The organism is Sinomicrobium pectinilyticum (genome assembly GCF_003725735.1).
GTDB classification, from domain to species: domain Bacteria; phylum Bacteroidota; class Bacteroidia; order Flavobacteriales; family Flavobacteriaceae; genus Sinomicrobium; species Sinomicrobium pectinilyticum.
Genome location: NZ_RJTM01000029.1, coordinates 173,014 through 225,423 on the forward strand (window position 1 = coordinate 173,014; position 52,410 = coordinate 225,423).

Consider the following 52,410-nt stretch of genomic DNA (forward strand, 5'->3'; position numbering starts at 1 on the left):
GTAAGGGGCATTGGAATTCTGAAAGGTCTCTGCCTGTAACAGGTTATGCTCCTTACGTACGAGGAAAAATGCATTTTCGTAAGGTACGTTCAGCCATTTGTGACAGTCTATGGTAATACTGTCGGCGTCTTCCCAGCCTTTCAGCAGGTGTTCGTATTCAGGAGAACAGGCGGCAAAACCACCGAAAGCAGCGTCGATATGCCACCAGAAGTTATGCTTCTTCCGCAGTTTCCCGATCGCTTCGAAATTATCGAAATCGACGGTATTTACCGTTCCTGCACTGGATATTAATATAAAAGGAGCGCCTTCCAGTTCCAGTATCCTCTTCTCCAGGTCATCCGGGTCTATGGCTTCCCTGTTTCCCCCGAGCGTGTCTACTTTCAGTATATTCCTGCTTCCCAGTCCCAGCATGGCCAGTGATTTTACGGAAGACGAATGGGGAGTGGCCGTTAGTACATGTACCTTGTCCCGGATGCCGTCCCTGGCATAGTCTTTCCCCAGCTGTCTGCCATACCATTGCCTAGCTACGGCAAGGCAGGTGAAATTGGACATGGTGGCCCCCGTAACAAAACCACCGAAAAAGTCGGAGGGCAGGTCAAAGAGGGCCAGCAATAGTTTCACGGCCTCTTGCTCTATGACAGCCGAAATATCGCCTTCTCCTTTGACTGCCTGGGTGTTCTGGTCATATATAGTTGCCAGCCAGTCCCCTGCTATGGATGCCGGTGTGGAACCGCCGGTAACAAACCCCAGATACCTGGGGCCGGAAGAGGCGACGATGAGAGGCTCTAACCGGCTGTTAAATTGTTCCAGAGCCTTTGCAGCGCCAAGTCCTTCTTCACTCAGTCCGGGGATATCATCAACTTCAAAAGTTGTGGATACCGGTCTGTTATGCAGGTCGCCCAGATAATTCCCGGCCTGTTCCTTTACCTGCTCCAGTAAGGAGTCCAGTTCGCCGAAGTCCGTATGTAAATGCTGGTACATGAGCTCAATGTATTATGTTATTGCTATTGTATTATTCTCCACGGTCCGCCAGCCGTAATATATCTCCGAACACGCCCCGGGCCGTTACATTAGCTCCTGCACCGGCTCCCTGAATGACGAGTGGCCTTGTTCCATAAGACTCGGTGTATATTTCGAATATGGAATCGGAACCTTTGACCTGGCCGAGCGCACTTTGCTCGGGAACGGAAACGAGTTTCACCTCCAGGATGCCCTTGTCCTGCTGCAGGTCGCCCGAGAGTTCCCCGATATACCGCAGTACATGACCTGGTTCCTGCCTGGTCTTTATCTCCGTGTACGTGTTGTCGAGTTCTTTCAGACGGGAGAGAAAATCCGCAGCTTTTCCTTCGCGAAAACCTGAAGTTTCGGGGATGAGGTTCTGTATCCTGATGTCTTCAAATTCGTTACGGAGATCCAGTTCCCTGGCAAGGATAAGGAGTTTTCTCCCCACATCGTTACCCGAGAGGTCTTCCCTGGGGTCCGGTTCGGTAAACCCTTTGTCTATGGCTTCCTGCAATACTTCACTGAAAGGCCTGTCTTCCACGGAAAAAGTATTGAAAAGGTAACTCAGTGACCCGGAGAATACGCCTTTGATCCCGGTAATGTTCTCCCCGGAAAGGTGTAGCAGTTTTATAGTGTCTATAAGAGGTAAGCCGGCGCCTACATTGGTTTCGTAAAGATATTGTTTCTGGTTTTTGTCAAGGGTTTTCCTTAATTCTTTATAGAAACCGTAGCTAAGCGTATTAGCGATCTTGTTGGACGAAACTATGTCAAAACCGTTGTTGATCAGTTCGATATAATTTTCCACGAAATCCGCACTGGCCGTATTATCTATAGCAATAAGGTTTTCCAGGTGATGTGTTTTGGCATAGGAAATAACCGCATCTGCCCCGGGGGATTGATCGCTGTTACCGATAGCTTCCCTCCAGTTGTCCCCGATACCATTTTTATCCAGGAGTACTTTCCTTGAGTTGCCCACGGCAAAAATATTCAGGCGTATATTCTTGCGCTTTTCAATACTGCCGGCCGATGATAGTATTTGTTCGATAAGTGTTCCTCCTACCAGTCCGTGACCGAATATGGCGATATTGATCTTTTTGGAAATACCGAATATTTCCCCGTGTATAACATTAAGTGCTTTGTGCAGTGCAGATTTTTTTACGACCAGGCTGACGTTCTTTCCGGTGACGGTATTGTTGAACAGCAGGGGAACGACCTGGTTTCTTATCAACGCGTTATAGGGCTTGTGAAACGTACTGAGGTCCTGCCCGACAATGGAAATAACCGATACGTCATCTACTGCGGATATCTTGTTAACGTCTTTGGAGTAAAAGTCTTTTTCAAACTCCTTTTCCAGCTCCACGATGGCTCTTGTAGCGTTTTCCGCATCTACTACAAGTCCGATTCCCCTTTCCGAAGACCCTTGTGAAATAATACTCACACTGATATTGCTGTCACCGAGTGCCCGGAAGATCCGTGCATCGACTCCCGCTTTTCCGAGCAGTCCCCGCCCTTCCAGGTTAAGTAAGGCCACATTTTCCAGTACGGACAGTGATTTGATACCTTCTTTATTGGGTTCGGAAGTAATGAGGGTTCCTTTGTTATCGTTGTTAAAGGTATTGAGTATACGCAGCGGAATGTTCTTTTCTATCAACGGGATAATGGTTTTGGCATGCAGGATAGTAGCCCCGAAATTAGCCATTTCATTCGCTTCGTTATAAGATAGCTGTTCTATGCGCTGTGCATCGGGCACCAGCTCCGGATTGGCGGTGAATATACCGTCTACATGTGTATAGCTTTGCAGTTCCTCCGCATCCAGGAAGTTGGCTATAAGAGAGGCCGTATAGTTACTGCCGTTCCTACCCAGGGTAGTGGTCTCGTTTTTGGTGTTGGAACCTATAAACCCTGTTACGATATTTACCGTGTTGTGATTGTGTTTTTCGAAATGCCCGAGGACATTCTCCTTGGAAAGTTTTTCCAGGGGCTGTGCATTTCCGAATTTCTCATCCGTTTTGATGAGTTTCCGCGTATCGGTAAATACGGCATTGATACCTTTGTATTTTAATACTTCCGTGATGAGTTTGGCTGAAATAACTTCTCCTTTTGAAAGTATCTGGTCTTTGATTTTGGAACTGTAATCTCCCAGCAGGTTTACTCCTTCAAACAATTTTTCGAGCTTGGTGAATTCATCGGAAAAATCCACATAATCAAAACCGGCCTGCTGGTAGGTCCTAAACTCCTCTAACTGCTTTGTGAAATTTTCCCCTTTTGCGGCTTTCTCGAGTATCTCTTCCAGTTCGTTAGTCGCATTGCCCCTTGCGGAGACTACCACGGTTATCCTTTCTCCCTGTTCTATTTTATCTTCGATAATACGCAACGCATTGGTAATACCTTCTCCGTTAGCCAGTGATTTACCACCAAACTTCAATACTTTCATCCTGTTGTTTTTTCCTTTTTGAAATATTCCTCCTATGAGTTTTTCCAGTTGTTCGAATTCTATTAAAAAAGCATCGTGCCCGTGTACGGAATGTATTTCGCCGTAAGTTACCCTGTCATGGGCCTGTGCCAGTTGCTTATGTGTTTCCCTGTTTTCTTCGGCGGTGAAGAAAAGGTCGGAATCCACTCCTATGATATGGATATTGGCATTTATGGATTCCAGTACGTTAAAATGCTCTTTGTGCCCCCTGGTCACATCTATGGTTTTCAGCAATTGGTTCATCAGCTTATATGCGGCAAGCTGAAAGCGCTCCTGCAATTTATTGCCGTGATGCAACAACCAGCTTTCTACATTGAAAACCTTGAGTTCCTGGTTGGTGGTCCGGTTGAAACGGGTTTTGAAAGATTCCGGTGTGCGGTAGCACAGCATGGCGTGCATACGCGCATCGTGGACGGGCTGGCGGGAATTCACGAGGAATTGTTCCTGTACCTGGCAATTGGCAATAAGCCAGTCCGTTGATTTCCAGTCCGAAGCAATGGGAATGAGATGCTCGGTGATATCGGGATCGAGCACTGCCATTTCCCAGGCAATACCGCCGCCCATTGAGCCCCCTATGAGCGCAAAAAGTTTTCCGACACCCAGTTTTTCCAGGCCGGTCAAAAATATCCTTGCCATGTCACGAGCTACAAAATCCTTGTAGTTGTCTATGACAAATCCGTCATAACCGTTCCCCGGCACGTTAAAGGCCAGGATAGTGTAGATGGAAGTATCTATGCCCTTACCCTCCCCGATAAGGTCTTTCCACCAGCCCGTTTCTCCGGCAACATCCGAATTCCCGGTAAGGGCATGGTTGACCAGTATCACCGGAGCTTCTCCCAGCGTTTTTCCGAAAACCTGGTAAGATAGCGGGATACGTGGAATCTGCACACCGATCTCTGTGACAAAACCTGTAATTTCAAGCTGATTTAAATTGCTTTTCAATGTAACCGTTTTTTGTTTGTATGCGATATGTTACCAGAAAAGCTATTACGGAAAGTAATTACCCTTTAGACCGTGTCATGTGGTACACGGGGTTATCTTTCCCCGTATCCGGGGTAGAACGTAGCACCTTCTCCATGAGGGAGGGTTGCTAAGGCTTCACCGGGTCTATTCCCTCAGCCTTTCTTGATAACATCTTAATTATTTTTCTGAACTTGTGTTTCCTCCCGTTATAAAAGAACGGGCGGAACAAGGCGCAAAGTAATGGAATAATAATGAAACAGGCAATACTTTTGTATCAATTTTTGTATTTCGGAAAAAGAGACCGGATCAAATGGTGCCGAGTATTTTGTCCATGATCCATGCCGTATGTACTGCCGTTGAGCCGGTGGAAGGATGTATGGCTTGCCCTTCCAGGTGGTCCTTAATGTTTTTCACATGATACGCCTGTATGTTTTCCGGGTTGTCGATAAAGAGTTCCTGTATACCCTTATTATTACTCAGGATAACGGGAGCTTCGTCAAAGACCGAAAATGTGATTTTCCCTTTACTGCCCAGTATTTCCACCTTATCCTCGCGGGTATGACAGCCGAAATTCCAGCTTCCGGAGCCGGTAATGCCGTTGTTGTGCAACCAGCAGGCAGTTATGGCATCCTTTGCCGCATAAAGCCCCTGTTGATTGAGGCTTATACCATATACATCCCTGATCTCCCCGAGGAGGAAGGTAAAAAGGTCCAGGCCGTGGCTTGCCAGGTCATCAAAATAACCTCCGGAGGCTATGTGTACATCGGTACGCCAGTTGTATGCGCCGGAAAGGTCCTGGTCGTTCGGTGGTTTGCTGAGATGCCAGCTTATATGTCTTATATTGCCCGCCTCACCATTGTCCAGCCACGTTTTTATCCGGAGGAAACGGGGCAGGGAGCGTCGGTAATAGGCTACGAACAAGGGGACACCCGCTTCTTCAAAAGCCTCCTGAACAGCCAGGCAGTCCCGGTAGGAAGGGGCAAGGGGTTTTTCTATACAGCAGGGCTTGCCTGCTGCAGCTACCCGGAGCCCGTAATACTTATGTGTATCGGGAGGTGTAGCGATGTAAACGGCATCAATTTCACTATCGTTGATAAGATCGTCCGCATCGGTGTAATACTTCTTTACCCGGTGCCTTTGGGCATAATCGCGAACCTTGTCTTCATTGCGCCGCATTACGGCCGCCAGTTCAAATCCATTGGTCTTCTGATAAGCAGGACCGCTCTTTTTTTCGGTGACATTGCCGCATCCAATAATGCCCCAGCGAATGAATTTATGCATTATATCTTCTTATTTTACTGTAAATTTTAGCCGCTGCTTTGCGCATCGCAGGATCAGTTTTCTCACCGTGCCTTTAGCTCTCATCCTTCTGTCCTGTTTTTTTCTTATCCCCTTTTTCTTCAGCAGGCCCTCTCATATGTATGATCAGTCCGTTGAGGAAATTTCGTAAGAACTGGTCGCCGCATTCCATATATTTCGGATGGTCCTCTCTGCGGAAGAGGGCGCCCAGTTCGGATTTGGATACATTGAAGTCCACCAGTTTCATAATGTCAACAATGTCGTCGTTGGTTAGCTTCAGAGCTACCCGTAATTTTTTTAAAATGTCGTTATTGGTCATGAGTTGTTGTTAAATATTTTAAAAGTATTATTTTCCTGATGAGACTTCTATGGTGAACAGTTCGGAAAACGTTACCGAAGCCGTTTTGCGATCAAAGAAAGCCGAAGCGATCCCCAGGTTTCCGGCTTCCACCTGTTCCCTGATAAAAGGGTTATCACGCATTATTTTTTCCTTGGAAAATTCGAGATTAAACCGGGTAATGAGATTCGCGATATCTTCAGGATCTTTGTTTTTGAGATCTTCTTCACTGAATTTTTTTGAGACCAACGCATCCTCGATCAGTGGTTTTAAATAGGATTCCTTTCCTGCCTGATGGGCTTCGATAGCTTCTTTGACAAAGGAGTTTCCGGAATTTCCCATCAGGAGGATGAGTTTTGCACCCTGGTTACGGCAAGCTATTTCTATACTGCGGATAATAGGGACGCTCACCGCGTTTCCGGCTGACCTGATAGGTATCAGGTCGCCAATACCGGTATTGAGGAGCATGTTTAAAGGTTCTCTGAGGTCAATACAGTTTACCACTACGGCAAGCGGGCAAGTACTGAGGAAGTCGGTAAGTTCTTTGTTTCTCAGCCTTCGGGAGATGAGGTTGCCTTTAACATAACTTTTATTACCTTCTTTTAAATAAGTCAGAATTTCCCCGGGGGATGATTTTAATACGGCTTTTTCAAGGTTTTTACCCTCGAAATCGATTCCCTCACCTTTGTCATAACTTTCCTTCAGGCCTATTATATTTACATCGATCTGGTGTTCCATGGCAAAAGTACTTTCGAAATCCCGGAGAATTTCTACTACATCCTGGTCTATATAGCTGGAAAAAGTAGCATCAATAATCACCTTACTATTGTCGGGAACACTCCAAAGTGCATTTTTAATAGAAGCACGGTTAAGGAAGGAAACCTCGTTGGAAAGCTCGAGTTTAATAGCTTCGCCCTGTCTGAACCTGGTGTTTTCAATAAAGAACGGATTGTAATAATTGTTCCGTAAAAGAAAAAACACACTCAGCGCCGAGCCGATCAATACACCGATGAGCACATCTGTAAGCAAAATGGCAATAACGGTGGTGACAAACGGAAGGAACTGGCTCCAGCCCTTGGCATACATTTTCCGGAACAGGGAGACAGATGCCAGTTTATATCCTACTACTAATAATATGGCAGATAGGGAAGCCAGGGGAATGAGGTTGATAACGGAACTTATAAAAAGTACACTCAACAGCAAGAGGAGGCCATGGAGTATGGTAACGAGTTTGGTCTGTCCCCCCGCTTCTATATTTACCGTACTACGCACGATAACCGAGGTAATGGCAATTCCGCCGATAAGGCCCGACAGGGTGTTGCCAATGCCCTGGGCTATAAGTTCCCTGTTCGGAGGTGTTTTTCGTTTGTGCGGATCTATATTATCCGTAGCTTCTATGTTCAGTAAAGTAGACAGGGAGGCAATAATGGCAACGGTTGTGGCCGTAGTCCATATCTTGACATTGCCTATGGCACTGAGATCCGGGGTTGTAATAAGGGAGGAAAGATCGTCAACTTTGGGAATACTTACGAGATGAATGCTGTCGAGGTATAACCCGGGAACAAGATATTTAAAAATAAAGTTCAGGACCACACCGAGGATAACCACGATCAGGGCGGGGGGAATCAGTTTGAAATTCTTTAGCGGTGTCTTTGCCCAGAAAAGCAATATAAAAAGAGAGACCAGGGTGAGAATAATGGAACCGGGGGTGAAGGACCTGAAAAAAAGGGTAACGATTTTCCAGGCATTGTTCAGGTAATCCTCCGAAAAACTTGAAAAACGGTCGTGGTCGAGTTCCATGCCTACGGCATATTTAAGCTGCGAAAGGATAAGGATGATACCAATGGCGGCCAGCAGTCCTTTGATAATGCTGGTAGGGATATAATCGGCGATAAGACCGGCTTTCAGGATGCCGAAAAGTACTTGAAACAGACCTGCAATAACCAGCGCGGTCAGAAAAATATCAAACCCGCCCAGGTCCTGAATAGCAAGGAATACCACAGCCGAAACACTGGCGGCCGGTCCGCTGACACTGGTTCCGGATTTGCTTACGAGACCGATGACCAACCCGCCTATAACCCCGGAGATCAATCCCGAAATAAGAGGCGCCCCACTGGCCAGCGCTATTCCCAGGCAAAGGGGAAGCGCCACGAGAAACAAGACAATACCGGCAGGAATATCTTTGTTCAGGCTGGAAAATAACGGGTTATGGAATTCCTCCCGCCCTGGTCTGTTTACAAATTCTTTTAAATTAGGTAGTTTCCTCAAGTTAGTTTCTTTTCAGGTATAACGGGAAAATTTTTTGTCAATATATCGTTTTTTTTGCGAATAATACATGCTACCTGTAAAGGAACTATATCTTTATTTTTAATTTTTACCGGGTTTGACCGCCATTGAAATTCGGTGAAAGTATAATACTAAAACCCGGTAAATTTCAATTTGCTATAAATGAGTTGTTTAGCTTGTGTATTATTTGAAAATATTGTAAATTAACTTTTTCAATCACTTACCAAATACTTTAAAAAATGAAAACAAGAATTCTTACCCCGGTTTGTGCTGTTTTAATGGTTCTGGGAATCCAAAACCTTATCGTAGCACAGGAAAAGGAAGCAGCCTCTGTTTCCGATGATCCGCAGGCCGCCATGATGGAGGCCTGGAGTGCCTATCGTACTCCCGGCAACATGCACAAAATGCTCGCCATGGACGAAGGTGTATGGAACGCCGACATTACCCATTGGGCGGATCCTTCCGCACCACCTCAAACAGCCGGGGGGACGGAGGTCTGTGAAATGGTTATGGGAGGACGCTACCTGAAAACATCCTTTGAAGGAGAATTTATGGGTGAATCCTTTAATGGCTTGGGTTTTACGGGATATGACAACGCAAAAAAAGAATTTTTCGCTACCTGGATGGACGATATGGGCACCGGGATAATGATCATGCGGGGGGCTGTACCGGAAGATGGGAGTAATACTCTGGAAATGAAAGGTTCTATGGTGGACCCTATGACGGGGAATGATTTAAAGGTCAGGGAAGTGATCTCCCGGATCGATGAAAATACCCGTATGATGGAGATGTTCATGGAGCATGACGGGGCGGAGATGAAGACGATGGAAATAAAATACAGCCGGAAAAAATAGATGTTGTTTCCGGATATTGTACTCGTTCTGGCCGGACTGGCCTCCGCATTGATGGCCGGACTTTTTTACGCCTTCAGCATTGCGGTAAACCGTGGCCTGGAGCGGTTGGGCGACAAGGAGTTTGTTGTGGCCATGCAGTCCATAAATTCCGCAATACTGAACCCGCTGTTTTTCCTGGCTTTTTTCGGTGCGCCGCTCTTATTGCTGCTGGCTACCGTTCTCCACGGTGAAGAAGGAGGTAAACAATTTGTTTTCCTGCTCACCGCTACCGCACTGTATCTTATAGGGGTGTTTGGTGTTACGGTAGTAAAGAATGTTCCCATGAACGACAAACTGGCAAAACTCATCCCGGAAACAGCTTCGGAAGAAGAAATTTCCGGGGCGAGGAGTGCTTTTGAAAAGCCCTGGCTGCGCTGGAACCATGTCCGTACCGTGGCTTCATGTGTAACCGTGATACTGGTTTTGATCACGGCTTTTTTCTGATTGTTTTTAAAGAGACATCGCGATCTTGTCCACAGCATTTATGGTAAAATCGAGGTCTTCATAGCTCAGGGCATCGTTGAGGAACCAACTTTCGAACGCGCTCGGTGGGAGGTGAATGCCTTCGTTCAGCATGCCGTGGAAGAACTTTTTAAAGCTGTCGTTGTTCCCGGTTGCCGAACTGGTGAAATCTTTTACTTCCTTGTCTGTAAAGTGTATGGATATCATAGAGCCCATCCGGTTGATGCGGTGGGTTATTCCATGTTTGGTCAGTACCCTGGCAATACCTTTGTGAAGGTACTCCGTTTTTTCTTCCAGGCTTTTGAATATCTCCGGGCTGTTGTTGAGTTCCGAGAGCATGGCCAGTCCTGCACTCATGGCAAGCGGATTACCGCTAAGGGTACCGGCCTGGTATACCGGGCCGAGCGGGGCCAGGTGGTTCATAATTTCATTTCGGGAGGCAAAAGCCCCTACGGGAAGCCCGCCACCTATAACCTTACCGAAGGTAACTATATCGGCCTTTATATCAAAGACCTCCTGTGCCCCGCCACGGGCGAGACGGAAACCGGTCATTACTTCGTCAAAAATAAGCAGGGCGCCGTATTGGTCACAGAGGGACCTTAATCCTTGAAGAAAGCCTTCCGCGGGGAGGATGCATCCCATGTTTCCGGCAACCGGTTCTATGATGATGGCGGCAATTTCATTTTTATTGGCCTCAAACAGGGCCTTTACGGATTCCAGATCGTTGTACGTGGCCAATAAAGTGTCTTTGGCCGTTCCTTGTGTAACCCCCGGGCTATTGGGAGAACCGAACGTGACCGCACCACTTCCGGCCTGGATAAGGAAAGCGTCGGAGTGGCCGTGGTAACAACCGGAAAATTTGATGATCTTTTCCCTGTCCGTATATCCCCGGGCCAGCCGCACTGCACTCATGCAGGCTTCTGTGCCGCTGTTTACGAAACGTATCTTATCGATATTCGGGACCATAGAAACCGCAAGCCGGGCAATTTCTGTTTCTGTTTCGGTAGGCATTCCGAAGGAAGTGCCTTTTTCCGCTTTTTCGGTGACCGCCCTGATCACAGGTTCATGTGCATGCCCGAGGATCATAGGCCCCCAGGATGCGATATAGTCGATCAGCCGGTTACCATCCGCATCGTACAGGTAGGCACCCTTGGCCCGTTCGATGAAAACGGGGGTCCCTCCGACGGATTTAAAGGCTCTTACGGGCGAATTAACGCCCCCCGGTATATATTTTTCGGCTTCTGCAAATAATGCGCTGCTTCTTTGATATATCATATTTTGTAATTTTTTTTTTGGATGAGCCGCACGGCCGTGCGGCTTTACTGAAATACTATCGTATTTTTAGTTCCTGTCCTACGGCAATATTGTTGTTTCTCAACCGGTTTGCTCTTTTAAGGGCCTCTACGGTAGTATTGTATCTTTTGGAAATAGAGTACAACGTATCGCCGCGACGAACAATATGCCTTGTGTCGTTATCCGAAACGACTCGTTCCCTTCTTCCCGAACTGCCAAGCACCTGCTCGTCATAGATATACAGCCGGTATTTATCTATAAGGCCAATGAGTTTTTGCGGATAACGGGGATCGGTGGCATACCCCGCTTTTCTCAGTCCTTTGGCCCATCCGTGATAGTCGTCTTTACGAAGGTCGAACAGGGAGGCGTACCTGCTCCTGCTGGTGAGGAAAAGAGAGTGGTCCCTGTATGAGGTCATGGGGTGATCGTACTTCCGGAAGCATTCCCCTTTTTCATCATCATCGTGATATTCCATGCCGCCGGACCAGCCGGTGTGGCATTTAATACCGAAGTGATTGTTGGTTTTCAGTGTCAGTTCTCCCATGCCCGATCCGCTTTCCAGTATACCCTGCGCCAGGGTAATACTCGCCGGGATACCGAATTCCCGCATTTCGTCCTGTGCAATGGAGGCGAATATTTCGATATATTCTTCGGTAGAACTTACTTTCATCCGGGTAAAGCCGGTGTTTTTGGTGTCATTCTCTTTTTTCACCGGTTCCGTCGGGGTTTTGGGTTCTACCCTTACCGTTTTGGTTTTGTCAGTATTTCGTTTCCTGGCCGCTTTTTTCTTGGAACCGCAGGAAGAGGCCACCAGCCCCAAAATGATAAGTGCAAATAATATTTTTCGCATGCTTTTGTTGGTTAACTTATTGTCCTTTTAACACCAGGTGCAGGGTTATAGTATTGCCCCCTATCGTATGAGAGGCAGTTTCTTGTTTTTCAGCATCGTATTCATTCCCGGAATTCCCTGTAAACCACCGGTATGAATAGCCAGCACTTTTGAACCGCTCTTAAAATAACCGTTGTTTATGAGTTTTAGTATGCCGTACAGCATTTTGCCCGTATAAACCGGATCCAGCGGAACCCCTGTTTTTTGCCTGAAATCATTTATAAACCGGATGAGGTCCTCATTTACCCGGGCATATCCGCCGAAATGGAATTCATTTTGTAAACGCCAGTTATCTTTCTGCGCAAATTTACGAATATCATCGGTTAAAAAATCACCTTTCAGGGCAGGGAATCCCAAGATTTCCTGATTTTCTCCGGAACTGTTTATCAATCCGGCTATGGTACCACCCGTACCGACGGCACAACAAATATAATCGAAGCCGGTATCCCCGGTTTCCAGTATTTCTTCACAACCCTTTACGGCAAGCCGGTTAGTGCCTCCTTCGGGAAGCAGGTAAAAAGGCTCGTATTCTTCCCACAGTTTTTCCTGAAATTCCGGGGTATCCTTCCTGCGAAAATCAGACCGGGAGATAAATTTCAGCTTCATGCCTTCTTTTCGGGCAAAGCTGAGCGTAGGGTTTTCATCTGCTTTTTCCCGGAGTTCTTCCCCCCTGATCACGCCAATGGTCGCAAACCCGTACGCCCTGCCTGCGGCTGCTGTCGCTGCAATATGGTTGGAATAGGCCCCGCCGAAGGTAAGAAGGGTATGGTGATTTTTCTCCTTAGCTTCCAGCAGGTTGTATTTGAGCTTTCGGAATTTATTTCCCGAAATCAACGGATGTAAAAGGTCTTCGCGTTTGATTTCCAGCCTTATATTCTTTTGCCTGAGGATATCCAATATTATTTCCTGGTTCAAAATGTGTCTGTTAGCAGTACAAAGGTAGGGAAGAAGCAGCAGGAAGCAAAAAAGACAAAAGCCCCGTGTATGGGGCAATTTTTTGTACTCCCGGGGCTTTTCCGGATGATAATACTCATATTTTATTCATCTTACCGAAAGACTCGACGGAATTCCGGTGCAGGGAGTCTGCCCTGCGCATCATGTCCCGGAATAATTTGTGCCGTTGATCCATACTTTGACGGAACAGGCTGTCATTACTGAAAGGATGAAAGAATGTGGAATCGGAGGGAAAGGCACTGAAAAAGTCTTCTCCGAACATATCCGGTATACCGGCGCCGAAGTTCTGCCGGAAGCGGTTCATCAGGCTGTCCATAGTTTCGGGCGATAATTCTTTTCCGTCCGGGGAGAACGACCAGGTATAGGTAGAATCCATACGGATAATATTGCCGTTTTCGTCTACTTCCTTGTCCACTGTCCAGCTTTCCTGAGGTTTCGGGGCAGTGTTTTTAGCCTGTTCCTTGTCATTCGGGTCCGGATTATTGTTTTTGGAAGTTTCTTGTCCGCTACAGGAAACCATTGCGAACAGAACTGTGCATAGGAAAATAAATGGTCTCATTTTTTTAGGTTTTTTTGCTGAAAAATACTGCAAAAAAAATGCCATCCGAATGTTAATGACCGTTAAAAAATGTAGCGGATAAATTGCCATGGTATCCTGGTTTTCAGGTAATCATCGTTGGTTTCGTTGGCATAGGCTTCTCTTTCGAAACTGATATTCTTGTATGCGATGTAAGCACTGCGGTATTTTATCAGGCCAATGAGCCATTCTATGCCGTATACCAGGTAGAAAGGAAAAATCAGGAGTTCCAGCTGCTGCCGCAAATGAATTCTTTCGTGGTTGAGCAGTACCGGGTCATTTTTCAGTTCCGGGGTTTTGAGAAATATCACCGGCCAGAGTGTCAAACCGACATAGCGCTTGGGAAACAGGTATTTGGAAATTAAAATCATATGTCGCTTTCAGGAATGAAATCAAAAAATTATCTTTGTAAAGATAACAAGATATGTACCAAAATAGTGTTCCTCTAACAAATAATTAGCAGGGTCAGGATATTGGTCTTGTCGATTTTTCAGGATTTGATTAAAAAAATTATCCCCATAGAAGAAGGAGATTATTACCTGTCGCCGGAAGGTTATAAAGTGTTTACGGAGCAGTATCACCGCAAAAGAGGTTATTGCTGTGAAAGCGGGTGCAGGCATTGCCCTTACGGATATGACAGGAAAACCAACAGAAAACGCTGATGGACAGAGGCAATATGCAATATAAAATAAAAATTGCCTATACGCATCACAGGGTGGATATACGGTATCCCTAGCCTTTTGTCTGCCGCTCCGTGATCTTTGCGGAGCCTTTTTGTTATTCCGAGTAATAATCTTATTATCTTAATTCCGAATATTTTACATTTAATGCGGTCTAGATAAGGTACGCTCTGTCATACCCGGTTATACCGCTAAATCTTATTATTCTATGACATTTCAAGAACAGATATCAGAAGGAATTCCACTGGAATTACCTGCCGCTCAACCATACGATACCGACGTTAACCACGCCCCGAAACGAAAAGACATACTTACCTCCAAGGAGAAAAAACTGGCATTGCGGAATGCCCTGCGCTATTTCGACAAAAAACATCACGCTGTTTTATTGCCGGAATTTGCGGAAGAGCTGGAAAAATACGGGAGGATTTACATGTACCGTTTTCGTCCGGCTTATCGCATGTATGCCCGCCCGATGAACGAATATCCGGCCAGATCCCGTCAGGCTGCAGCCATTATGCTGATGATACAGAACAATCTGGACCCGGCGGTGGCCCAGCATCCTCACGAACTTATTACCTATGGCGGAAACGGTGCTGTTTTTCAGAACTGGGCACAATACCGGCTGGTGATGAAATACCTGTCCGAAATGACAGAAGAGCAGACCCTGGTTATGTATTCCGGTCACCCGCTGGGCCTGTTCCCGTCGCATAAAGAAGCCCCGAGGGTGGTGGTCACCAACGGCATGATGATACCTAATTATTCCGCCCCGGATGACTGGGAACGGTTCAATGCGCTGGGGGTAACCCAGTACGGACAGATGACTGCGGGAAGTTATATGTATATAGGTCCCCAGGGCATTGTGCACGGAACAACCATTACGGTAATGAATGCCCTGCGTAAAATAGGAAAAAGTCCTTCCGGTCCCGGGGAAAAGGGAACAGGAGCATTGTTTGTCACTTCCGGACTGGGAGGTATGAGTGGTGCGCAACCCAAAGCCGGTAACATTGCGGGGTGTATAACCGTTTGTGCGGAAGTAAATCCCAAAGCCGTACATACGCGGCATTCCCAGGGGTGGGTAGATGAGGTCACGGATGACCTGGACGTTCTTACCGAACGGGTGAAAAAGGCAAAAGCGGCAAATGAAGTAGTTTCCATAGCTTACCTGGGGAACGTGGTTGATGTATGGGAACATTTCGATAAAGAAAATATACATATCGACCTCGGTTCCGACCAGACATCGCTGCACAATCCCTGGGCCGGGGGATACTACCCGGCTGGGCTTCGTTTCGAAGAAGCTAACACGATGATGGCCGATGCCCCGGAAAAATTCAAAGAACATGTACAGGAAAGTCTAAGGCGTCAGGCGACTGCGATAAACAAACATGCGGCACGCGGAACATATTTCTTTGATTACGGCAATGCCTTTCTGCTGGAAGCATCTAGGGCAGGAGCGGATGTCTGGGCTCCCGGAGGTAAAGATGCGGGACCGGAAGAAAAGGAGTTCAGGTATTCTTCTTATGTACAGGATATTATGGGGCCCATGTGTTTTGATTATGGTTTCGGGCCCTTCCGTTGGGTATGTACCAGCGGAAAACCGGAAGACCTTGCCCGTACCGATGGCATTGCCTGTGAAATACTGGAAGAGATACGGCGTAATTCCCCGGAGGAAATACAACAGCAGATGGCCGATAATATCCGGTGGATACGGGGAGCACAGGAAAACAAACTCGTGGTAGGGTCGCAGGCACGTATACTCTATGCGGATGCCGAGGGAAGAATGAAAATAGCAGAAGCATTTAATAAGGCAATAGCTGCCGGAGAAATAGGTGAAGTAGTACTCGGACGTGACCATCATGACGTATCCGGAACAGATTCGCCATACCGGGAAACCTCCAATATTTACGATGGTTCCCGTTTCACTGCTGATATGGCCATTCAGAATGTAATAGGAGACAGTTTTCGCGGCGCAACCTGGGTAAGTATTCACAACGGCGGAGGTGTCGGTTGGGGAGAAGTAATAAATGGAGGGTTCGGCATGGTTCTTGATGGTACTAAGGAGGCCGAAAAACGTCTGAAATCCATGTTGTTCTGGGATGTGAACAACGGCATTGCAAGGCGTAGCTGGGCGCGGAATGAAGAGGCCGTTTTTGCCGTAAAAAGAGCGATGCAGATGGAGCCGCGATTACAGGTGACACTTCCCAACACGGTTGATGATATGCTATTAGAAAATATTTAACAACATGGAATAGTGTATTTATGGTAAAACCAGAGTGAAAATTTGTATTTTTATATGTGAACCGGATATTGCCATGGAAGTACGGGCAGGTGCCGAAGAAGAGTAATCTTAAAAAACAATATGAAATGTCTTTTAGCGGATTTGTCAGATAAAATGATATTCCCTGAGGCATCACTCACGATGATGAATTTAATTATTTTGATGGAGTTCGTAAAACCTCACGCGGTGGTTCCGCATAGCTGACCTGCGATTTCCTTCAGACTTGTTGAAAATAAAAAAAAGAGAACAGATGAAAGCAATAAAACTATTACCGGTACTTTTACTGGCAGTCGTTACCGGGGCTTGTTCCTCGGTACGGGTGGCTGCCGATTATGACAAACATGCCAACTTTAACAGTTACAAGACTTTTGCCTTCTTTAAACCCGGAATAGACAAAGCCGAGATATCGGACCTCGATAAAAAGAGGATACTCCGGGCCATAGAAGCCCAGTTGACAGCCAAGGGGATGACCAAATCGGATAATCCGGATATGCTTATCAGTATATTTACGACAGAGAAAGAACGAGTGGATGTTTATAACAACTACGGCTGGGGCTGGGGCTGGAACCCCTACTGGTGGGGAATGTCATATCCCAATGTATCTACCACTACGGAAGGGTCGCTCTTTATCGATTTTATCGATGCTGAAAAGAACGAACTGGTATGGCAGGGTAAAGGTACGGGATACCTGACCCAGCGAATGGATAAGAAAGAAGAACGGATCAATGAATTCGTGCAGAATATCCTTGAAAAATATCCTCCCGGAACAGAAATAGCAAGTAACAAATAATTCCGGATAAAGTAGAATTTTTTGAATAGATCCCCCGCAGCATATTGCGGGGGATTTTTTTATGCTTTTATTTGTTTGGAAAATGGGCTGTTGTGTTGGAAAATGTTGCGATAATGCTATTTTAGTGTGTTTTTTGATTACGGGATAGGTGTTATTAAGTTAAAATATTATATTTATTGCTGTAAATAAAGAATTTGTTTAATGACATCGAAGCAAAGAGCAACAGCTTACTGGAAGGAGAACATCAAGTATCTCTGCATTCTCCTTTCTATCTGGTTCCTGGTATCCTATGGAGCGGGAATAGTATTTAAAGATCTTCTGAATCATATTCATATCGGCGGTTTCGAACTTGGGTTCTGGTTTGCCCAGCAAGGAGCCATTTATGTTTTCGTGATCCTCATTTTCGTATATATCCGGTTGATGAACAAACTGGACAAGAAATACGGTTATGACAAGTAAACCATGTAACCGCGTGCATACCTGTTAAGTAGAACCCCTCTTTTTCGTTTCCGGGAGATATAAATATCCCCCGGATAAAAATCCCGTACAGTGCCGCTTTTATGCTTCTTTGTTATAAAATACATAAATACAACCAACCATGAGTGTACAGATCTGGACGTATGTCCTCGTTGCCGTTTCATTTGCCATCTATATCGGCATAGCCATATGGTCCCGTGCGGGATCTACAAAAGAGTTTTATGTAGCCGGAGGAGGGGTTTCCCCGCTGGCTAACGGAATGGCCACTGCTGCGGACTGGATGTCCGCAGCGTCTTTTATATCCATGGCCGGTATCATTTCCTTTATGGGATATGACGGGGCCGTATATCTTATGGGATGGACCGGCGGGTACGTACTCCTGGCATTGCTTCTGGCTCCTTACCTGAGGAAATTCGGTAAATTCACGGTGCCTGATTTTATAGGCGACCGCTATTATTCGGCTACTGCACGTACGGTAGCGGTTTTGTGTGCTCTGCTGGTGTCTTTTACGTATGTGGCCGGACAGATGCGTGGCGTGGGGGTAGTATTTTCCCGCTTTCTGGAAGTAGACATCAATACCGGCGTGGTCATAGGTATGGTGATCGTGCTTTTCTATGCAGTGCTGGGAGGGATGAAGGGAATAACCTATACCCAGGTGGCGCAGTACTGCGTGTTGATATTTGCTTTTATGGTACCTGCTATTTTTATTTCCATCCAGATGACCGGAAACCCTGTTCCGCAACTCGGGATGGGAGACACCCTTGCAGATGGCTCCGGGACATATCTGCTGGATAAACTGAACGGACTGTCCGAAGAACTGGGTTTTGCCAAGTATACCGATGGTACCAAAAGCATGATAGATGTCTTTGCCATTACCCTGGCGCTGATGGTCGGAACAGCAGGTCTGCCCCATGTTATTGTGAGGTTTTTTACCGTTCCGAAAGTAAAGGATGCCCGGAAATCAGCCGGACTGGCACTACTTTTTATCGCTATTCTATACACTACGGCACCGGCGGTCTCTGCCTTTGCCAGGACCAATCTGATAGAAACCGTCAGTGACCGCGAATATACGGAGATGCCGGAATGGTTCACCAATTGGGAAGCTACGGGCTTACTGACGTTCACGGATAAAAATGCGGATGGCCGCATACAATACCTGGCAGACGAACAGGCTAACGAACTTCAGATAGATAATGATATTATGGTATTGGCCAACCCGGAGATTGCAAGATTGCCCAACTGGGTCGTAGCCCTGGTTGCTGCGGGAGGACTTGCCGCAGCACTTTCTACTGCAGCAGGGTTATTACTGGTGATTTCCACTTCGGTGGCACATGACCTGATAAAGAAACAGATAAAACCCGATATGTCAGACAAAACGGAGTTATGGATAGCTAGGGGGAGTGCTGCGCTGGCCGTTATCGTGGCAGGGTACTTCGGCATTAATCCTCCCGGTTTTGTAGCAGCAGTGGTAGCCCTGGCCTTTGGCCTGGCGGCAGCTTCGTTTTTTCCGGCGATTATTCTGGGTATCTTTTACAAGCGGATGAATAAAGAAGGGGCGGTGAGTGGAATGATCGTAGGCATATTGTTCATGTTATTTTATATGATGAAATTCAAATTCGCAATGTTCGGCGGTGGCGGGGAAGAAGACTGGTGGTTCGGTATTTCGCCCGAAGGCTTCGGCATGGTGGCCATGATAGTCAATTTTATTGTGGCCCTTGTGGTAAACAGCTTTACCCCCGAACCTCCCGCAGAAGTCCAGGAGATCGTGGAGAACATCCGTATTCCCGGTGGAGCGGGAGATGCGGTTTCGCACTGATCTGTAATTCGGTAAATACGATCATCCGAAGAAAAATATCTGCCGGCTGTAATTTATAGGAACAACAGGTGAGATTATAAGCAAAAAATATTTCAGAAGAAGATTTTAATTATATATTTGATATGTTTTTGCATTTTTATACGGTAAAATAATAAAAAGCAGATACAATTGACAATATGATGTCAACGCTAAGGAAACTTCCGGAACAGTCCGCTTCCGCATTTTCTCCGGGTACGATAATGTTTTAACCGGATTGGGCCTGTCTTTTGCCGTTGACATTGTTACGGTGTAACTATAAAAGAAAAAAACTGACTATGGGTGTTTACGAAGTAAAAAGTTTGGAGCAATATTTTAAGGTTTACAAAAGATCGGTCCGGGAACCCAGGAAATTCTGGTCTAAGATAGCTGAAGATTTTGTTTGGTATAAAAAATGGGACAAAGTACTGGAATACCGGCTCGAAGAAGCAGAAGTGAAATGGTTTGTAAACGGAAAACTCAATATTACCAAAAACTGTATAGATCGTCACCTTGCAAAACGCGGTGACAAGACCGCCATAATTTTTGAGCCTAACGATCCGAATGAACCGGCGGAGCATATTACCTATAACGACTTGTATAACCGGGTATGTAAGATGGCCAATGTTCTCCGGGAGCAGGGAGTGGAAAAAGGTGATAGGGTATGTATTTATCTGCCCATGATTCCCGAACTTGCGGTTACGGTACTGGCCTGTGCACGGATCGGAGCCATTCATTCCGTGGTTTTTGCCGGCTTTTCGGCGTCTGCCCTTGCAGCCCGGATACAGAATTGTGAATGTAAGATGGTCATTACTTCCGACGGTGGGTTCCGTGGAAATAAAACCATAGACCTGAAAAGAATTGTGGATGATGCCCTCGAATCCTGCCCGTCTGTTAAAAAAGTACTCGTAGTCAAACGTACCCATGCGGATATTTCCATGAAGCAAGGTCGGGACGAATGGCTTGCACCCCTGCTTGAAAATGCCTCCAGCGAATCCATTGCAGAAGTCATGGATGCCGAAGATCCGTTATTTATTCTCTATACCTCAGGATCTACCGGAAAACCGAAAGGCATGCTGCATACGATAGCCGGTTATATGATTTATACGGCGTATACCTTCAAAAATGTATTTCAATATGAAGAAAAAGATGTGTTCTGGTGTACGGCAGATATAGGCTGGATCACCGGGCACTCTTATATTTTATACGGCCCTCTTGCCAACGGAGCCACAACGGTAATGTTCGAAGGAGTCCCTTCATATCCCGATTTCGGAAGGTTCTGGGAAGTTGTGGACAAACACAAAGTGACACAATTTTATACGGCACCCACGGCTATCCGTGCCCTGGCAAAAGAAAGCACGAACTGGGTTACCAAATTCGATCTCTCTTCCCTGAAAGTCCTGGGTTCTGTAGGAGAACCTATCAACGAAGAAGCATGGCACTGGTATAACGACCATGTGGGGAATAAAAAATGTCCTATTGTGGATACCTGGTGGCAAACGGAGACGGGAGGACTTATGATTTCCCCGATCGCATTTGCAACACCTACCAAACCCACGTACGCAACACTGCCCTTACCCGGGGTACAGCCGGTATTGATGGATGACAAAAGGAATGAAATAGAAGGAAACCAGGTGGTAGGAAGCCTGTGCATCAAATTTCCGTGGCCTGCTATGGCGAGGACTATCTGGGGGGACCACCGCAGGTATAAAGAAACGTATTTCTCAGCCTATCCCGGAAAATATTTTACCGGTGACGGGGCGCTCAGGGACGAGGTAGGATATTACAGGATTACCGGAAGAGTAGATGATGTGGTCATTGTTTCCGGTCACAACCTGGGTACGGCGCCTATAGAAGATGCCATAAATGAACATCCGGCAGTAGCTGAATCGGCTATCGTAGGGTTCCCGCACGATATCAAGGGAAATGCGCTTTTCGGTTTTATTATTCTCAAGGAAACGGGAGAAACGCGCAACAGGGAAAACCTTACCAAAGAGATCAACCAGTATATCTCCGAACATATAGGACCCATTGCAAAACTCGATAAAATACAGTTTGTAAACGGGTTGCCTAAAACCCGTAGTGGTAAGATCATGAGACGGATACTCCGTAAGATCGCATCCAGGGATACCAGTAATCTCGGGGATACTTCTACTTTACTCAACCCGGAAGTTGTGGATGATATTATAGAAAATGCAGTCTGATTATAATGGCATGCGAATGGTATGGATCACCACCGCATGCCTGTCTTTTCTTTCTGTAATTAAACTGTCTTGTCTATGACTAAAACGATAGGCCTGGTCGCAGGGCCTTTATTGTTTACCGTTTTGTTGCTCACTTTGCAATTCGATGCGCTGCAGCCGGGAGCTCCGCAGGTGGTTGCCCTTGCCGCATGGATGGTTGTGTGGTGGATTACGGATGCGGTTCCCCTGCCCGTAACGGCCTTGCTGCCCCTGGTACTTTATCCGGTTTTCGGAATTTTTACCATGGAAGGGGCTGCCGCACCTTATGCCAGCCCTATTGTATTTTTATTTATGGGTGGGTTCCTTATCGCCCTGGCCATGGAAAAACAAAACCTGCACCGCCGTATAGCACTTAACATACTCAAGATTACCGGCACCAATGCCAATGGTATTATCCTCGGTTTCATGCTGTCTACTGCTTTTCTGAGCATGTGGATATCCAATACCGCCACCGCCGTAATGATGCTCCCCATTGCGTTGTCTATCGTAAAACTTCTGGAAGAAGGAAAGACGGACGAGGAGGAAAAAGGATACAGGCGCTTTAAACTCGGCCTGATGCTGAGTATAGCTTATGCGGCCAATATCGGGGGAGTAACTACTATTGTAGGAACACCGCCAAATGTGGTTTTTGTGGGATTCATGAAAGAATTTTACGGGCAGGAAGTAGAGTTCGGGCGATGGTTGCTTATCGGAATTCCTGTTTGTTTTGTAATGCTTCTGATCACCTACCTGATGATTACCAGGGTACTCTTTCGGCACAAACTGGGCAGGCTGGATGGTTCCGGCGCATTGGTACAGACAAAACTCCGGGAACTGGGAAAAATGAACCTGGCGGAAAAACTGGTGGCCATTGTGTTTTTCCTGACAGCGTGCAGCTGGGTATTCAAATCACAGATCAACAGTTTGCTGGGCGGAGCTTATCTCAATGACACCATTATAGCAATGGGAGGAGGAATACTGATGTTTGTAATGCCCGTACGACTTAAAACGCATGAATACGTGCTTAACTGGAGTTATACGGAAAAGCTGCCGTGGGGCATTCTCCTGTTGTTCGGGGGAGGTATATGTCTGGCCAAAGGATTGGAGAGCACAGGGATTGTAGAGTTTGTGGGGAATGTAATAGCAGGTGACGGCAGTATGCCTCTGTGGCTCCTTATTCTTCTGCTTACAACCTTCACACTGTACGTAACGGAACTGATGAGCAATGTAGCGCTTGTGGTTATTTTTATGCCTATCGTGCTCGGTATAGCAAGGACATTAGAGGTTAACCCGATGTATCTGGCTGTTCCTGTGGCTATAGCTTCCAGTTGTGCCTTCATGATGCCGATATCCACACCGCCTAATGCCATTGTTTTTTCCAGTGGATATATCAGAATGTCCGATATGGTCAAAGCCGGATTTTTTCTGAACCTGATCAGTGTTATTTTCCTCGTAGTTGTGGCACTGACCCTGGTGCATTGGGTATACGGATGATATCATTCTTTCCGGGCGAGTTCCTGTCCAGATAAATATAATACATCAAAAAGAAAACGGCCAGTGCACCGAAACTATGCCATAACCAGTGTGTGCCCATGGGAAAGAAGTCCGAACGGACGTCCAGGTACCTGCACCATATGGCCAGGGAAAAGCTGATAACGGCCAGGAGCACCCATAGTCCGTATAGGTATTTTGTGAAATACAGGTACAGGGCTATCGGTAAAATAATGCCCAGGGCAGCAGCAATATATCCCACAGAAATAGAAATATTTCGCGGCAGGTCCATAAAGCGTATACCGAACATCAGTAATAATACTAAAATCAGCAATGCTGACCTTGACCAGGGATTTTTTCCGGCCTTGATACAGAAGTAAACGGAAGTGGCCAGACATAGCAGCAGAATAGGGACCCAATCCAGTAATAACCATATTTCATGGCTTCTGGTAGCGTGATAGAGGGTACCGCCTATAAACCCGATAAACAGCACCGGAAGTATAAAAGCCAGGAATAAATGCTGTCGGTGGTTTCTGCGGATCTTCCATACAAAATAAATGATGATGGCGAGGAAAAGAAAATTGCTCACGGTATTAAACGGCTCAACCGGCAATCTTCCTTCAATGGTTTCCCTGTATACGGGGCCGCTGTCTTTAGGAAAGCCGGATAAAAGAGCAAGGATATCCATAATAACCGAAGTAATCATAATTTGAGAAGTGTGATGCAAAAAAATCAGTTGATTTCGTCAGGCTGAAATTACGGAAATATTCCTTTATGTTATAATACCGAAGGGTATTTAAAAGAGATCTTTAATTTTGTGTATCCCTTTTTTTTCAAGCCGTGATAATATTTTAAGAAATACCAGGGCCGTGATATAGGCGTCACCTGCTGCCGTATGACGATCGTTTTTGGCTATATTGAGCGTATCGGCCAGTTCATCGAGGGTATAGCTTTTGTTGTAGTCTATGAGGTTGGAAGTTATTCTGGACCTGGTATACAGAGCTGAGGTATCCAGTACCCGGTTTTTCAGTCGCGGCAGCCCGAGTCGTTTAAGGGCCGTATTGATCATCGTTAGGTCAAAATTTGCATGATGGGCCACAAGAACGGCGTTTCCGGCATAGGCGAGGAACCGGCGGATGGCTTCTTCTTCACCGACCGCATCCACACGCCGGTCCTCACGAAGCAGACCGTGTATTTTTACCGTTTCCGGATTAAAGGTATCCTGTTTTACATATATTTCAAAAACGTCTGCTATGGAAATAGTATTTTGTATGACGGGTACCGCGCCTATACTGAGTATCCTATCACTCTTATAGTTGAATCCCGTAGTTTCCGTATCCAGGACCACAAACCTGGTATCCGTAATTCCCGGTTTGGATTTGTGCCGGAAATCCTGCTCATAGGCAAGCCAGTAATCCGGGTATTCCGTATGTTTTTTTTGAAAGAAACTGAACATTTTTTTGTGTTTCCGGTTTAACCTGTTTTCTCACACGCTATCGCTATCTTTTCATCATTCCTGTCGGTCGTGAAAAATACATAGCGGTCCCCCCCGTCCTTAATACCGAACTTTTTCCGTATCTGTGCAACGGTGTCCGGAAAATTTCGGGTGGTAATATTGGCCTGGCTGTTACCCAGTACCTTTTTTAAAGTTTTCTTGTTATAGGTATACACACCTGTAATACGGAAGGTCCTTCCCGGAAAATCCGGGTAAAGGTCCTCGGAAGTGTACAGATGGGAGTGCCGGTGTAACTTTCCCAGGCCCGTTTTTCCGGAGAGCGACCTGAAACCTCCCGATTTCAGTATGGCTGCGTTCGGTTCGTAAAGATACTTGAGCGGGAGTGAATACGATACTTCCGCGTGGTTTTCTTCGTCTTTGATGAAATCAAATCTCTTTTCACCTTCTCCCGTGATGTTTACTGTTTTCAGCACACACTTTCCGAAAAACCCTCTTTGCATTCTCCAGAGTAATTCTTTTACCTCGTTATTTACTGCCACGATGTGCACTTCTTTTACAGAACGGAGTTCCTGTAAACCATTGGTAATATCGAGGATAGGAGAGGTTTTGATGAGAATGTTTTCGGAACGGGAGAAGAGCAGGTCCAGATGTGCCGGGATATCCGGAAGACAATCGGTAAGCATAAATACCTTGCCTTTTGCATCGTTTCTCCGGGAAGGATCGGCATAGATCCAGTCGAATTGCATAGCGGATTTTTCCAGGTAACCGATACCGTCGCCGGAAACCGTAAGGATGTTCTTTACTCCCAGTACTCCAAAATTATGAGATGCTATTTCCGACAGTTCCGGGTTCATTTCACAGTGAATAACCTGACAGCATTTTTCCGCAAAAAAACGGCAATCCACGCCAAAACCTCCGGTGAGATCAATAAGTGTTTTGCCGCTGACAAGGTCTGCTTTATACGCTGCTGTCGTTTCCGATGAAGTCTGCTCCATTGACAGTTTCGGAGGGTAGTATATGCCAGGAGTCCGAAACCACAAAGGCAATTTTTTTTCCGCTTTTTTCCGGGACTCCAGCTGGTTGGCTATATCCTGCATACTCACATTCTGAAAAGGGCTCTTTTTCAACAGGAGAGACAGAGGGTCGGCATCGTTGTTTTTTTGTATAAAATTTTGTACGTCAGTATTTAATATGCTTATATTCAAAGTTTCATTACAGGTTTTTGGTCAAAGACTTGACAATCTTATTCTCGGCGAGAAATTCTTTTAAAATCACCTTTATGGCGGTATATGCAGGTACGGCGACAATCATTCCGCTTACCCCGAAAAGTAATCCTCCTATGATAATAATGAGAAAGATTTCCAGGGGGTGTGACTTTACGCTACTGGAGAAGATTAAGGGCTGGCTGACAAAATTATCGATAAGCTGACCAATGACAAAACCAATGAGCACATAAATACTTTTGGGCAATATCACGGAACTGAAATCTTCCCCCAGGTTACCCGTCATTGTGAGGATAATCATCAGTGCCCCGCCGATAAGAGGGCCGACATAGGGGATGAGGTTGAGCAGTGCACACAGGAAAGCTATGACAATGGCATTGGGGATACCCAGGATAAGCAGGATAATGGTGTAAATCATAAACAGGACCAGTATCTGAAAAACCAGTCCGATGAAATACCTGGATAGCAGGTTCTTTATTTTTTCCATGGACCTTCTGGCTTTTTCTTCCTTATTGTCGGGTACAAGCGTAAAAACCGATGCATCAAAGAGCCTGCTGTCTTTCAGGAAAAAGAAAGAAATAAAAATCACGGCAAACAATCCCGCTCCGAAGTTGCCAAGGGTGCCCACGAGGGAATTGAGGAAATTCGGAATAGCGGACATGCCGAAGCCTGAAAACAGATCGGAATCCTGAATGGATTGTGAAATGTCTATTTGCCTGAAGGCCAGGTAATCGCTTATTTGTCTGTACAGGTTTTCCAGGTTTTTCTGAAGTTCATTGATGTTGAGAAGCGATAAATTATGCCCCTGTTGTATGATAAGGGGGATGAACATGGCCATCAGCCCTACAAAGACACAGACCAGCAGTGTCATGGCTATTACGACAGAAATGGTATTGCCGAATTTCAGCCTGTATTTGAAAAAACGTACGATCGGCCTTCCTATGAGGGATATAACCACTGCAAAGGCAATGTATATCAGTACGGATTGTATCTTGTAAAGAAAAAGAAGCAACACGGCAATACCGGTGAGTATACCTACAGCACGGAGTATGCCGTTCGCAATGATTTTTGAGTTCATCATAGATAATTTTTGTGCTTTTCCGAAAAGCCGGGACTTCGGCCGGAAAAAGTAAATGTAACAATTTTCCGTTTCAGAATAAATAAAAAGGTAGAGAAGGAACAGATACTCTATGCGGAATATCCCGGATTTGCCCGTAAGTGGTCATATCTGGAGAAGCTTTTTTAATATGGCTACTGCTTTTTGTTGTTCTTCCGGATTCAGGGAAGCAAATCCCAGTCTCGCCGTATTGAATTTGCGGCCGGCATTGTCGTATTCCCGGCCATCCGGAATAACCAATCCTTTTTCCCTGGCTTTGGAGGAGAGTACAGCCAGGTCCGTACCGGGGAAATGTGCCCATACCGACATACCGCCACCCGGGACGGCAAAGGATACCCGGTTTCCGAGTTCTTCCCGGAAGAGTGCGCACAAGTGATCTCTTCGTTCTCTGTATATCTTTACCGATTTTTTAATATGCCTGGTTATGGTGCCGTCTTTATACAGTTCCGCAATAGCATTCTCCATGAGGCTGTCTCCCTGTACGTCTATGGATCTCCGAAGATAAACCGCAGCACGGATAAAATTTTGCGGTGCAATCATAAAACCAATACGGATAGAAGGGGCCAGGGTCTTGGTCAATGTGCCGATATATATTACACTTCCCTGCTTGTCCAGGCTTGCCATGGGCATCATCGGTGTACTTGTATAATGAAAGTCGTAATCGTAGTCGTCCTCAATAATAGCAAACCTGTATTCGGCAGCCAGTTCCAGAAGCTTTATTCTCCTTTCGGGGATAAGGGTAACCGTCGTCGGATTGTGATGGTGAGAAATAACATAGATAAAGCGTATGCTTTTCTCCCGGCAAAGCTTTTCTATAGCTTCCACATCTATTCCACCTTCATTAACGGGAACATAATTAACGGAAGCACCGAGCTGGCGGAATGCGAAAGTAGCACCCGTATAGCCCGGTTCGCCTACGATGATCTCATCACCCGGTCTTAGTAATATCGAAGCCGTAAGGTATATGCCCATCTGGGAGCCTTTGGTTATCAGTATGTTTTCGGGGGTAACAGGGAGTCCGCGGGTATCGCTCAGGTTTTCAGCCATGGTTTCGCGGAGCAGAAGTGTTCCCTGTTCTCCGCCATACATCATATATTTTTTTTGTGTTTTTCTGCGGGACAGGCTTCGCATACTTCGCGTGAGTTCTTCCATGGGGGTAAGCCGGGGATCGGGAAAACCGTCATTGAATACCAGCATTTCCTCCGGAGGGAATCCCGAGGTCAGAACAGGGAAGATACGCTCTTCATCAAAACTGAAATGTGTCTTTTTTATACTGCTCTCCTGTCCGGTGTTTGTCCCCGTAAGAGGTTCGGGAGACAGTACGGGAAGTTCCTCTTTGACAAAAGCACCTTTTCGCGGTATTTGTTCTATCCACCCCTGTGCCTGTAATTCATCATAAGCAGCTACAACGGTCATACGGTTTACCTGTACCAAACCGGCAATTTTCCTGGAGCCGGGAAGTCTTGCCCCCTTACGGAGATGCCCGGACATAATACAGTGGATAAAACCGTTGGTAATCTGGATGTATACAGGAGTTTCTCCTTTGTGATTTATCCGTATAAAATCTTTTAAGAAGTGCATATCTGGATTAGTTATTTTGTATATTCTGGATTATTTTGGTCATCCAGTAAAGATATACTTTTGACAAAAACTAATCAAGTAATGGAAACTTCAAAACATTTCAAAACAGAGCGTCCCGCAATTTCCCGTGCCGTTTTACTGTTGCGGCTGGCCCTTTCCGCTACCTTTTTCTCCGCGGTTTTTTCCCGGCTGGGATTGTGGGGAACACAATCTTCCGGCTGGGAACCTTTCCTGGAATATACGGCGCAGGTCAATTCATTTGCACCGTCAGTAGTCATCCCGCTATTTGCCGTAGCAGCAACTGTCCTGGAAACCGTAGTGGCCACTTTATTGCTCCTCGGGTATAAAACACAGGCTGCGGCATATCTTGCGGCATTACTCACGTTAATTTTTGGCCTGGCTATGGCATATTCGTTCGGGATAAAAAGTCCTTTGGATTACAGTGTTTTTGCAGATTGTGCCGCCGCTTTTCTCTTGGCCGAAACAGCTTCAAACGGAGCATGGAGCCTGGAGACATATTTGACAAACAGATGTGTAAATTAAAAACATGCTCATGTTAAAAAAAATAGAAGAACTGGAACGCCGGGCCGGGCAACTGGAACCCGGAGAAGAAATACGGAAACATATTTGTACCGAAGGATATAAGTATGCGGATGATTTTATAAGCAAGCTTCCCGGTATTCCCGGATATGCCCGCAGGGAAATGAGAGAACTAAGATCCATGGAAGTAGAAGAGAACGGCAAAACAATGGAGCAATTACTGGAAATATTAGGCAGTGATGTGGATTACACGGGCATTAACTCCGCTTCCGGAAGGCATATGGGGTATATTCCCGGAGGAGGGCTATGGACAAGTGCCGTAGCCGATATGCTGGCCGCAGTGACCAATCGTTATTCCGGTATTGCGTATTCCAGTCCCGGGGCCGTTGAGATCGAAAACCAAATGATCCGCTGGCTCACTTCGGTTGCCGGTTACCCGGCAGAGGCACATGGCAACCTTACCTCCGGAGGGTCCATAGCCAACCTTATAGCCGTACAGGTAGCCAGAGACCATCACGGTATTAAGGCTTCTAATGTGGAAAAAGCGGTGATCTATTTTACGGAGCAGGTACATCATTGTATTCATAAAGCTTTGCATACTACAGGTTTGTCAGAAGCAATACGCCGAACAGTTCCCGTAGATGAAGATTACCGGATGGATACGGCAACTTTGCGCAAACAGATTTCGGAGGACCGACTCCTTGGATTAAACCCTTTTATGGTAGTGGCAACCGCAGGCACTACGGATACCGGTGCCATAGACCCCCTGGATCAGATTGCGGATATAACAGAAGAATACGGAATGTGGTTTCATATAGATGCCGCTTACGGGGGCTTTTTTAATCTGGTGGAAGCCGTCCGGTATAAATTCAAAGGTTTAGAGCGTTCGGATTCCGTAGTGATGGACCCGCACAAAACATTATTTATCCCTTACGGTTCCGGAGTAGTATTGGTGCGTAATCGCGAGGCACTTCTCAGATCGTATGCCCATCAGGCGGCTTATATGAAAGATGCTTATGGAACAGGACAGTTAGATCCGGCAGATTCGGGGCCCGAACTTTCCAGGCATTTCCGCGGATTGCGTCTGTGGCTGCCCCTGCATCTTCATGGAACAGCACCTTTTCGCGCGGCGCTGGAAGAAAAATTACTGCTTTGCAGGTATTTTCATCGTGAAGCGGGGGCGATGGGATTTGAAACGGGAAAAGAACCCGATCTGTCCGTGGCAATCTTTCGTATTCCGGATGACCCCGATAACAGGAAGAATGAAAGGTTTTTAAGGGTATTACATGCAGATGGCCGCGTGTTCTTTTCATCTACAACAATACGGGGTAAATTATGGATGCGGTGTGCGGTAGTAAGTTTCCGGACACACCGAAGGGAAATAGATATTGCACTGCAAATGATCAGGGAACACAAAGACGGGATGCTTTCTGCAATATAGAAAAAGGAAGCAACAGATTTTTTCCGGGAAACAGCTTTTTTATATCTTTATACGCTAAAATACGGAAACATGGCCTGGATACGATATATATTGTCCTTTATTTTGTTTGTGCTCATGGGGATATTCATGGCTTTTGGCCAAGAAGAAAACCTTTCGGTAGAGTGGTTGAGCTGGGAAGAGGCCATTGATAAAGTGGAAAGTGACAGTACGCCTAAAAAAATATTTGTAGACGTATATACGGACTGGTGCGGATGGTGTAAAAAGATGGATAAGGATACTTTTGCCAATCCGGAGGTTGCTGCTTATATGCGCGATAAGTTTTACATGGTTAAACTGGACGGGGAAGGTAAAGAAGATATAGATTATAACGGGCGTACCTTTAAGTTTGTCGAGGCCGGCAGGAGAGGGTACCACGAATTGGCGGCAGCATTACTTCAAAACCGTTTCAGTTATCCCACAGGGGTTTTTCTGAATGAAAAACAGCAGTTACTTTCCCCTGTTCCCGGTTATCAGGGCCCCGATAATTTCCTCAAAGTAGCCAGGTATTTCGGAGATAATATTTTTGAAACGACTCCCTGGGAAGAGTACAAGAACAATCCCGGGAAATAGTTTTTTTCTTTTATACGATAGCGTAATTTCTTTCGCTATTAACGCAAAGTTTAGTCTTAATTGGAAATAAATTGTTAAATTTACTTCAATCTCAAGGCTTTACTAGTATGTTTCGAATTTTATGCTGTGCTTTTTTTCTTGTCTTAATAACCGGTGCCTGTAAAAAGGAAGCCACAACGGACACGTCTGCGCCACTGGAAACAGTTCTTTCTTCGGACCTGCCCAAGATACGGAAGGTGATGGATGATCCGGACGCACATGGGGTCCAGGTTGTTTTTTCACGTATTACTTATGACTCGGCGGGAAAGCCTGTTTTTAAAGATTTCTTTTACCATGCGGATGACAGCATATATTTCTATCCTGCAAGTACGGTGAAATTTCCTATGGCAATACTGGCCCTTGAAAGGGTAAAAGAAAAGAAATGGATGAACCGGAATACCAGGTTTTATCTGGAAGAGGATACCGTAGAAACTACAGTGGGCGAGGAAGTGAAGAAAATATTTGCCGTAAGTGATAATGAGGCCTTTAACCGCCTTTTTGAATTCCTGGGGACGGATTATGTAAACCAGAAGATGGAAGATAAAGGCTTGATGCCTTTCCGGCTTTCACATCGTTTGTCTGTGGAAGATGCTGCGAATATAGCCACCAGGCCCATAGTAGCTTATAAGAACGACACTACGATGGTGCAATTGTTCTCCAGCTATAATAAAGTCCCCGATACCCTGAAGTTGAAGGAGACATTCAAGGGGAAAGGGTACATGAAAGACAGTGTCCTTGTGGAGGAACCTATGGATTTTTCCATGAAAAATTACTACCCGGTAAAAACGCTTCACAATACTATGAAAAGGCTGATCTTTCCTGAGGTTTACCCGGAGGAACAACGTTTTGACTTAAGGGAAGACGACCGTAAATTTTTGCTCGCTGCAATGAAGGCGACACCTGCCCAGGCAGGCTATGATGCCGGAGAATACCCGGACAGTTTTGACCGTTTCTTTCTTTATGGCGATACCATTACCACGATCCCGGAACACCTGGAGATCTACAACAAGGTCGGGTATGCTTACGGGACACTTACGGACTGTGCATACATAAAAGACAAGGAGAGTGGAGTGGAGTTCATTCTTACGGCCACCGTACTGGTTAACGAAAACGGAATATTCAACGACGGCGTATACGATTATGAAAAAACCGGCCTGCCGTTCCTGGCGGAACTGGGCAGGCAGATTTATAAAAACGAATTAGCTGTCAGGCCGTAAGTACACCGGCAGCAATTATCTTGTTTTTCTGTTATATGACTTTGGTTTTACCGGGAATGGCATGTGGATAATACCCGTCGTCCCCGGGCAGTACTTTGGGACTGGCATTCCAGTCCAGCTGTTCCGGCATTAAGCTTACTTCGGAATTTAGCGCGTCATCCCAGTTAATGATCTTACCGGAGTAGGTGGCATACCTTCCCATAATAGCGGTCATGGTACTTTTTGCAGCATTTTCCGCATCGGCGAATTTATATTCGCCTTTCACAATAGCAGCAAAGAGTTCGTCGTGTTCCTTCTGGTAAGGGTTCGGGTTGTTTTCCCCGTTGTGTTTATACAATTCATTCCCTTTGGCATCCCAGATAACCCCGTGGTTTCCCGCATGCATAAACGTACGTCCTTTGGTGCCCTGGAAACCCTCGTCCACACGGTTATGTGCCCCTGGAAAATGTCTGCATTCGCTGTGTATTACGGTACCGTCGTCATAAGTGAACAACACGATATGATGATCATAAATTTCCCCGTTATCTTTTCCTGTCCGTACGAGACGTCCGCCCGTACCTTCGGCTTTCACCGGATAGCTGCCTTTTACCCAGTTGGCCACATCAATGTTGTGTACGTGTTGTTCCACAATATGGTCGCCGCATAACCAGTTAAAGTAATACCAGTTACGCATCTGATATTCCATTTCGGTCTGCCCGGGTTGTCTCTCGCGTACCCATACGCCGCCTCCGTTCCAGAATACCTGGCCACCTACGATATCACCTATGGCGCCATCGTGTATCCTTTTTACGGTTTCGATATAATTGTCCTGGTATCTTCGCTGTAAACCGACAACCACATTTAGTTTTTTTGCCTTGGCTTTTTCCGCAACTTCGAGCACCTTACGGATGCCTATGGCATCTGTGGCCACGGGTTTTTCCATGAATACCTGTTTGTCCCGGGCAATGGCTTCTTCGAAGTGGTAAGGACGGAAGCCCGGGGGAGTGGCAATGATAACTACGTCAGCCTCTTTAATGGCTTTCTTGTATGCGTCGAAACCTACGAATCTTCTTTCTTCCGGAACATCCACCTTTTCTTTCCCGAATTTTTTCAGGATTTTCGAGTAACTGTCTTCTAGCTGATCTTTAAAGGCATCGGCCATGGCAACGAGTTTGAGGTTATGACCGGTTTCAAAAGCCTGAAAAGTGGCCCCTGTACCTCGTCCTCCGCAACCTATAAGTGCTATTTTTATAACATCACTACCGGCAGCATATGCCCCGGGAATGTTGAGCGGATTTAACATTGTGGCCCCGGCAGTGGCCAGAGCAGTAGTTTTCATAAAATCCCTGCGACTATTTGTGTTGGATGGTTTCATAGGAAAGGTATATTATAGTTTAACGGTTAAAATAAGGTTGAAATTCAGAACTTATCAATAATCCTCAATGGGTTCCCGGTTATAATAGGCCAGGATCTTATCTTCGGAAGGCGGATTTAAAGGACGTACTACACGAATCCCCAGAAAGGGGGCTTCCGGAAACCACCAGTTACTTTTCGGCATCTGCGGATCTATTTGTTTCCACGAAGAGGTAGAAGCAAAACGCCTGGCCGATCTGAGGTCTTCGGCACTGCTTTTATAACTGCCGCCCCGTATGGAACGGGGATAGAGCTCGGTGGCTTCGACAATGGGGTTATCTGCGGTTTTTCCTGCGAGTTCCCGGTAACTGTCCTTCGCATACTGATCAGCCGTCCACTCCATTACATTACCGAGAATATCGTATAATCCCCAGGGGTTAGGCTTCTTTTGCCCTATAGGATGGGTTTTATCTTCGCTGTTGCCCGCATACCAGGCATAGGTATCCAGTTCTGCCGGGGAATCACCGAAAAAGTAAACAGAAGAGACCCCGGCACGGCAGGCATATTCCCATTCTGCTTCCGTAGGTAAACGATAGAACACTCCTGTTTTTGCATACAGCCATTTACAAAACTGGATGGCATTGTATTGTGTCATCCCTATGGCGGGCATATTCTCCTTTCCCATGCCAAAGGTCATGTCCAGGTATGGGGTAGTGGGGCGGGACACAGCATCTACTTCTTCCGATAACGGACGGTCGCTCATGGTTTGTTCGTAGTCCCTGTTCAGGAACATTTCGTAAATGTCCCAGGTAATTTCATGGGTCCCCATCCAGAAAGGGGCTATCTTCACTTCATGCAGGGGAACTTCGTCTTCCCGGTGTGCGGCATCACTTTCGGGGCTTCCCATATGGAAAGTTCCTCCCGCTATGGGGGTCATGTCAAAAGAAACGGAAGTGCCGGGAATGTTTTGGGTATAAGCGGCAAATTTGTCTTTCCTGGATTGTGCAGTCCATGATGTTATCGTGAACATTATTGCCGGGACCCCTATAAAAAACAGAGAGGTATAGATTCGGTTACGAAGCATTTTTCGGGTTCAGATTGATTATAATTATTTGAAAGTTTCCCGAATATTATATAATTATTCTTTCTTTTTTAAGGAATTAACATTATTTAACAAAATGGCAGGTTCTGTTATAAAAACAGCTTTTCTCCTGTTCTGTTCTCGAACGGGGTACGGGCGATTAAAGCGTTTTCACCTTGTCCTGAAGCATTTTTATTTCATCCCTCAGCTTTGCAGCCTGGAGGAAATCCAGGTCTTTGGCAGCTTTTTCCATGGCTTTCCTTTTTTCGCGGATTATTTTTTCCACCTGGTCTTTGGATGCATATTCCAGTTGTGGCTCTGCCGCGGATGCCAGACCTCTTTCGGTATTGTTGTAATATACTTCGGAAACCGGGCTTTGGCTCAGGCTGTTGTCTATCCTTTTGTTCAGGGCTTTCGGGGTGATGTTATTGATTGTGTTGAACTCTGTCTGTTTTTCCCTGCGATAGTTGGTCTCATCTATCGTCCTTTGCATGCTGTCCGTTACCTTATCGGCATACATAATGGCTTTCCCGTTGAGGTTTCTTGCCGCCCGTCCCACGGTCTGGGTCAGGGAGCGGGCACTCCGGAGGAAACCTTCTTTGTCGGCGTCCAGGATCGCTACAAGAGATACTTCGGGCAGGTCCAGCCCTTCCCGGAGGAGGTTTACACCTATGAGCACGTCAAACAGTCCTTTTCTCAGGTCCTGCATAATTTCCACACGCTCCAGTGTGTCAACATCACTGTGTATGTAGCGGCAGCGTACCCGTATTCTTGTCAGGTATTTGGAGAGCTCTTCTGCCATACGTTTGGTAAGGGTGGTGACCAGCACGCGTTCGTCTTTTTCCACCCGCATCTGTATTTCCTCCACCAGATCGTCGATCTGGTTCTGGCTCGGTCGTACCTCGATCACCGGGTCGAGGAGGCCTGTGGGGCGGATTACCTGTTCCACATATACGCCACCGGCCTTCTGAAGCTCATAATCAGCCGGGGTGGCACTCACGTAAATCACCTGGTTCTGCAAAGCTTCGAACTCCTCAAATTTCAGCGGACGGTTATCCATCGCTGCGGGCAGGCGGAAGCCGTATTCCACCAGGTTTTCTTTGCGCGAACGGTCTCCTCCGTACATAGCGTGTACCTGGGGGATGGTTACGTGGCTTTCGTCCACGACCATCAGGTAATCCTCCGGGAAATAATCCAGAAGGCAGAAAGGGCGGGTTCCCGCTTCGCGGCCGTCAAGGTAACGGGAATAGTTTTCAATACCGGAACAGTACCCCAGTTCCCGGATCATTTCCAGGTCAAAGTTGGTGCGCTCTTCCAGGCGTTTTGCTTCCAGTTGTTTGCCGGCTTCATTGAAATAGGCAACCTGTTTTACGAGGTCGTCCTGGATCTGTTTAATGGCATTTTGCAGGACGTCCGGAGAAGTGACAAATATATTGGCGGGATAAATATTCAGTTTTTCGTACTTTTCGATTATCCGGTTTGTCTGCGGGTCAAAGGCTTCGATATCTTCTATTTCATCGCCGAAAAAGTGAATGCGGAAAGCATTGTCCGCATATCCGGGAAATATGTCTACCGTATCGCCTTTGATACGGAACGTACCGCGGGTAAATTCTCCCGTAGTACGCGAATACAGGCTCTGTACGAGTTGATGTAAAAATCTGGTCCGGGATATGACCTGGTCGCGTTCTATGGGAATCACGTTCTTCTGAAATTCAACGGGGTTTCCGATACCGTATAAACAGGATACGGAGGCGACTACCAGGACATCCCTTCTCCCGGAAAGCAGGGAAGAAGTGGTGCTTAACCGTAATTTCTCTATTTCGTCATTAATGGAAAGATCCTTTTCAATATAGGTGCCGGTAACGGGAATATAAGCTTCCGGCTGATAATAATCGTAATAGGAAACAAAATATTCCACGGCATTTTCCGGGAAAAACTGTTTGAATTCCGAATACAATTGTGCCGCCAGGGTTTTGTTATGGGCGAGAACAAGAGTAGGGCGTTGTACTTCCTGGATTACATTGGCGACCGTAAAGGTTTTTCCCGATCCGGTAACTCCCAGTAACGTTTGGTACCTCTCTTCACCGATAATCCCCGAAACCAACTGTCTTATGGCTTCCGGCTGGTCTCCCGTAGGACTGAATTCTGATTTTACTTGGAATTTCATAGGGTAAAGATACAAACAAAGTCCGAAGTTTAAACCTGGTATCCCGAAGATGAAAAGGGGAAAAAATCCGGGGTGGAGGCACCGGGAGTTCTTTGGGTTATGAGGTGTGGGCTCCGGATCGGGTGAGTATAGCCTATAACCTGTAACTTTCTTGCTCCCCCCCCAAAAAAAACTCCCACCGAGGTGGAAGTTTGGGGCTAAATCAAACACAATCTCAAAAATGAGAACTTTGAAAAAAATAGAATATATAGTTTGTTATCAATGAAACAAATTTCTCTATATTCTGTAACAGTAACGCACTTTATTCCGCTATATTTTGTAAAGGGGCAAAAAAAGTTTTTTTAAACTATCTATGAAGGTAAAAAAGCAGGTTGAATTTTGATTATCATCATGCAACCTGCTCTTTTATCTGCTTTTTTATTTCAGTACAAAACTGATTCTTGCAAACAGGAAGCGCCCGCCTATACCAAATTGCTGTGCCCTTCTGGACCAGTCAAAACGTCCGCTGCTCCTGTTGGCCTCTATGGCCCTGTCCGGATAGATATCGAACAGGTTATTGGCTCCCAGGGTAAGGGTGAGTTCTTCCGTAAATTTATATCCTACGGAAAGATCAGTTACCAGTTTGGTGCCGAATTCCTGCTGGTTTTCAATAATATTAGTGGCTTCTGTCACCTTTCCGAAGAAAACATTTCTCAGGAATATATTGAATTTGTCGGCGGAGAGGCTATTGGTGAGGTTGATCTTTGTTCTCGGTACGGCTTCTTCGAGATAGACACGGCTTTCTTCCGGGAAATAAGTTTCCACGAGTCCGGCTTGTTCCAGTACGGGAGAAGCTTTGATATTGCCAACTCTCCTGGTTTGGGAGAAGGTAGCGGAAAGGTCATTTTTCAGTTGCAGGTTTTCACCCAAAAAGGCTTTATGTGTAATAACCATATCCAGTCCTTTGGACTCCGTATCTATGGCATTGGCAAAAAATGCGGCACGGGAGGCATTGGCCTGGCTGAAGAGCAGTTGCAGCTCTTCGTTATCACCGGGGACAAACTGGCCGGTATATACAATGCGATCGTCTATAGCTACGAAATACCCGTCTACGGTAATGCTTATATTGGCATCGGGAAGTTTTGCGGTAAAGCCTACGCTAACACTTTTCGATGTCTCTTCCTTGAGATTGGGAATACCCAGCAATTTGGCTACGCGGCTGTCATTGGAAAAGGTACCCACTTCCTGCGGGTTCCCCTGGTTATCAAATACGGTGGAAGTAGAATTAAAATACAACTGGTGCAGGGAAGGTGCGCGGAAGCCGGTATTAAGTGCGGCACGTAGGTTGAGGTTTTCCGCAGCTTTTACCCGTGTGGCAACTTTAAAATTGATGGTCGATCCGAAATCCGAATAATTCTCAAACCTGGTGGCAAAGCTTGCCAGGAACCTTTCGGTAAAATCGGCCTCCACATCAAAATACCCTGCTATACTGGTACGGTCGCGGGACAAGGCGTTGGCTTCCGTGAAACCGGGAAATACCTGGGAACCTCCCGGCCTTGGCGCGCCGAAAAAGTCTGTTCTGGGAGTCTGTGAGTCCGTAGTGATGGGAATACCATTTACGTCGTACTGGGCATATGAAGCCAGTTCCCCTTCGATGATCTCGTAGTTTTCAAACCGGTGTTCCGCTCCGAAAGCTACGTTGACCCCTGCAAAAACATCTTCGAAGAAGCGGTTTATGTCCAGGTTGGTGGTGTTTTGTGTGAAGGCAAACCCCCCGGCATCAAAACGGGTAGGGGATGCATTCAGCATGGAAGCGTTGGAAGTGTTGGAGATTTCATAGTCAAAGGAGTTTTTTCCGTAAGTGTTGCTGAAATCCACATTCCATTCTCCTATTTTTCCTTTGATCCCTGCGGAGAGTGAACGGTCTTTGATCTTGGAATTGATCTCCGGCAGAAAACCATTCATATATGCGGGGGTATAGGTCCGCGCTTCATTAGGCATACGGTAGAACCCGGCAGAATTCCCGGTCCTTGAGCTGATTCCCGCAAAGGAGTAAAGCTCCGTACCGTTATCGTCCAGCGGAAGGGAGAAATTCGCCATAAACCTTCCGCCCCGTAAAGCGGATTGTCCTACACGCATATTAAAATCCGTACGCTCCATGCCTCTCGCGGCAAGTTCCTGATCGGTGACATCTGCATCCAGAATATCCTGCAAGTCTTCTATGCTATTGGCGGAGGCTATTTGTCCCTGTAGTTCCGAAGAAAAATAGGGGACTTGTGCTCCGTATTGTTTTATGGCATCAACATCGGTAAAGAGGTTACTAATGTCATAGTTGTTGGCATTTGCCACATTTTCTATGGCATTGTATGCATTAAAAATAGGGCCTTCCCATTCTTTCATCCGGTTGTAATCATCGCGGTAATCAAAGTCCCCGGTAAAGTTTAGATAACCTCCTTTGTCTCCCAAAGGCAGCCCGTAATTGGCGCTTATGTTGGTTGTTGCCCCGTCCACACCCCCGGTCTGCTCTTCGGCATTCTTGGAGAAGTTGGCCCCGGTTGTTGCGATGACGGTAAGTTCGTTTACACTTTTCTTCAATACGATGTTGATCACCCCGGCAATGGCATCGGAGCCGTATTGTGCGGCGGCACCGTCACGCAGGACTTCAATACGTTCAATGGCAGCGGCCGGAATAGCATTGAGATCGGTCCCTACATTCCCCCTTCCGAAAGTACCATTTATGTTGATGAGGGAAGAGGTGTGCCTTCTTTTACCATTGATGAGAACCAGAACCTGGTCGGGGCCGAGTCCCCGGAGCGAAGCGGGATCTACGTGATCCGTGCCATCGGATATGGTCTGGGTATTGGAAGAAAAGGAAGGGGCAACATAATTAAGGATCTGGTTGAGGTTTACCTGTGGCCCCTGTGAGGTCAGCTCGCTTACATCGATAACGTCTACCGGGACTGCGGTTTCCGTAGCTGTCCTTGCCGGGTTCCTCGAACCTACGACAACCACGTTTTCCAGGGCCACTCCCGATTCCAGTTGAACATCCAGGTCGGAAGAACTTACGGTGATTTGCTTGCTTTCAAAACCGACATAAGAAAATATAAGAACATCCCCGGCAGATGCATCTATAGCATAATTTCCGTCAAAATCCGTTGTTGTTCCGCGGGTTGTGCCTTTAACAGCAACCGATACACCTATGAGTGGTTCCCCGGAATCATCGGTCACGGTCCCGGTTACCGTCATATCCTGGGCGAAACCATGTGTAAAGCATGAAAAAAGACTTAAAATAAGTAGGATTTTCTTCATAAGTAAAAAATTTAGTGTTAGTATTATCAAAAATATGTTAAATAATTGTAATAAAATACTTTTTGAAATCTAAAATATAATCTTCTTTTCTGTGTACGTAGTTCATGTGAGAGATGTGTATTTTACACGCCAGATATTAAAGGATCTTTATTTCAACTCAAATTATCCGGGGATTTCCGAAGGTTGTCATGAATACGGAGCTTTGGTTTTTTTATATTTTTATGGAGTGGCGCCGGGGCCCATATTTTTCTTTCGATATCTATTAGTGATACATGACAAATATCATTTTCCATCCGCATGAACCGGCGGACCTTTACCGCTTATTTTTTATTAAAAAAGCAAAATAAGGATGAACGACCCAAGATTGCATACCTTTCATATTCCTGTTATGGGACTGGCATTTACCATAGATACACCTGTTCGTGTAGCGCAATACGGAATAGACTCCGTGATATCTATCATGGATGATGAACTCGCAGAGCGTATGAATGCCTTTTACAGTAAGAAGTTTAACTTTCCTTACCGGGAAACGACCAAAAAGGTACTGGATTACCGGGCAAAGCGGATTACCGCTTACCTGAACCTCGTGGAAAACATAGTGCAACAAAAATTCAAAGCATTTAAAGAGGAACTGGCCGCAAGCAGTTCCGTACGGGACTATTTTTACAGTCTTTTACCGGATGGAAACAGTGTAAAAAAGAAACTTCAGGAATTAACGGAAGGTGGTATAACCTTACCGGAAAGCATTGCGGAATACCTGGACAAAATACTGTATCCCGGGGCCATAGATGTCAATATCATGACCAAGGTGGATAAAGAGAATTTCAATAAAGGAGAAGCACTGCCGGTTGAATTCAATGATGCCCATGCGGCACTTCGTGGTTTTGCGCAGAGTAAGCTGGATTCCTCCCTGGTCCTTTCTGCCGGGATGAACCCACGCTTGTATTCCTATATAGAGAATTTCGAAGATTTCTTTCCGGATACGGATGGGAGAATGAAAAAGAAAATTGTCTTAAAGGTCAGCGATTTCCGGTCGGCACAGATACAGGGCCGTTTCCTGGCACAGAAAGGACTATGGGTATCGGAATTCCGGATAGAGTCCGGCCTCAATTGCGGAGGGCATGCCTTTGCCAGTGACGGCTATTTGCTGGGGCCTATCCTGGAAGAGTTCCGGGAGAAGAAATCACAACTGGAAACCTCGGCATATGAAATGGTTTGTACGGTCCTGGAAAGAAAGGGTAAAATAGTCCCTACAGTACAACCGGAATTAAAGATCACTGTACAGGGAGGGGTAGGGACTGCTGCGGAGCATCAATTCCTGATGGACCATTACCAGGTGGATAGTGTAGGGTGGGGGTCCCCCTTTTTATTGGTAGAAGAGGCTACGGCTTTAGATACGGAAACCCGGGACCTGCTGTCCAATGCCGGGGAAGAAGACCTTTACCTTAGCGGAATTTCTCCTCTTGGCGTTCCGTTCCACACGGTGAGAAACACCACCAATCAAAAGCTACGGGATTCCCGTATTGCCAAAAACAGGCCAGGGAGTTCCTGCCCGAAAAAATATCTTGCCCTGCACACTTTTAACGGCGAAAAGCAAATTTGTACTGCATCCCGTAAATATCAGGAGGCGCAATTGAAAACCCTTGACAGGGAAGTCCTTTCTGCGGAAGTTTACCGGGCAGAAAAGGATCGTATAACGGAAAAATCCTGTTTGTGTGTCGGCCTGGCCAATGCTGCTTACCTGGAGAATGACCTTCCGGTAAAAGGGGAAGCACAGGGTGTGGTTATTTGCCCCGGACCGAATATCGCGTATTTTAACAAGCGCGCAACCCTGCAGGAAATGGTAGGTCATATTTATGGAAAAGAGAACCTCCTGGCTACGGAAAACCGCCCGCATATGTTTATTAAGGAATTGAGATTATACCTGGAGGCCTATGAGAATGAGGTAAAAGAGGCCGGGGAGCATCCGTCTGTCCAGGCGGATAAAAAGGTGAAACGCTTTAAGGACAATCTTTCGGAAGGGATTACTTATTATGAAAAGCTTTTTTCCGCAATGGATATCCCGGAAGGGGATAAGACCGCAATACAGAAAAGCCTTGCGGATGCCAGGGTGAAAATGAAGGAAACGGAAGAAATTTTACTGTCCGGAATACAGTTGTAATATATTTTCCTGAGGGGATGCACGGCCGTGCATCCTTTTAAGGTAAAAGTTTTAATAGCAATTTTCCATGAATCATTTATTCCATTTCAAAAATAGGGATACTTTCCGGGGAGTCGGAAATTAAAACAGCATAATCCAGGAAATCTGTAGTGGCCATTCCTTTTACATGTTCTCCGTTCGATTCTTTACCAGGCATGATAACCTCTATCAGGTCCGGTTCGGGATTAGTATAGGGAGAGTCGTTTTTATTCAGGCGGAAGAGGGTTTTATCGGATATTTTGGTGTCTTTTAAGTTTTGGATTCCCCGGAAATACTCTTTTTCATAATCACCGATACCCATACCTTCTTCTACAGTATAACCTGTGTAATTGCCATTATCATCATATACCTCGTCCCATATGACTTTGCTATTTGTGAGGTAGCCTATGACGGATATGACCGCTTCTTTGGCATATGTGTTATTTTCCAGGAGCCGGGTAAAAAAGTAGGGATAGCCTTTTTTGCCTTCCCTGGATTTTTGCAGGTGAGAGAAGCCTATCCGCATAAATTGCGGATGGTGTTTAAAATCATAAATGCTGTCCAGGCTTACATAGTTGCTATATAAAAGTTGCTCTCTTTCTTCCTCCAGGAGCCCGAAAACTACCTTTAGATTTCTTATAATATGTTCAAATTCTGCAATATTTGTAATATGATTCTGATACAGGGTTTTGTTATCCTCATAATGTCTAATCAGGTTTTTGAGTTGGGAACTAGCATAACGGGAGTTTTTACCGTGATAAGTGACTGTATCCGTTTTGATCATATTGCGGATTTCTGATATCGGTGCTAACGTGTTTCCGGAATTATTGACGAGTTCCGAAATGTGCATGGAAACGTATTTAAGATTATTTATAATATCTACACCAATTACCCGGAGTTTGGCACTATCAGGCAGACGGTCGTTTATTTCTTTCAGTTGCTTCCATTTTTGATAAACCTGGATCGTTCTCTCCTGGTTTACGGAGATCCCGTAATAAGTTACGAGGTCCCTCAATAATAAGGTGTCTCCCTTTTCCAGGAATTCGTTGAAATAATATGCCGTACTGAAGTCGGTTTCCGGGAGATAGTATTTTACCGTACTGCTTTTGGTCAAGGATTTTAGTAAGGCAATCTCTACATCTTCGGTTTTGGCACTGCCGTGATAGGCGCCGAAACCAAGAATGCTGAAATCCTTCTGAGGGAAATCAAAGTTCCCGTCGTTCAGGTCATAGCGATTATTCTCCAGGTATTCGGTCTTGGATTGTGAGTAGCATTGTAAGCCGCATAAGGTCAATAGTATGATAAAAATATATTTCATTACCCGTGGATTATAAATATTGAGATCAGAATGATCGCGGTTTTGGTTTCGGGATGGTGTCCTTTAATAATCGACCTTATTCTCCTTACTGCTCCAAGCTTCAAAAACCGGCAGGGCTTCGTTTCGGATAATGTTTTCAAAGATTATCCGGCGCAATTCCAGGGGTTTGTCCAGTTCGTCGTAGATGTACTGATCGTCAAAACCTATCCCGGCGGCATCTTCCCGGGTGAGTGCGTAATATACTTTTTTCGGCCTTGCCCAATAGATGGCGCCGAGGCACATGGGACAGGGCTCACAGGAAGTATATATGACACAGTCTTCCAGCTGGAAAGACTTCAGTTTTTCACATGCCTTACGGATTGCGGTTACTTCGGCATGCGCGGTCGGATCGTTGTGTGAAGTTACCTGGTTATATCCTTCGGCTATAATCCGGCCATCCTTTACTATTACGGCACCGAACGGGCCCCCTGCATTAGCATCCATACCTTTCCTGGCCAGGGCAATGGCCCTCCGCATGAATTTTTTATCTTCTTCTGTCATTATGATATCCGTTATTCCTATCCGTAAAAGTATGAATTTCCGGGCAGCACGGGAAAATTTCAGATCATAAAAAGTCCGTAATTTGGCAAATGCCGGGGAGTTAATGTTGAGATAAAGGCACGGGATTACTCTTCCGGGAGCGGAGCTATAATACCTTCGTATCGTATGGGGTTCCTTTGCGTGCTGTTTATCATGAGATTGGTTTTTCTGTTCGCATAGATCTCTAAAATGACATTAAAAGATTCACTGTTCTTATTGGCCTTGAACCTTATCCGGTAGCGTTCTTTAGCTTTTATGTATTCCATTTTCATATCGGCAGCTTCCTGGTCAAACTGTATGGCTTCTCCATCCATATTATAACCGCCCCCCATCTGCCTTTCGCCGAAGTAGGGTAAATAGGCTTTTACCGAATCTCCTTTGATATCGAGGTAACTGGGGTTTCCCATCAGATTGATTCGCTGTATGTTATTTTGTGGCCCCAGCAGATCACTCAGGTTCATCATAGCATTGGTTACCATAGGATTGCCCCAGTTGTTCACAATCCGGAATTCCTTTTGCTGTACCAGCGAATCCAACGCCCCCATATTCTTGGGACCCGAAACAGTATTTTTGCTCCCACTGCAACTGCAGATTACGGCAAACAACAGCAGGCCTGTAAAATAATGAAGACTTTTCATATCAAAATGCTTTAATTGATATACAAGTTAAGAAATAATCCTGTATGTTGGTCAATAGCTGTGGTTTAGTGTCAAAAAAGTCCCGGTTAAGAGACTTTAAAGAACAATATATTTATGGCTGTTTTTTTCAAATTATTACCAAGGCGGCTTCTCACAACCGCTTATTCCTGTGCGTATGGCCCTTACCTTTTTTGTCTGCGGGAAGATTGTTAGCTTCGCGGATAAGCTGGAAAATATGGTCCGGGCGTACTACTTCATAGTCTTCGCTGAGGGATTCGGCTACATTCTTAAAGCTTGTGGGAGTTACATTATTCCACGGTTGTGCCTGTATGATAATAAAGCGTGGTTCGTTACCGTTCCACCCCGAAGCGGCGGTTGCAATATGGTCTTTCATGGCCTGTTCGTTGGTGCAATAGTTACAGGAAAGTGCCATTCCGGGAAGTTTGTTATCGTAGATGGTAAGCCCTCCCCCGGTATTTTGTGCCGTGAGGCCGAGTAAGGAAGGGGCCAGGGAGGCAAAGGTTTGCCCGACGTTCTGGTCAATACCTCCTGTGATGGTATTCCAGATGGTAATTACACGAAAACCTGCGCGTTGGTTATAGTCTTCGGTCTTCATAACAAACTGGTTTAACTGATTCTGGCCGGGCCAGCTGTTAGGATAAGCGTACCCGTACCCGGAAGGACCGGAGATGAGATTGTCATTATCGGTTGCACTTTCATAGTAATAGTTAAGTGCCCCCGGCATGGCATCGAGCATGGCGGGCGACAGGGTCCATCCTATGGGAACAGCACCGCGATCGGAGTTTCCCCATATTTTACGCATGAGGTGTTCTACATATTGTAGGTTATCGCCGTCACTTATAATGAAAGCCACATAGAGCTTGTTCTGTAATGCCGGTTTCGGAGGGGCGGGTTTTATGTTGATGGCCCTAGGCATACCGCTGTGTACCGTAAGGTTGGTAGCCCAGTCGCTGGCAATGGTGGCAATACCATAGGAAGAGGCCCTTTGGACGCCCGGTTCTTCTTCCGGCCACCATCCCATATAATTGGCCCCGTTCGGCATGGAGGACAGGAAGCTGTTCAGTAATTCGCTTTCCCCGCTTACCTCGGGATCGAGCCATATTACTGCCGCCCCCAATGCGGTAGCGTATTCGCGCAGTGCCGCTTTGTGAATATCGGGGTTCAGCCCTATTAACAGGCGTTGGTCCAGGTTTGGCCAATAGGTATCAAAGAGGGTTTGGTATACCTGTAACTTGCTGCTGAACTGTCCCCGGAGATCGAGCAATACCGGTAAGTTATACGGTGCGGAAGTTAATCGCGACAGTAATAAGGGGGAAGCAATAAGTGCCCCCTGGTCTTCGGCTAGCATAGTGGCCAGGTTTACGGTGTGTATCTGTGCCGGATCATAAACGATCAAACCGGATATCTCGTTACGGTATTTTGTAATCAGGTCCCATTTGTCCGCGGGTTCATTCCAGTCCAGTCCGAGGGATTCCAGCCAGGTGTATTGCCCTTCAGCAAAAGCATCGCCTTCGTAAGAGAAGATGCGGGGCCCGGTTTTGTTTACAATGCCTTTCAGCGAAGCAAAGAGGTACATTTCTGCAGAGGAGCTGTTTTGCTGAACGCCAACCCAGTCTACCTTCGTATAAGAAGTTCCGTACCAGTAGACCCGTAATTCTATGGATTGATTGTCTGCCGGAATGGTAAAGGGCAATGTAAAGTTCGTATAATTTCCGGCTACCGGGAACTGCAGGCGGGTAATGGTCTGTGATGCCAGTACCTGTCCGGTCGTAGCATTTCTGACATCAATATCCACTACCGGATCATCGTTGGCGGTATTGTTATCTACTTTCATCCGGAATTCGGCGACATTGGGCCCGGCGGGAAGAGTAGTGTTATACGGACCGTAAATCATATGCTGGTTAGCCTGGTCGATCCCTGTCTGGCAAAGCCAGCCGTCGGTTTCCAAACGGCCTGTATTGTGACTGAGTTCCGGTCCTTCGCCCTGCCAGCGCGAAGATGTTTCCCGCAGAATGATCAGGTCCTGCGTTTGTGCCGATGCGGGAAAGGAGGGAAGAAGCTGTCCGGAAGGCCATGTTACCTGTGCCATTGATGGCAGGGCGAATAACAACAACGGCAATATAACTGCCATTTTCACGGAAGGTTTGGTCGGTAGGTTCATAGGTTGAGGTTTATTATCGTTGAACTTTTATGTAGGTTTTTTCGTAAATATAAGAATTTATGATGAAAGTTTGCCGGTTACGAGGTTACCGAGTTATGGGGTATGGAATAACTCAATGTATTTTCATTGTCTGTAAATGCCCGGGATGTTTTTTGATAAATCATCCCATATGAATTCACACTCCTGACATAATGTTGTCACAACCCTGTGCTATTTTTGCTGAGAATAATTAATATTATGATATATGATTAATTCAGCTACCGAATCATTCTATCCGGCTAATGTAACGCAATGGAGGGCGTGGCTTGAGGAAAACCATAACAAGAAACAATCGGTATGGCTTATCCGCTATAAAAAGAAATCCGGCATGCCTACGATCTCCTGGAGTGACGCCGTGGATGAGGCCCTGTGTTTCGGTTGGATAGACAGTAAAGCGAAACCTATAGATGACGAGAAATACATGCAGTTTTTCAGCAGGCGAAAAGCAGTGAGTACGTGGTCCAGAATAAATAAGGAAAAAGTGGAAAAGCTTATTGCAGACGGAAGAATGACCGGGGAAGGGTTAAAGAGTATAGAAGTCGCCAAACAAAATGGCTCCTGGACCATATTGGACGATGTAGAGGCGCTTCTCATTCCCGACGATTTGGAGGAAGGCTTTAAAACCCGGCCGGGTTCGAAAGATTTCTTTTTAAGCTTGAGCAGATCTGTTCAAAAAATCATTTTACAGTGGCTTGTCTTTGCAAAACGGGAAGAGACCAGGCACAAACGTATCAGGGAAATAGTGGAAAGCGCAGGAGAAAAACTTAAACCCCGGCCATTCCGGTAGCAGTAATCCGATCAGGCATTTGTTTGCAACGAGTGCCCATTTTACCCGGCATTTGCCCTTTCCTGTGCGTTACAAACGCGCCTTACAATAGATACTCGTTGCAAACGAGCATCAGTAGGGTATACGTGTTTGCTTTTTGTGCTTTCGTGCAACGAATTGCGGCCCGCCGGGGGCTTTGAGCAATATAACTCATTTCCGTATAATATCCAATCTATAACTGTACTTAGGGAATAGGACGAAAAGGCCATTTCCTCACTCTTTATTTGCACTATAAAGATGGTAGTTGACATTTCGCCACATTATTTTTTAGTTTTATAAAAAAGCAATACAGTACCGCAGGTAAATGGTTGACACTTCTGGAGCGTTAGCGGCAAATTATCTTTTAAGGATTTGAAGATGGTCAATCCGTTGCCAACGGCAATGGGATTTACCAATAAATAAAATTCATCTATCAGTCTGTTTTGGATTAAGGACGATACAAAAGAAGAACCGCCATACACCATAATATTCTTGCCTTCTTTCTTTTTTAAAATGTTTATTTCCTCTATAATATCACCGTTTATTATGGTTGTATTGTTCCATTTATTGGTTTCCGGCTTATTCGAAAAAACAATTTTGGGTATGTCTGTCACCAGTTTTCCGAATTCATGGTCATTGTTGTTTGGGTCGTTGGCTACCCCGCCCCAATAAGTGACAATTTCATCTGCCGTATTTCGTCCAAGTAAGATGTTGTCTACATACGTAAGATTGTCAACGGAAAAGTTTTTCACTTCCTCGTCCCAATTGAAATTGGCCCCCACCATATTCGGCAGTTACAAAACCGTCTAACGAAATCTGCATTTGTAATTTTATTGTTCTCATTTTGTTAAAATTTAATGTTGTATCAAATTTACCTGCAGAATTCTTATTGTAAAATAGGCTATCATGACCTTTTAAGGGGGTATTTATGACATTTTTAATTATTTTATTGTTATGTCATGACGTAAAAAGGTCATTTCAGTGCCTTGTTCGTGATGCGCGTGGGTTTCGACTATAAGCTGAACAGGGTGGGGGCTCAAACCGGGTACTCGTGTCCACTTTGCTTAAACGAGCGTCAGTAGGGGGCATTTGTAATAGCACTATTTGCCTTGCCCTTTCCTGCGCATTACAAATGCGTTTTACAATAGATAATCGTTGCAAACGAGCACCAGCGAGGTCTTATTTTGAAAGTGTTATAAATGCAGTAGGCATCCACCATATATTCAGGCCAAAAGAAACTGTAACAATATGATAGCCTTGTGAAGATTTTTCATTAATGAATCGTTCAACATCGTTCTTCAGTTTTTGGGTAGACCACATCGTACTCATTGTGATGATTGTATAGCTTTTCATTTTTTTGATTTTATAAAAGGTAACGGTGTTATATAAAGGCTTTACCCGGTGCTCGTTTGCAACGAGTCCCCATTTTACTTTCCTGCGCATTACAAACACTTTTACGATGGACCCTGTTTCCGCTATGTTCTAACGAATATGTCGGGACACCGGTAAGGTTTTTATTCCGTTGCTCTTTTATTCTTAAAGATTAAAATGCTTAATACTGTTCCGGCTAAAAAGCCGGTAAACAAATAGTGTTCAAAATTCAGGGTATTAAAATCAACGTGTATTCGGGTACTGTTGCCGAACTCAGGTTCTGATAGGTTTTGAAATTGATTATTGATCTGGAATATCCTGAATTGCCAGAACAAAATCCCGCAACCAATAATTATTCCACACGAGATTAATCCCCGGTTTATAAAACGCAGACGGGTCGTTTTCCATATAATCAGATAGAGCAGGGGGATAACTGTAATAGATAATGCAAATATTAAACCGGATATAAAGTGGCTGCTAATATTCCCGGTCGTGATCTGAGTGTTTTCCTGATTGAGTTGGGATAGGGATATTTGCAGAAAAAAATCCCGGGATAGAAATCCGATAATGCCCGAAACTATTATGGATACCAAAAATATTATACTTTTCTTCATACGAGTTACAGTATGGGCAGGGTTGATTTGCTGTGTGTATGGTAGTTATTCATGTTCTTAAAATTTTTTCCATGGCCTTTCCCCGGGCCAGTTCGTCGATCAGTTTATCCAGATACCGGATCTTTTGCATAAGCTCATCTTCGATATCTTCCACACGATAGCCGCATATTACCCCGGTGATTTTTGAAACATTCGGATTAATTTGCGGTGCCTGTGCAAAAAAGGTTTCGAAGTCCGTCTTTTGATCGATCTTTTGCTGCAAAGATTTCTGATCGTATCCTGTGAGCCAGCAAATGATAGCATCGACCTCCTCCTTGGTACGCCCTTTCTTCTCCGCTTTTTGAATGTAATGCGGATATACGCCGGCAAATGCCATTTTAAATATCCTGGTGTTTTTCATGATGCTTGAATTCCCGTACATGTATTGTTAAAACATGGTCTTCCCGGATAATTCCGGTGTTCGTTTACAAGGGGTACCAACAGCAGTAGGAGCCCCGGGTTTATTGCAAGGGATATACAAGCTCCCACAGGTGGCCGTCAGGATCAGAAAAATACCCGATATATCCTCCGGATGCCTTATCCATTGCAACCTGGTTTGGTACGGCACCCCCATGTTTTGGCACTTTCTCCAGGATAGTATCCATGTCTTCCCTGGCCTCCATTGCACAACTGATAACCATTCCGGCATTATTGTCCGGAAACTGTGCTTTCCGTCCAATTTTTTTAGTATAACTCTCGAAGGAATCTTTTTTCATAAAAAATAAAGAGAGATTGGGAAGTTCAAGTGTAATAATCCCCTCGTCCATCTGGATATCTGAAAAACCGAGCACATTCTGATAGAATAGCAATGTTTTATCCGGATTGCGGACAGGTAAACAGACCACTGTAGTTCGTATGTTCATAAGAATTCAGTTTATACCACGGTTATAAATTCTCCCACTTTTTGGGTTTTCCGGAAAATTTCTCTTTATTAAAGAAAAATTCATATCTGGTCACGGTTAACACACAAATATACATAATTAACTGAAAACCAAATATACACCAGTGGGAGATGTCTCATTTATATCATCGGAGGCAGACTTTATTTGCAACGCGTACCCATTTTACTTTCCTGCGCATTACAAACACTTTTACGGTGGATCCCGTTTTAGATGAACACGGGGTAGAGTTTCTGAAATTTCACTGGCTTCCCGGATTTATTTGTGTGTTTAATCTGTCGTTTACCCAGCCAAAACAATAGCCGGTAGTTAAAGTCATGACAATTTTTATTACATTTTCAACATTGGGTATGGGGTCCGCACCAAACCAGACAACCATTCCCAGGAAGTAGGCCGGAAGGATATTCAGAAAAGGGAGTTTGGATAAATAGAAAACCCCGGTCAATATCGCAAAAACTGAAAGGTGGAACCCATGCGGAGATACGAGTTTATCGCCCAAAAAATTTCCGAATTTTGTAATTAAGATCGCAATTATAATCCCCAGTATCTGTTGTGCCAAAGCAGACAACGAGGATTTGATATTTTTCCCGAACAGGAAATAACTGGTCCAGGCCACAAATAATATCCAGGTTGGGAGTTGCACGGAAAAAGTAATTAACGTGGCAAGTGCAGCTAAGGTTCCGAGTATAAATGATTGGAAAAATGATTTCATGACTTTAAGTAATATCAGGCCGGTTCCTTAGTATTTGCCAACAACTATTTCTTTTTCTCTGAAGATGTTGTCAAGTCGGTTACGCCATTTTTCTAAGATTGAGTGCCTTTCCCCTTCCGATAAATGTGCTACGGAATAATTAATTTCAGGTGCAAGCACCGAAAAACCCACGCATTCCAAAATACCTCTGTTAACCGGACGAAGGATACTGTGAATGTCCCCGTGGAAACCGTCTTTTGTATACTCTTCTTCAGGACTTCCGGTTGTAACGGAGAGTAAAGCTTTTTTACCATTCATCGTTCCGTTTTTATAATACCCTCCGTTTTTGAAAAACCTTCCCGAAGCGAAAACCCGGTCTGTCCATCCCTTTAATATTGCGGGAGGTGCAAACCGCCACAGCGGGAATTGCCAAATCATCAAATCGCACCATTCAACTTTTTCCTGTTCTATATTGATTTCGTTTGTAAATCCGTTTACCTGAGATGCATGGATTTCTTCTATCTGTATTTTAAAGTAGTCGGGGTCTTTAACACTTGTAAAGTTGCTTCTGCCATAAACAGGATTAAAATCCATTTGGTACAGGTTGGTGGTTTTTACCTGATGTCCTGCGCTCTCCAGTGTTTCAACTGCTGTGTGAAACATGGCAGCATTAAAGCTTTCGGGCTCCGGATGGGCTAATAGGATTAGTATTTTCATCTGTTTATAATTTAGTTTTGTGTTCAAAATGAGCGATTTAAAAAAGTTGCAAAC

The 52,410-nt window shown here is 45.5% G+C and carries 44 protein-coding genes and 1 riboswitch (1 of these 45 only partly in view); of the genes, 15 read left to right on the forward strand and 29 right to left on the reverse strand.

Annotation, left to right across the window (positions count from 1 at the left end; genetic code table 11):
- From ED312_RS06135 to ED312_RS06155, 5 genes are all read right to left on the reverse strand, one after another.
- Nucleotides 1-981 carry the 5' portion of a pyridoxal phosphate-dependent decarboxylase family protein gene (locus ED312_RS06135; RefSeq protein WP_123215123.1) on the reverse strand. The gene continues 426 nt to the left of window position 1, outside the view, so only the first 981 of its 1,407 coding nucleotides appear in the window; it begins with the start codon at nt 979-981; its stop codon lies off the left edge, out of view.
- Between the two features lie 31 nt (nt 982-1,012).
- A complete protein-coding gene (thrA, locus tag ED312_RS06140) occupies nt 1,013-4,417 on the reverse strand; it encodes a bifunctional aspartate kinase/homoserine dehydrogenase I (protein WP_123215124.1) in 3,405 nt (1,134 codons plus the stop codon).
- 89 nt (nt 4,418-4,506) lie between these two features.
- Nucleotides 4,507-4,610, reverse strand: a riboswitch (SAM riboswitch).
- Between the two features lie 134 nt (nt 4,611-4,744).
- Nucleotides 4,745-5,719, reverse strand: a complete 975-nt coding sequence (locus ED312_RS06145) for a Gfo/Idh/MocA family protein (protein ID WP_123215125.1) — start codon at nt 5,717-5,719, stop codon at nt 4,745-4,747.
- A gap of 73 nt (nt 5,720-5,792) precedes the next feature.
- Nucleotides 5,793-6,056 (reverse strand): DUF1456 family protein, encoded by a 264-nt coding sequence (locus ED312_RS06150; RefSeq protein WP_123215126.1) that lies wholly within the window; start codon nt 6,054-6,056, stop codon nt 5,793-5,795.
- A 27-nt stretch (nt 6,057-6,083) separates the two neighbouring features.
- Nucleotides 6,084-8,342, reverse strand: a complete 2,259-nt coding sequence (locus tag ED312_RS06155) for a bifunctional SulP family inorganic anion transporter/carbonic anhydrase (protein ID WP_123215127.1) — start codon at nt 8,340-8,342, stop codon at nt 6,084-6,086.
- Nucleotides 8,343-8,599: 257 nt separating this feature from the next.
- On the opposite strand from ED312_RS06155, the gene ED312_RS06160 reads away from it, so the two are divergent.
- Nucleotides 8,600-9,214: a DUF1579 domain-containing protein gene (locus ED312_RS06160; RefSeq protein WP_123215128.1), complete on the forward strand. Its 615-nt coding sequence runs from the start codon at nt 8,600-8,602 to the stop codon at nt 9,212-9,214.
- Nucleotides 9,215-9,697 (forward strand): anthrone oxygenase family protein, encoded by a 483-nt coding sequence (locus ED312_RS06165; RefSeq protein ID WP_123215129.1) that lies wholly within the window; start codon nt 9,215-9,217, stop codon nt 9,695-9,697.
- 6 nt (nt 9,698-9,703) lie between these two features.
- Here ED312_RS06165 and hemL read toward each other — a convergent pair whose 3' ends face one another.
- The 5 genes from hemL to ED312_RS06190 form a co-directional block, all read right to left on the reverse strand.
- Entirely contained in the window at nt 9,704-10,990 is a 1,287-nt protein-coding gene (gene hemL / locus ED312_RS06170) for a glutamate-1-semialdehyde 2,1-aminomutase (RefSeq protein WP_123215130.1), read from the reverse strand.
- 55 nt (nt 10,991-11,045) lie between these two features.
- The gene (locus ED312_RS06175) at nt 11,046-11,858 is read right to left on the reverse strand and encodes a glucosaminidase domain-containing protein (RefSeq protein WP_123215131.1); all 813 of its coding nucleotides are present in this window, start codon (nt 11,856-11,858) and stop codon (nt 11,046-11,048) included.
- A 60-nt stretch (nt 11,859-11,918) separates the two neighbouring features.
- Nucleotides 11,919-12,812: a 1-aminocyclopropane-1-carboxylate deaminase/D-cysteine desulfhydrase gene (locus ED312_RS06180; protein ID WP_123215132.1), complete on the reverse strand. Its 894-nt coding sequence runs from the start codon at nt 12,810-12,812 to the stop codon at nt 11,919-11,921.
- Between the two features lie 115 nt (nt 12,813-12,927).
- Nucleotides 12,928-13,410 (reverse strand): hypothetical protein, encoded by a 483-nt coding sequence (locus ED312_RS06185; protein WP_148044224.1) that lies wholly within the window; start codon nt 13,408-13,410, stop codon nt 12,928-12,930.
- A 62-nt stretch (nt 13,411-13,472) separates the two neighbouring features.
- Complete coding sequence (locus tag ED312_RS06190) at nt 13,473-13,799, reverse strand: hypothetical protein (protein ID WP_123215134.1); 327 nt, start codon at nt 13,797-13,799, stop codon at nt 13,473-13,475.
- A 129-nt stretch (nt 13,800-13,928) separates the two neighbouring features.
- On the opposite strand from ED312_RS06190, the gene ED312_RS23700 reads away from it, so the two are divergent.
- The 7 genes from ED312_RS23700 to ED312_RS06225 all read left to right on the forward strand — a co-directional run bounded on the left by ED312_RS23700 (nt 13,929) and on the right by ED312_RS06225 (nt 23,197).
- Nucleotides 13,929-14,090 (forward strand): DUF5522 domain-containing protein, encoded by a 162-nt coding sequence (locus ED312_RS23700; RefSeq protein WP_170164455.1) that lies wholly within the window; start codon nt 13,929-13,931, stop codon nt 14,088-14,090.
- A gap of 226 nt (nt 14,091-14,316) precedes the next feature.
- Nucleotides 14,317-16,344, forward strand: coding sequence for a urocanate hydratase (locus ED312_RS06200; protein WP_123215136.1), 2,028 nt, complete (start codon nt 14,317-14,319; stop codon nt 16,342-16,344).
- A gap of 289 nt (nt 16,345-16,633) precedes the next feature.
- The gene (locus ED312_RS06205) at nt 16,634-17,173 is read left to right on the forward strand and encodes a DUF4136 domain-containing protein (RefSeq protein ID WP_123215137.1); all 540 of its coding nucleotides are present in this window, start codon (nt 16,634-16,636) and stop codon (nt 17,171-17,173) included.
- A gap of 201 nt (nt 17,174-17,374) precedes the next feature.
- A complete protein-coding gene (locus ED312_RS06210) occupies nt 17,375-17,632 on the forward strand; it encodes a DUF4212 domain-containing protein (RefSeq protein WP_123215138.1) in 258 nt (85 codons plus the stop codon).
- A gap of 139 nt (nt 17,633-17,771) precedes the next feature.
- Nucleotides 17,772-19,466 (forward strand): sodium:solute symporter family protein, encoded by a 1,695-nt coding sequence (locus tag ED312_RS06215; RefSeq protein WP_123215139.1) that lies wholly within the window; start codon nt 17,772-17,774, stop codon nt 19,464-19,466.
- A 314-nt stretch (nt 19,467-19,780) separates the two neighbouring features.
- Nucleotides 19,781-21,685, forward strand: a complete 1,905-nt coding sequence (gene acs / locus ED312_RS06220; protein ID WP_123215140.1) for an acetate--CoA ligase — start codon at nt 19,781-19,783, stop codon at nt 21,683-21,685.
- Nucleotides 21,686-21,760: 75 nt separating this feature from the next.
- Nucleotides 21,761-23,197 (forward strand): SLC13 family permease, encoded by a 1,437-nt coding sequence (locus ED312_RS06225; protein WP_123215141.1) that lies wholly within the window; start codon nt 21,761-21,763, stop codon nt 23,195-23,197.
- On the opposite strand, the gene ED312_RS06230 is transcribed toward ED312_RS06225, so the two are convergent.
- From ED312_RS06230 to pdxR, 5 genes are all read right to left on the reverse strand, one after another.
- Nucleotides 23,145-23,900 (reverse strand): ceramidase, encoded by a 756-nt coding sequence (locus ED312_RS06230; protein WP_240643036.1) that lies wholly within the window; start codon nt 23,898-23,900, stop codon nt 23,145-23,147. The genes ED312_RS06225 and ED312_RS06230 overlap by 53 nt on opposite strands.
- A gap of 90 nt (nt 23,901-23,990) precedes the next feature.
- The gene (locus ED312_RS06235) at nt 23,991-24,650 is read right to left on the reverse strand and encodes a 3'-5' exonuclease (RefSeq protein ID WP_123215142.1); all 660 of its coding nucleotides are present in this window, start codon (nt 24,648-24,650) and stop codon (nt 23,991-23,993) included.
- Between the two features lie 17 nt (nt 24,651-24,667).
- Nucleotides 24,668-25,855, reverse strand: coding sequence for a THUMP-like domain-containing protein (locus tag ED312_RS06240; RefSeq protein ID WP_123215143.1), 1,188 nt, complete (start codon nt 25,853-25,855; stop codon nt 24,668-24,670).
- Between the two features lie 7 nt (nt 25,856-25,862).
- Nucleotides 25,863-26,951: an AI-2E family transporter gene (locus ED312_RS06245; protein WP_123215174.1), complete on the reverse strand. Its 1,089-nt coding sequence runs from the start codon at nt 26,949-26,951 to the stop codon at nt 25,863-25,865.
- Between the two features lie 144 nt (nt 26,952-27,095).
- Entirely contained in the window at nt 27,096-28,571 is a 1,476-nt protein-coding gene (gene pdxR, locus ED312_RS06250; RefSeq protein WP_123215144.1) for a MocR-like pyridoxine biosynthesis transcription factor PdxR, read from the reverse strand.
- An 81-nt stretch (nt 28,572-28,652) separates the two neighbouring features.
- Here pdxR and ED312_RS06255 point away from each other — a divergent pair, with 81 nt between their 5' ends.
- From ED312_RS06255 to ED312_RS06270, 4 genes are all read left to right on the forward strand, one after another.
- Nucleotides 28,653-29,114: a DoxX family membrane protein gene (locus ED312_RS06255; protein ID WP_123215145.1), complete on the forward strand. Its 462-nt coding sequence runs from the start codon at nt 28,653-28,655 to the stop codon at nt 29,112-29,114.
- 10 nt (nt 29,115-29,124) lie between these two features.
- Nucleotides 29,125-30,552, forward strand: coding sequence for a pyridoxal phosphate-dependent decarboxylase family protein (locus ED312_RS06260; protein WP_123215146.1), 1,428 nt, complete (start codon nt 29,125-29,127; stop codon nt 30,550-30,552).
- Nucleotides 30,553-30,621: 69 nt separating this feature from the next.
- Nucleotides 30,622-31,161, forward strand: a complete 540-nt coding sequence (locus ED312_RS06265) for a thioredoxin family protein (RefSeq protein ID WP_394342853.1) — start codon at nt 30,622-30,624, stop codon at nt 31,159-31,161.
- Nucleotides 31,162-31,268: 107 nt separating this feature from the next.
- Nucleotides 31,269-32,417 (forward strand): serine hydrolase, encoded by a 1,149-nt coding sequence (locus ED312_RS06270; RefSeq protein ID WP_123215147.1) that lies wholly within the window; start codon nt 31,269-31,271, stop codon nt 32,415-32,417.
- Nucleotides 32,418-32,448: 31 nt separating this feature from the next.
- On the opposite strand, the gene ED312_RS06275 is transcribed toward ED312_RS06270, so the two are convergent.
- The 4 genes from ED312_RS06275 to ED312_RS06290 form a co-directional block, all read right to left on the reverse strand.
- Nucleotides 32,449-33,771 carry a Gfo/Idh/MocA family protein gene (locus ED312_RS06275; RefSeq protein WP_123215148.1) on the reverse strand — a complete coding sequence of 441 codons (1,323 nt, stop codon included), beginning with the start codon at nt 33,769-33,771 and terminating at the stop codon, nt 32,449-32,451.
- 54 nt (nt 33,772-33,825) lie between these two features.
- Nucleotides 33,826-34,833, reverse strand: a complete 1,008-nt coding sequence (locus tag ED312_RS06280; protein WP_123215149.1) for a formylglycine-generating enzyme family protein — start codon at nt 34,831-34,833, stop codon at nt 33,826-33,828.
- Between the two features lie 157 nt (nt 34,834-34,990).
- Nucleotides 34,991-36,997, reverse strand: a complete 2,007-nt coding sequence (uvrB, locus tag ED312_RS06285) for an excinuclease ABC subunit UvrB (protein WP_123215150.1) — start codon at nt 36,995-36,997, stop codon at nt 34,991-34,993.
- 417 nt (nt 36,998-37,414) lie between these two features.
- Nucleotides 37,415-40,285, reverse strand: coding sequence for a TonB-dependent receptor (locus ED312_RS06290; RefSeq protein WP_123215151.1), 2,871 nt, complete (start codon nt 40,283-40,285; stop codon nt 37,415-37,417).
- A gap of 349 nt (nt 40,286-40,634) precedes the next feature.
- Here ED312_RS06290 and ED312_RS06295 point away from each other — a divergent pair, with 349 nt between their 5' ends.
- Nucleotides 40,635-42,446 carry a hypothetical protein gene (locus ED312_RS06295; RefSeq protein ID WP_123215152.1) on the forward strand — a complete coding sequence of 604 codons (1,812 nt, stop codon included), beginning with the start codon at nt 40,635-40,637 and terminating at the stop codon, nt 42,444-42,446.
- A 76-nt stretch (nt 42,447-42,522) separates the two neighbouring features.
- Here ED312_RS06295 and ED312_RS06300 read toward each other — a convergent pair whose 3' ends face one another.
- The 4 genes from ED312_RS06300 to ED312_RS06315 form a co-directional block, all read right to left on the reverse strand.
- Nucleotides 42,523-43,782, reverse strand: coding sequence for a TraB/GumN family protein (locus ED312_RS06300; protein WP_123215153.1), 1,260 nt, complete (start codon nt 43,780-43,782; stop codon nt 42,523-42,525).
- Between the two features lie 63 nt (nt 43,783-43,845).
- On the reverse strand, nt 43,846-44,322 hold the full coding sequence (locus tag ED312_RS06305; RefSeq protein WP_123215154.1) for a nucleoside deaminase: 477 nt from the start codon (nt 44,320-44,322) through the stop codon (nt 43,846-43,848).
- A gap of 125 nt (nt 44,323-44,447) precedes the next feature.
- Complete coding sequence (locus ED312_RS06310; RefSeq protein WP_123215155.1) at nt 44,448-44,999, reverse strand: DUF4251 domain-containing protein; 552 nt, start codon at nt 44,997-44,999, stop codon at nt 44,448-44,450.
- Between the two features lie 151 nt (nt 45,000-45,150).
- Nucleotides 45,151-47,181 carry a GxGYxYP domain-containing protein gene (locus tag ED312_RS06315; protein WP_123215156.1) on the reverse strand — a complete coding sequence of 677 codons (2,031 nt, stop codon included), beginning with the start codon at nt 47,179-47,181 and terminating at the stop codon, nt 45,151-45,153.
- 244 nt (nt 47,182-47,425) lie between these two features.
- On the opposite strand from ED312_RS06315, the gene ED312_RS06320 reads away from it, so the two are divergent.
- Nucleotides 47,426-48,007 (forward strand): YdeI/OmpD-associated family protein, encoded by a 582-nt coding sequence (locus ED312_RS06320; protein ID WP_206363209.1) that lies wholly within the window; start codon nt 47,426-47,428, stop codon nt 48,005-48,007.
- Nucleotides 48,008-48,306: 299 nt separating this feature from the next.
- Here the strand turns inward: ED312_RS06320 and ED312_RS06325 are convergent, their stop codons facing one another.
- From ED312_RS06325 to ED312_RS06355, 6 genes are all read right to left on the reverse strand, one after another.
- Nucleotides 48,307-48,810, reverse strand: coding sequence for a dihydrofolate reductase family protein (locus ED312_RS06325; RefSeq protein ID WP_123215157.1), 504 nt, complete (start codon nt 48,808-48,810; stop codon nt 48,307-48,309).
- A gap of 394 nt (nt 48,811-49,204) precedes the next feature.
- A complete protein-coding gene (locus tag ED312_RS06330) occupies nt 49,205-49,468 on the reverse strand; it encodes a hypothetical protein (protein ID WP_123215158.1) in 264 nt (87 codons plus the stop codon).
- 591 nt (nt 49,469-50,059) lie between these two features.
- Complete coding sequence (locus ED312_RS06340) at nt 50,060-50,410, reverse strand: DUF2200 domain-containing protein (protein ID WP_123215177.1); 351 nt, start codon at nt 50,408-50,410, stop codon at nt 50,060-50,062.
- Between the two features lie 100 nt (nt 50,411-50,510).
- The gene (locus tag ED312_RS06345) at nt 50,511-50,912 is read right to left on the reverse strand and encodes a VOC family protein (RefSeq protein ID WP_123215160.1); all 402 of its coding nucleotides are present in this window, start codon (nt 50,910-50,912) and stop codon (nt 50,511-50,513) included.
- Between the two features lie 277 nt (nt 50,913-51,189).
- On the reverse strand, nt 51,190-51,660 hold the full coding sequence (locus tag ED312_RS06350; RefSeq protein ID WP_123215161.1) for a DUF1097 domain-containing protein: 471 nt from the start codon (nt 51,658-51,660) through the stop codon (nt 51,190-51,192).
- A gap of 27 nt (nt 51,661-51,687) precedes the next feature.
- Nucleotides 51,688-52,356, reverse strand: coding sequence for an NAD(P)H-dependent oxidoreductase (locus ED312_RS06355; RefSeq protein ID WP_123215162.1), 669 nt, complete (start codon nt 52,354-52,356; stop codon nt 51,688-51,690).
- Between the last annotated feature and the right edge of the window lie 54 nt (nt 52,357-52,410).

Bases quoted from the DNA above. Each gene is read 5' to 3' on its own strand.
- ED312_RS06145 (WP_123215125.1), bottom strand. From the start codon at position 5,719: ATGCATAAATTCATTCGCTGGGGCATTATTGGATGCGGCAATGTCACC.
- ED312_RS06150 (WP_123215126.1), bottom strand. From the start codon at position 6,056: ATGACCAATAACGACATTTTAAAAAAATTACGGGTAGCTCTGAAGCTA.
- ED312_RS06160 (WP_123215128.1), top strand. From the start codon at position 8,600: ATGAAAACAAGAATTCTTACCCCGGTTTGTGCTGTTTTAATGGTTCTG.
- ED312_RS06165 (WP_123215129.1), top strand. From the start codon at position 9,215: ATGTTGTTTCCGGATATTGTACTCGTTCTGGCCGGACTGGCCTCCGCA.
- hemL (WP_123215130.1), bottom strand. From the start codon at position 10,990: ATGATATATCAAAGAAGCAGCGCATTATTTGCAGAAGCCGAAAAATAT.
- ED312_RS06175 (WP_123215131.1), bottom strand. From the start codon at position 11,858: ATGCGAAAAATATTATTTGCACTTATCATTTTGGGGCTGGTGGCCTCT.
- ED312_RS06185 (WP_148044224.1), bottom strand. From the start codon at position 13,410: ATGAGACCATTTATTTTCCTATGCACAGTTCTGTTCGCAATGGTTTCC.
- ED312_RS06190 (WP_123215134.1), bottom strand. From the start codon at position 13,799: ATGATTTTAATTTCCAAATACCTGTTTCCCAAGCGCTATGTCGGTTTG.
- ED312_RS06200 (WP_123215136.1), top strand. From the start codon at position 14,317: ATGACATTTCAAGAACAGATATCAGAAGGAATTCCACTGGAATTACCT.
- ED312_RS06205 (WP_123215137.1), top strand. From the start codon at position 16,634: ATGAAAGCAATAAAACTATTACCGGTACTTTTACTGGCAGTCGTTACC.
- ED312_RS06210 (WP_123215138.1), top strand. From the start codon at position 17,375: ATGACATCGAAGCAAAGAGCAACAGCTTACTGGAAGGAGAACATCAAG.
- ED312_RS06215 (WP_123215139.1), top strand. From the start codon at position 17,772: ATGAGTGTACAGATCTGGACGTATGTCCTCGTTGCCGTTTCATTTGCC.
- acs (WP_123215140.1), top strand. From the start codon at position 19,781: ATGGGTGTTTACGAAGTAAAAAGTTTGGAGCAATATTTTAAGGTTTAC.
- ED312_RS06225 (WP_123215141.1), top strand. From the start codon at position 21,761: ATGACTAAAACGATAGGCCTGGTCGCAGGGCCTTTATTGTTTACCGTT.
- ED312_RS06230 (WP_240643036.1), bottom strand. From the start codon at position 23,900: ATGATTACTTCGGTTATTATGGATATCCTTGCTCTTTTATCCGGCTTT.
- ED312_RS06235 (WP_123215142.1), bottom strand. From the start codon at position 24,650: ATGTTCAGTTTCTTTCAAAAAAAACATACGGAATACCCGGATTACTGG.
- ED312_RS06245 (WP_123215174.1), bottom strand. From the start codon at position 26,951: ATGAACTCAAAAATCATTGCGAACGGCATACTCCGTGCTGTAGGTATA.
- pdxR (WP_123215144.1), bottom strand. From the start codon at position 28,571: ATGCACTTCTTAAAAGATTTTATACGGATAAATCACAAAGGAGAAACT.
- ED312_RS06255 (WP_123215145.1), top strand. From the start codon at position 28,653: ATGGAAACTTCAAAACATTTCAAAACAGAGCGTCCCGCAATTTCCCGT.
- ED312_RS06260 (WP_123215146.1), top strand. From the start codon at position 29,125: ATGTTAAAAAAAATAGAAGAACTGGAACGCCGGGCCGGGCAACTGGAA.
- ED312_RS06265 (WP_394342853.1), top strand. From the start codon at position 30,622: ATGGCCTGGATACGATATATATTGTCCTTTATTTTGTTTGTGCTCATG.
- ED312_RS06270 (WP_123215147.1), top strand. From the start codon at position 31,269: ATGTTTCGAATTTTATGCTGTGCTTTTTTTCTTGTCTTAATAACCGGT.
- ED312_RS06275 (WP_123215148.1), bottom strand. From the start codon at position 33,771: ATGAAACCATCCAACACAAATAGTCGCAGGGATTTTATGAAAACTACT.
- ED312_RS06280 (WP_123215149.1), bottom strand. From the start codon at position 34,833: ATGCTTCGTAACCGAATCTATACCTCTCTGTTTTTTATAGGGGTCCCG.
- uvrB (WP_123215150.1), bottom strand. From the start codon at position 36,997: ATGAAATTCCAAGTAAAATCAGAATTCAGTCCTACGGGAGACCAGCCG.
- ED312_RS06290 (WP_123215151.1), bottom strand. From the start codon at position 40,285: ATGAAGAAAATCCTACTTATTTTAAGTCTTTTTTCATGCTTTACACAT.
- ED312_RS06295 (WP_123215152.1), top strand. From the start codon at position 40,635: ATGAACGACCCAAGATTGCATACCTTTCATATTCCTGTTATGGGACTG.
- ED312_RS06300 (WP_123215153.1), bottom strand. From the start codon at position 43,782: ATGAAATATATTTTTATCATACTATTGACCTTATGCGGCTTACAATGC.
- ED312_RS06305 (WP_123215154.1), bottom strand. From the start codon at position 44,322: ATGACAGAAGAAGATAAAAAATTCATGCGGAGGGCCATTGCCCTGGCC.
- ED312_RS06310 (WP_123215155.1), bottom strand. From the start codon at position 44,999: ATGAAAAGTCTTCATTATTTTACAGGCCTGCTGTTGTTTGCCGTAATC.
- ED312_RS06315 (WP_123215156.1), bottom strand. From the start codon at position 47,181: ATGAACCTACCGACCAAACCTTCCGTGAAAATGGCAGTTATATTGCCG.
- ED312_RS06320 (WP_206363209.1), top strand. From the start codon at position 47,426: ATGATTAATTCAGCTACCGAATCATTCTATCCGGCTAATGTAACGCAA.
- ED312_RS06325 (WP_123215157.1), bottom strand. From the start codon at position 48,810: ATGGTGGGGGCCAATTTCAATTGGGACGAGGAAGTGAAAAACTTTTCC.
- ED312_RS06330 (WP_123215158.1), bottom strand. From the start codon at position 49,468: ATGCGCAGGAAAGTAAAATGGGGACTCGTTGCAAACGAGCACCGGGTA.
- ED312_RS06340 (WP_123215177.1), bottom strand. From the start codon at position 50,410: ATGAAAAACACCAGGATATTTAAAATGGCATTTGCCGGCGTATATCCG.
- ED312_RS06345 (WP_123215160.1), bottom strand. From the start codon at position 50,912: ATGAACATACGAACTACAGTGGTCTGTTTACCTGTCCGCAATCCGGAT.
- ED312_RS06350 (WP_123215161.1), bottom strand. From the start codon at position 51,660: ATGAAATCATTTTTCCAATCATTTATACTCGGAACCTTAGCTGCACTT.
- ED312_RS06355 (WP_123215162.1), bottom strand. From the start codon at position 52,356: ATGAAAATACTAATCCTATTAGCCCATCCGGAGCCCGAAAGCTTTAAT.